40 protein-coding genes (2 of these 40 cut by a window edge) are annotated in these 57671 nt (G+C 46.6%); 21 read left to right on the forward strand and 19 right to left on the reverse strand.

Features of this window, described 5'->3' with window-relative positions:
- From GVN20_RS13820 to GVN20_RS13855, 8 genes are all read right to left on the reverse strand, one after another.
- Positions 1-2149, reverse strand: the 5' portion of a protein-coding gene (locus tag GVN20_RS13820; RefSeq protein ID WP_166558904.1) for a SusC/RagA family TonB-linked outer membrane protein. 1250 nt of this gene lie to the left of the window's left edge; the window shows 2149 of its 3399 coding nt (coding positions 1-2149); the start codon lies at positions 2147-2149; its stop codon lies beyond the left edge, outside the window.
- A gap of 167 nt (positions 2150-2316) precedes the next feature.
- Positions 2317-3441, reverse strand: a complete 1125-nt coding sequence (locus GVN20_RS13825) for a FecR family protein (protein WP_166558905.1) — start codon at positions 3439-3441, stop codon at positions 2317-2319.
- Positions 3442-3463: 22 nt separating this feature from the next.
- The gene (locus GVN20_RS13830) at positions 3464-4075 is read right to left on the reverse strand and encodes an RNA polymerase sigma factor (RefSeq protein WP_166558906.1); all 612 of its coding nucleotides are present in this window, start codon (positions 4073-4075) and stop codon (positions 3464-3466) included.
- Positions 4076-4351: 276 nt separating this feature from the next.
- On the reverse strand, positions 4352-6838 hold the full coding sequence (locus GVN20_RS13835; protein ID WP_166558907.1) for a hypothetical protein: 2487 nt from the start codon (positions 6836-6838) through the stop codon (positions 4352-4354).
- A gap of 72 nt (positions 6839-6910) precedes the next feature.
- Entirely contained in the window at positions 6911-8623 is a 1713-nt protein-coding gene (locus tag GVN20_RS13840; RefSeq protein ID WP_166558908.1) for a RagB/SusD family nutrient uptake outer membrane protein, read from the reverse strand.
- Between the two features lie 19 nt (positions 8624-8642).
- The gene (locus GVN20_RS13845) at positions 8643-12044 is read right to left on the reverse strand and encodes a TonB-dependent receptor (RefSeq protein ID WP_166558909.1); all 3402 of its coding nucleotides are present in this window, start codon (positions 12042-12044) and stop codon (positions 8643-8645) included.
- Positions 12045-12233: 189 nt separating this feature from the next.
- Complete coding sequence (locus GVN20_RS13850) at positions 12234-13337, reverse strand: FecR family protein (protein WP_166558910.1); 1104 nt, start codon at positions 13335-13337, stop codon at positions 12234-12236.
- Between the two features lie 78 nt (positions 13338-13415).
- Positions 13416-14009, reverse strand: coding sequence for a sigma-70 family RNA polymerase sigma factor (locus tag GVN20_RS13855; RefSeq protein WP_310586821.1), 594 nt, complete (start codon positions 14007-14009; stop codon positions 13416-13418).
- 279 nt (positions 14010-14288) lie between these two features.
- Between GVN20_RS13855 and GVN20_RS13860 the strand changes: the two genes are divergently transcribed.
- Together GVN20_RS13860 and GVN20_RS13865 are read left to right on the forward strand one after the other, a co-directional pair.
- Positions 14289-15788, forward strand: coding sequence for a tail fiber domain-containing protein (locus GVN20_RS13860; RefSeq protein ID WP_166558911.1), 1500 nt, complete (start codon positions 14289-14291; stop codon positions 15786-15788).
- An 81-nt stretch (positions 15789-15869) separates the two neighbouring features.
- Positions 15870-17291 (forward strand): tail fiber domain-containing protein, encoded by a 1422-nt coding sequence (locus GVN20_RS13865; protein ID WP_166558912.1) that lies wholly within the window; start codon positions 15870-15872, stop codon positions 17289-17291.
- Between the two features lie 73 nt (positions 17292-17364).
- Here GVN20_RS13865 and GVN20_RS13870 read toward each other — a convergent pair whose 3' ends face one another.
- The 10 genes from GVN20_RS13870 to GVN20_RS13915 all read right to left on the reverse strand — a co-directional run bounded on the left by GVN20_RS13870 (position 17365) and on the right by GVN20_RS13915 (position 32238).
- Positions 17365-19563, reverse strand: a complete 2199-nt coding sequence (locus GVN20_RS13870; RefSeq protein WP_166558913.1) for a beta-galactosidase trimerization domain-containing protein — start codon at positions 19561-19563, stop codon at positions 17365-17367.
- Between the two features lie 11 nt (positions 19564-19574).
- Entirely contained in the window at positions 19575-20738 is a 1164-nt protein-coding gene (locus GVN20_RS13875) for a right-handed parallel beta-helix repeat-containing protein (protein ID WP_166558914.1), read from the reverse strand.
- A gap of 28 nt (positions 20739-20766) precedes the next feature.
- Entirely contained in the window at positions 20767-21657 is an 891-nt protein-coding gene (locus GVN20_RS13880; protein ID WP_166558915.1) for an alpha/beta fold hydrolase, read from the reverse strand.
- Positions 21658-21754: 97 nt separating this feature from the next.
- Positions 21755-22444, reverse strand: coding sequence for a hypothetical protein (locus GVN20_RS13885; RefSeq protein ID WP_166558916.1), 690 nt, complete (start codon positions 22442-22444; stop codon positions 21755-21757).
- 16 nt (positions 22445-22460) lie between these two features.
- A complete protein-coding gene (locus tag GVN20_RS13890; RefSeq protein WP_166558917.1) occupies positions 22461-24101 on the reverse strand; it encodes a RagB/SusD family nutrient uptake outer membrane protein in 1641 nt (546 codons plus the stop codon).
- A gap of 21 nt (positions 24102-24122) precedes the next feature.
- Positions 24123-27662, reverse strand: coding sequence for a TonB-dependent receptor (locus GVN20_RS13895; protein ID WP_166558918.1), 3540 nt, complete (start codon positions 27660-27662; stop codon positions 24123-24125).
- A gap of 120 nt (positions 27663-27782) precedes the next feature.
- Entirely contained in the window at positions 27783-28781 is a 999-nt protein-coding gene (locus tag GVN20_RS13900) for a FecR family protein (protein WP_166558919.1), read from the reverse strand.
- Between the two features lie 21 nt (positions 28782-28802).
- Positions 28803-29360, reverse strand: coding sequence for an RNA polymerase sigma factor (locus GVN20_RS13905; RefSeq protein ID WP_166558920.1), 558 nt, complete (start codon positions 29358-29360; stop codon positions 28803-28805).
- A 207-nt stretch (positions 29361-29567) separates the two neighbouring features.
- Positions 29568-30677, reverse strand: a complete 1110-nt coding sequence (locus tag GVN20_RS13910; protein ID WP_166558921.1) for a glycoside hydrolase family 105 protein — start codon at positions 30675-30677, stop codon at positions 29568-29570.
- A gap of 52 nt (positions 30678-30729) precedes the next feature.
- On the reverse strand, positions 30730-32238 hold the full coding sequence (locus tag GVN20_RS13915) for a family 16 glycosylhydrolase (RefSeq protein WP_166558922.1): 1509 nt from the start codon (positions 32236-32238) through the stop codon (positions 30730-30732).
- Positions 32239-32622: 384 nt separating this feature from the next.
- On the opposite strand from GVN20_RS13915, the gene GVN20_RS13920 reads away from it, so the two are divergent.
- The 15 genes from GVN20_RS13920 (at position 32623) to GVN20_RS13990 (ending at position 51377) form a co-directional block, all read left to right on the forward strand.
- Complete coding sequence (locus GVN20_RS13920; protein ID WP_166558923.1) at positions 32623-34425, forward strand: FAD-dependent oxidoreductase; 1803 nt, start codon at positions 32623-32625, stop codon at positions 34423-34425.
- On the forward strand, positions 34395-36224 hold the full coding sequence (locus GVN20_RS13925) for a 2-oxoacid:acceptor oxidoreductase subunit alpha (protein WP_166558924.1): 1830 nt from the start codon (positions 34395-34397) through the stop codon (positions 36222-36224). Before GVN20_RS13920 ends, GVN20_RS13925 begins: the two co-directional genes overlap by 31 nt.
- Before the next feature lie 56 nt (positions 36225-36280).
- Positions 36281-37333, forward strand: coding sequence for a 2-oxoacid:ferredoxin oxidoreductase subunit beta (locus GVN20_RS13930; protein WP_166558925.1), 1053 nt, complete (start codon positions 36281-36283; stop codon positions 37331-37333).
- A 258-nt stretch (positions 37334-37591) separates the two neighbouring features.
- Positions 37592-38830, forward strand: coding sequence for a flavin-dependent oxidoreductase (locus tag GVN20_RS13935; protein WP_166558926.1), 1239 nt, complete (start codon positions 37592-37594; stop codon positions 38828-38830).
- Between the two features lie 3 nt (positions 38831-38833).
- Positions 38834-39283 (forward strand): DUF3237 domain-containing protein, encoded by a 450-nt coding sequence (locus GVN20_RS13940; protein ID WP_166558927.1) that lies wholly within the window; start codon positions 38834-38836, stop codon positions 39281-39283.
- 100 nt (positions 39284-39383) lie between these two features.
- A complete protein-coding gene (locus GVN20_RS13945) occupies positions 39384-40151 on the forward strand; it encodes a 3-hydroxyacyl-CoA dehydrogenase (RefSeq protein WP_166558928.1) in 768 nt (255 codons plus the stop codon).
- 118 nt (positions 40152-40269) lie between these two features.
- Positions 40270-41637, forward strand: a complete 1368-nt coding sequence (locus tag GVN20_RS13950; protein WP_166558929.1) for a DUF4038 domain-containing protein — start codon at positions 40270-40272, stop codon at positions 41635-41637.
- A gap of 131 nt (positions 41638-41768) precedes the next feature.
- Positions 41769-43793, forward strand: a complete 2025-nt coding sequence (locus GVN20_RS13955) for an OmpA family protein (protein ID WP_166558930.1) — start codon at positions 41769-41771, stop codon at positions 43791-43793.
- Between the two features lie 45 nt (positions 43794-43838).
- Positions 43839-45056, forward strand: coding sequence for a metallophosphoesterase (locus GVN20_RS13960; protein WP_166558931.1), 1218 nt, complete (start codon positions 43839-43841; stop codon positions 45054-45056).
- 39 nt (positions 45057-45095) lie between these two features.
- Entirely contained in the window at positions 45096-45641 is a 546-nt protein-coding gene (locus tag GVN20_RS13965; RefSeq protein ID WP_166558932.1) for a hypothetical protein, read from the forward strand.
- 14 nt (positions 45642-45655) lie between these two features.
- A complete protein-coding gene (locus GVN20_RS13970) occupies positions 45656-46417 on the forward strand; it encodes an LVIVD repeat-containing protein (RefSeq protein ID WP_166558933.1) in 762 nt (253 codons plus the stop codon).
- Positions 46414-47172 carry a DUF3575 domain-containing protein gene (locus GVN20_RS13975; protein ID WP_166558934.1) on the forward strand — a complete coding sequence of 253 codons (759 nt, stop codon included), beginning with the start codon at positions 46414-46416 and terminating at the stop codon, positions 47170-47172. The genes GVN20_RS13970 and GVN20_RS13975 overlap by 4 nt, the downstream gene beginning before the upstream one ends.
- A 233-nt stretch (positions 47173-47405) precedes the next feature.
- The gene (gene mnmE, locus GVN20_RS13980; RefSeq protein WP_166558935.1) at positions 47406-48737 is read left to right on the forward strand and encodes a tRNA uridine-5-carboxymethylaminomethyl(34) synthesis GTPase MnmE; all 1332 of its coding nucleotides are present in this window, start codon (positions 47406-47408) and stop codon (positions 48735-48737) included.
- Positions 48738-48905: 168 nt separating this feature from the next.
- Positions 48906-50042, forward strand: coding sequence for a tail fiber domain-containing protein (locus tag GVN20_RS13985; RefSeq protein WP_166558936.1), 1137 nt, complete (start codon positions 48906-48908; stop codon positions 50040-50042).
- A 912-nt stretch (positions 50043-50954) separates the two neighbouring features.
- A complete protein-coding gene (locus tag GVN20_RS13990) occupies positions 50955-51377 on the forward strand; it encodes a secondary thiamine-phosphate synthase enzyme YjbQ (RefSeq protein WP_166558937.1) in 423 nt (140 codons plus the stop codon).
- Between the two features lie 11 nt (positions 51378-51388).
- Here the strand turns inward: GVN20_RS13990 and GVN20_RS13995 are convergent, their stop codons facing one another.
- Entirely contained in the window at positions 51389-52363 is a 975-nt protein-coding gene (locus tag GVN20_RS13995) for a DNA/RNA non-specific endonuclease (RefSeq protein WP_166558938.1), read from the reverse strand.
- Positions 52364-52512: 149 nt separating this feature from the next.
- On the opposite strand from GVN20_RS13995, the gene GVN20_RS14000 reads away from it, so the two are divergent.
- The 4 genes from GVN20_RS14000 to GVN20_RS14015 form a co-directional block, all read left to right on the forward strand.
- The gene (locus GVN20_RS14000; RefSeq protein ID WP_166558939.1) at positions 52513-53523 is read left to right on the forward strand and encodes a cyanophycinase; all 1011 of its coding nucleotides are present in this window, start codon (positions 52513-52515) and stop codon (positions 53521-53523) included.
- 82 nt (positions 53524-53605) lie between these two features.
- Positions 53606-54373: a pentapeptide repeat-containing protein gene (locus GVN20_RS14005; RefSeq protein ID WP_166558940.1), complete on the forward strand. Its 768-nt coding sequence runs from the start codon at positions 53606-53608 to the stop codon at positions 54371-54373.
- A 223-nt stretch (positions 54374-54596) separates the two neighbouring features.
- A complete protein-coding gene (locus tag GVN20_RS14010) occupies positions 54597-57158 on the forward strand; it encodes a sialate O-acetylesterase (RefSeq protein WP_166558941.1) in 2562 nt (853 codons plus the stop codon).
- Between the two features lie 155 nt (positions 57159-57313).
- Positions 57314-57671, forward strand: partial view of a peptidylprolyl isomerase gene (locus GVN20_RS14015; protein WP_166558942.1) — the start only. The gene runs 1754 nt beyond the window's last position; only the first 358 of its 2112 coding nucleotides appear in the window; it begins with the start codon at positions 57314-57316; its stop codon lies off the right edge, out of view.

The raw sequence follows: 57671 nt of genomic DNA on the forward strand, positions 1-57671 counted from the left end.
CGTAACGAAAATTGGTTTCTAACAAATATTTGTCATTGAAAACATAATTGATACGACCAAAGTAAGACATCAGCCGCGATTGGGTGGAGTTGCCGCCCACCACAGGATTGGCACTACCCGCATTAAGTTCAGAGATTTCGTTGGCAAAATATCCCTGATTCCCCGCATTAAAGCTGCCATTCCTAAACATTTCCAAGCTAAAGCCTCCCAATGCGGTGAGTTCGCTTTTGCCAAGGGTCTTGTTCCAATTGATGGTATGAAAATTGGTTAAACTCAGGGCTTCAGCTAAACTCTGCCTTACACCACGCACGGGAATATTACCCATCGGGGCTATCACCCCTGTTTTGGGGTGTTTGAGGTCTATAACTGGATTGTTGAACCTCTCTACATCATAGCCGAAATTGGGGGCAATGGTCACTTTGTAGTGTAAGTTTTTTGATAATTGCGCCTCGGCAAAAAAATTGAAAATGGCGCTAAAATTGGTGTTTTTCCGAAATCCTTCAAAAGCTAATGCGTATGGATTACGATAAAAATTGTGGCCCGGTACACGAATCCACTGGTCTGCGTAGCTTCCATCGGCCAAAAGCGGGACTTGCATAGGTAAGCCCCGATAAATAAGTCCCATCAATCCGCCTTCGCCATTGCCTTCATCGGCAGTGTAGGCCGACTCGCGGTAGTCCCAAAAATTGGCAATGATGTTACCGCCTATTTTCAACCATTTTGTCACATCCGAGGCGATGTTGGTATTGATGGAATAGCGTTTCGCGCCCGACCCCAACATAATGCCGTCTTGGTTGAGATACCCCAGCGATAAGGCAAAAGTAGTACGGTCGTTGCCGCCCGAAAAACGGAGATTATGCTCCTGTTGAGCCGCTTTCCGAAACATGACATCAAACCAATTTGTATTGGCATAAATGTACGGGTCGGAGCCTGATTTGTATTCATCAATGATTGCCTGAGTATATTCTATGGGACTACCTTGATTTTGCAATGCTAAGTTTTTGCCTTCCATGTATTGCACGGCATCGGAAACGGCATCTGGGAAAGTCGTGGCTTCTTGGTAGCCAGCGTACATGTTGTAGTCCACTTTGAATTTTCCTTTTTCGCCGCCTCGGGTTTTGACCAATACTACGCCGTTGGCGGCTCTATTTCCGTAAATCGCCGAAGATGCCGCGTCTTTTAGAACTGTAATACTTTCTATATCAGCAGGGTTGATGTCTTTCAAGTTGTATTCGACGCCATCCACTAAGACAAGGGGGTTGTTATTGGTGCCAAACGAGCCCACTCCCCGAATACGAATAGTTGCTCCATCGGCCCCTGGTCTCCCTCTGGACATGTTAACATAAACTCCTGAAAGTCCCTGTAGCGCTTGTGAAGAATTGGTAATGGGGCGGTTTGCCAAAAACTTTTGGTCAATCGAGGCTACCGAACCTGTAAGGTTGGCTTTCTTTTGAACTCCATATCCTACCACAACGACCTCTTCGAGGGCTTTGGTGTCGGGTTTTAAAGATACATTTAGGGTGGTTTGGGAGCCGATGGTTATTTCTTGCGAAAGATACCCTACAAACGAAAATACCAAAATAGCTTTTTCGTCAGGCACGTCGAGTTTGTATTTACCACTGGCATCGGTCGTCGTGCCTTTTTGAGTTCCTTTCACCAAAATACTCACGCCAGGCAATCCTCCCCCGCTTTCATCAGTTACGGTTCCCGTAACGGTTTGGTCTAATTTAGGGTCGAGGGTAGTTGGAACGGGCTTGGGTTCTGCTTCTTCGGGTAGGTTACCCAAAATACGTCGCATCAAAACAATCTTGTTGGCTTTGATGACTTGGTAGCTGATTTGTCGCGGGGTTAGAATGCGCTGCAATACCGACTCTAAAGTCTCGTCTTTGATGTCAATGGTCAACTTTTCGTCGTTGGCGAGTACTCCTTTTTGGTAAGAAAAAACAACGTTCGCTTTTCGCTCAATGCTTTTGAGCACAGCTTTGAGGTCTGTATTTTTCAAATTGAGCGTAATTTTTTCCTGAAGCCGTTCTTGGCCAAAGGTATTCTCCGCAAAACTGAGGGTAGTCAGCAGACAAACGAGCAGCAACGGGGTGAGGGTGATTTTCATAAGGTAGAAAATCTCTTTTCTGGTAAAGAAATTTGACATAGATTTGATTGTTTTTGTTTTGGAAAAGGCAAGACACGAAAACGCGGTGCTTCGTACACACCTGCGGATTCAACAAGGGAAAGATGTGACAGCATCTTTCCTCTTTTTTGGATGGGGAGTTAAGAGATTTTGGGTTTACATATTTTTTGGGTTTAACGACAAATGATTTACTTGCATCCTTTTGATTCGATAATAATCTGGGCATCAATCTCTTTGTAAGCCGCACCGATGGTCTGACAAATCACTTCGAGCTGGTCGTATAGAGAATCATCGCTGATGGTGGTGGTCAAAATACAGCCAGAAAGCGCATCTTCGTTGTAGCGGATTTCAACGCCAAATAACTTTTCCAGCTCTTCAAATACTTCGGCTACTTTGACTTCGTCAAATTGCCTTTTTATCAGTGAGTTTTGTGTGATAATGGGTACGGGAATATCTACCAAACTGCGGTTCAATAGTTCGTTTGTTCGGTTAAAAACAGCTTGCTGATTGGGAAACAAGAGCAATCCTTTGGTTTCGGGGTCGGCAATGTCGATGCGATTTTGTTTAAATACCGATACCCTGCCAGTCTGTACTTTTACCGTTACTTGCTTGCCATCTTCTAAGGCTGATACCCTGAAGCTTGTTCCCAATACTTTGGTAATCAGTTCGTTGGCGTATACATAAAACGGTTTGGCTGGATTTTCAGCTACGTCAAAAAACGCTTCTCCGCTCAGTACCACTTCGCGGCGGTTGGTTTCAAAATGTACAGGAAAACTCAGACGGCTTCCCTTTTCCAAATGTACCATTGTGCCGTCTTCGAGGCGTATTTTTTTGGTGGTTGGGCCATTGTTTGCCACTTCCCGACGGGGGCTTTTTTCTTCAACAACGGCTATTAAATCTTGATAACTTACTTGGTGATCGGGCTGCCTCATTGTCCAAACCCACGCCATCCCTGCCAAAAACACCAAACTTGCCGCCCACCTAAAAGCGGAGTGCCCGCTTCGGTGTACTGGCTTGGCCGTTGTTTGCCAAAAGCGACGGACTAATCCAGCCTGTTCTTCCACTTCTTCTTCTTCGGAAATGATGGCTGTTATATTGGTCCAAACGGCTTTTTTATCAAGTGCAGGAGTAATTTGTCCTTCAGCCTTTTGCATGGCCAAAATCAGTTGTTGGGCCTGTGCTATTTCATCGGCTTTAGCAGGGTGTTTTTGTTTAAACTCCTGCCAAAAAGTGTCTTTTTCCTGAAACAATACCCACCGCACAAACGAGTCGTCGTGCAAGAAATCATTACATTGGAAATGGTCATAGTTCATGGTATCAAAAACTAAAAGGTGGTTAATTAACAAGGTGGGATATTTGTAAAAGTAGCAGCAAAATTGGGTGTATACCTTTGATAGTGAGGCGTAACACGCTATATGCCTTAAAAAGCAAATTGCTGACCGACTGCTTGCTGAGGCTCATGAGTTGGGTCATTTCGTCTAGGCTCATACCGTGATAAAAACGCAGATTGATGGCTTCCTGCTGGCGTTGGCTTAGCTGGGCAATGGCCTTGGCAACGGCCTGCGTTTGGGTAATATGGGTCTCTTGTTCAATAGATTGTTGTTCCGACGAAAACGCCACCAAAAAATCAAGAAAATCGTTGATATCTTCAGAGGTTTCGAGCAGGTCGTTTCGGGTGTTTCGGATTACCTGATGGCGTAAGGCACGAAATAAGTAAAACTTTACGCTTTCTACGTCGGCCAGATGCTGTCGGCGTCGCCATAAATCCACAAAAACGTCCTGAATGGCGTCTTCGAGCTGTTGTTTTTCGTTGCAGTACCGATACCCATAGTTGGCCAGTACCTCAAAATAACGGTTATACAACTGCTCAAACGCCCGCACGTCGCCCTTCTTAAAAGCAATCCAAAGGGTTGTTTCGTCGGTGTTGTTTTGGGGGCTTCTCTTCATATTTTTGGCAAACACTTCGTTATCTGCTTGGCATATTACCATTTATTCTAAAACAAGTCACAAATCAGTTATAAGTACAGGTACAGGGGTTACCAAAAAATACCCTTCATTCTGAAATATTTTTTTAGAAAAATGTAGAAAGCTCCAATAAGAGGCAATTTGCTACGGTGGGTGGTTGTAAGACACGGGCCAAAGCCTTAAAAAAACAAATCCCCAACGGAAGCCCGCCGGGGATTGATGCTGTTCATTACCTATCTTTTTTTACAAAAACTTCAACTATTGATACGTCAACCAAGCTGTTGCCTCACAATTTTTGTCGGCCGTAAAACGTACCCACCGGGCTTGAAATGAATCTGGGAAAGTGTACTCAAAGGTTTCGCCGGGTTTTACCGTCACTTGTTTAAAATTCATCCAAGGGCCGTGGCCGATGGCTTCTGCCTGAATGCTGAACGTAACGGCCTGATTTGCGTTATGCGAAAGTTTGAGGCTTTTTTTGTCATAAAACCCAATCAAATACGCATCGGAAGGAGTGCCAGCGGTTACTTGACTGTTTTTCCACGGACCGCCTTGACCAGTGGGCTTCCCTAATTTCCAAAGGTCGTCGATAGTGCCCGCCCATACCTTGGCTTTTCCGTCGCTTGAGGCGACAATGTGCTCATTGGCAGCCGTTTGGTTGTCGAGGCCTGTCATGACCAATAAGCCACGGTAGGATGCATAATCGTGCACGCTGAGCGAGTGTGAGGCTACGGGTCTGATTTTAGCAAAACCATCGGCATTTTCGGCGGGGAGTTCGTAGAATGTCCCGTGGGCGTTCAATAAATCGCGCTCGGTGGCCACTTCTCGGCAAATTCTGAGCGAAGCAGTGTTGGTTTTGCTGGTGAATGCTTCGTTGCCTTTGGGCAATCTCCATCTGCGGCCGCTGTCGTCAATGACAAGAACCGAGGCTTCATCCACCGAAATTACGTCTTTAGGAATGGCAAACTTATCGCGGATAAACTGCGCCGTTTTTGGGTCTTCTTTTTTAACCAAATTCATGGCGCTGTCCAATTCGTAATAGCCGTTTTCGGTGAATTTTCCGTTGGAGAATTGCCCCGCCAAAAGCCCCATCGCGCGGCGATTGTCACCCAAGCCGTACATAAGTCCTCCCGAGTAATTTGAAGAACGGATGTTGGCTAATCCAGTAAACATTTTGTCGGCTGTCGACTGGAACCGGGAGGCATCGCTGTAATTAAAATTGACGGTTGCGGTGGTGGCGCGGTTGCTCTTTACCCGAATCCATTCCCCTGTTTCATTGGCGTTAAAAGTCACGGCAACGCTCTGACCTGCTCCCGCTTCTACCACACGCAACGACTTCCAGTTTCCTTTCCCATCTATGTCTGTTTCAAAACTAAAGCTAACGCTCTGATTACCTGCGTTATGAATCCAAGCCATGCGTTTGTTCCATCCCGCAAATAAGAAAGGTTCTGACACGGCATTAGCCTCAATTTTTTCGGCAAGCCAAACGGCTCCCTGCGCGGTGTTGGACCCTAATTCGTCAGGTGTATTGAACGAAGTGAACCAAAGATTGGAATTGGATTGTCCCGGGCCTTCGATGTTTCCTTTGGTCTTACGTTTGTTCAAAAACTCTTTTTGGGCCGAGTCGTCGCAACCAAAAACAAGTTGATTATTCCAACGAGCGTAGTCACCAATGACTTTTAAGTAAGCCGAGCGCGGACGAATGCCAGCGGTATTTTTGGATGTAAACGTTTGAGGGAAACGCCAAAACATTCCGTGCATGGTCATCAGATAATCGGGTTTGTCGGCGGTGCCGATGTCGCGGATGCGGGGCCATTCGGTGTTCCAGCCGTGGGCACCGTCGTAGCTATGGCTGGTTTTGGGTAGACGGAAAAAAGACCATTTTCCACCATCACGCACGCCCAATAAAACCGATTTATGGTCCCAACCCGTAGCCCAAATCGGGTCGGTGTCGGGGTTTTTGTTACCATAAATTCCGCCCGGACCTGTTACTTCCACAAACTGATTACGGCGAACCACCTTCCAGTCTTTTCCGTTCCATTCGGCCAATACGCCCGCCTCAATGTCAAATTGCTTCAGCGCCTGCGGGCCTGATTCGCCGTTGTTGGAATACACCATTACGCCCTGTCCAGAATAAACGCCTTTGCCGTGTGCACCAGGCAGGAGCGTGCCACTGTGGTTGTTGGCCACGTCGTTTTCCTTCTTTTCTTTGACGTTGCCGTCTTGGTACAATAGTTTGGTTTTTAGGGTATTTACGTCCATTTCGTAAAATCCTTCCTCCATGGTAGCAATCAGAATTTTGCTTTGAGGGTCGGTCAATCCCCGTGCCAAACCCGTGTAGCGACCAGGTGCTTCCGTGTATGGAATGGTACGCACGTTTCGCTGAGCATCAATGGCATATGGGCCGATAAACAATTGATTGCTTTCTTTGTGAATCATGCGGTTGGCGGGTGTACCCCCCGTACTTTCGGGCCGAATGGTTCGCTGCAAGCCGTGCGTGATTTCGTAGAGCTTATCTGATGAACCAAAGGGCAAATGCGGCCCGTAGGTAATCACCCAAAGGCGGTCAGCCCAAGGCACCACTGCACCCGTTCCGCATTCACCTTCGTTGTTGTAATAGGCGAGGTGGGGGTAAATCCCACTAAATTGGGGGTAAGAGGGCTTGGGTTGGGCGTGGGTGGGTGAGCAAATCAGCATTAGCCCCATTGCTATTCCTGCCCATATAAAGGCGGTTTTATATGTCTTCATTGTGAACTTTGAATTCCTTATTTAGTTAAATGTTGGGTTTTAACTTCCGAATATTGACTGTAAATAATGAACCTAATATCCGTCGTTTTGCTTCATATTGGGATTGATTTGGATTTCTGAGGTGGGAATTGGCCACAAATATTGGCGGTCGTTCCAAGCCGTGGGTACTAGATTTTTGATGAGACCCGTTTTTGCCATTTCGCTAAAGTCGGGGATTCCGTCTTGGTCAATCGTAGGCGTACCAGGAAAAAACCACAGATTTTGATTCACTACTTTAGACCGTAAATCAACGGGGTCGAGCATTCCATAAATGGGTCGGTTGAGCACTTTGCCCGCAATGCCCCAGCGTACAATGTCCATGTAGCGAAGCCCTTCAAAAGCCAATTCCATGCGGCGCTCCATGCGCAATTCACGACGTAGCTCGGCTTGGTTTGTGGTGGTAATAGCGGGGTAAGCTGTGGTGGCCGAAAGCGCGGCTTTGTAGGCCCTTGCCCGCACCGAATTGATAGCATCGAGTACCGATTTGTCAATTTGATTTTGCTCAATCTTAGCTTCGGCATACATCAACAATACATCGGCATAACGTACGATAATCTGCTCAGGCTCAATCAAACGACCATTGAGCAGCCACGAATCGTCAACCCCTTTTTTCCAAATCAACCCATTGAAAGATGCAAACTGCGCGTTGGCGCGGTTGTCGTTGTTGGTGACTTTGGTGTTGGTGCTGATACGCGTCACTTGCAGGGCGTTGGGGTGGGGGTCATAAATAAAGCCTAAATGCGGCTGTCCAAACTCCACGATGGTAGCGGTGCAACGCGGGTCGCGATTTTTGAAGGGGTTACGTGGGTCATAGAGTGGCGACTTATCAATGGTTTTTCCGTCGGTACAGAGATATGAACAAAACAAATCCCAAGTAGGGTTGGCCGCCGCAAAGCCCCCCGAATTACGACTGATGATGTCGGAGGTAGGGCCTGTGCTCACCTTCAACTCTAAGGAACGAGGAATCGAAAAGATAATCTCTTTTGCGTTTTTGGTGCTTTGCAAAAACAGATTGCTGTAGTCGGAGTGCAGCGTGTACTGGTTTAAGTCCATGCAGGCTTTGGCGGCATCACTGGCTACTTTGTAGTCTTTTTCGTAAAGGGCAAAGCGTGCTTTTAGGGCCATGGCAACGCCTTTGGTGGCGCGCTTCACGGCCGACGCGGCATAACTTGTCGGTAAGTTTGCAATGGCAAAATCGAAATCTTCGTAGATTTTTGTGATGACCGTTTTTTTGTCGGTACGGCCTTTGGTGTAGGCGTCTTCGATACTGATAACATCGTCGCTATAAACTACATCGCCAAATTTATTGACCAGCTTGGCATACTGCGATGCGCGATGAAAACGCGCCTCGGCCAAGTAAACATCTAATTTTGCTTGGTTTACTTTGGCTTTCGTTTCCGCGCTGTTCAGGGCCACAATGGCTCTGTTAGCACGCGCAATGGCTTTGTAAGAATTGCGCCAAAGGGTGGTCGAAAACGCCCACTGACTCGTCACCGTTCCTGATTTGATGGGCGTAAGGGTTTGGCGATAAAAGCCATCATCAGAAAGATAATTGATGCTCATTCCGTCTTCATCCCATTGCCACCAATCGATACGATAGAGGTCGTTGAGTGCTAACTGAATCTCGGTTTCGTTGGAATACCACTTTTCGGCCGACGGCTCGGCGAGTGGATAGAGGTCTAGTGAATTTTGGCAGGAAGCCAACAGTAGTAAGCTTAGGGCTGCGCTGTATATCTTATTTTTCATTGTGAGTCAGAGAATTATTTTAAAAACCAATCGTAAAACCTCCCAAAAACGTCGAAACAATACCCATTCCCTCAGGGTCCCAGCCTTTTGGATATTTGTTGAGCGAGAAAACATCGGTGGCATTGATGTAAAAACGGATGTTGTTTGACATGATTTTTCGAGAAATATTCTGGGGAATCGTGTAGCCCAACGTGATGTTTTTTAGACGAAAATACCCCCCGTTAAACAACCAAAAATCGGATAATGCGCGGTTCAGACCTTTGTTTGTTTCGGTAAATCTTGGGTATTTGGCGGCCAAATTTTGATCAGCGGTATTGTTCATACTCCAAGTGCTCCCATCCATATAGACTGGAAATACGCCCCAGTTTTCGGCATTGTAGTCGGTATAAGACAAGAGTGAAGTGTTCTGATAACCAATGCCTTGAAAAGTAACGCCTAAATCAAAACCGTTGTAATCCAACTTGAAGTTGCCGCCATACATCCATTGGGGCAGCGAACTACCGAGCAGCACGCGGTCGTATTCGGGGGAGATTTTCCCGTCGGGTACGCCGTTAGGGCCGCTGATGTCGGTGTATTTCATGTCGCCCACTTTTACGTTGGTATTGAGTTTGGGAGAGTTGTTGACATCTTCTTGGGTTTGGTAAATCCCTTCCGAGCGGTATCCGTACCATTCGTCAAACTGACTGCCTTTTCTTTTGATTCGGTCGCCGATAAACTCCGTACCGCCCAATTCGCCCATAACCGACTGAAATTGAGAGAGATTAAATGAGGCTGAATATCTTAACTTGCCGATATTGTCGGTCCAGCCTAGGTCAAGGTCGATGCCTTTGGTGGTCATCACACCCGTGTTTTGGTTGGGGTTTTCGAAGCCTACAAAAATCGGAATCTGCAATGCCAGCAGCATGTCTTTGGTTTCTTTGTAATACACATCGGCGGTAAGGCGCAGGCGATTTTTTAAGAAATAGGCGTCAAGTCCCAAATCCGTCGATGCCGTTTTTTCCCAAGAAATATCCTGAATGGCATACTGCACTTGGGCGGCGGTTTGCTGTGCTGTTACGAGATTGTTTTGATAAAATAAGGCATTACTAAAACTCATGATTCCGACCGACGGATAGTTGCCGATGCGCTCATTGCCAAGCGTTCCCCACGATGCACGAAGTTTGAGGAAAGAAACCAGGTTCTGTCTTTTGAAAAAATCTTCTTCGCTGATCACCCAACCCGCCGAAATCGAAGGAAACGTACCCCAGCGATAATTAGCGTTGAAGCGCGACGAACCATCGCGACGCACGTTGGCCTGAATCAAATATTTGTCTTTATAGCTATACGTCAGGCGCCCGAAATAAGAACGGTAGGCCGTTTCAAAAGCCGTTCCGAAATTGTCTCTGAAGGCGGCCGGGCCTTGGTTCAGATAAGGGTAGGTGTCAAAAAGGTACTGGTCACGAGAAGCGCCCATTGACTCGCCTTTGAAGTAATAATTTTCGTAGCCAGCCAATGCCGTAAAATCATGATTTCCAACGGTTTTGAGGTAGTTGGCCAAAAGCTGCGTTGTGATGCTGTAATTGGTGGTACGGTTTTCATCCAATCGGGTGGTAAGCCCGCCGCCAATCAGGGATACAACATATTGATTGGGGTCGTTGGCTGCATAGACATCCACCTTTTTGTTGAATCGTTTTTGGTTATTAAAGTCAAATATCGGTGCGATGATTCCCGATAGCTTCAAGCCTTCAATGGGTTTGATGTCAAGCGCCAATCGCCCCCCAACTTGATTGTAAGTGTTGCGATCGGTGCCGCCGTATTTAACCTTGGCATACACGTTTTCACCCGCTTTTCCGTCGGCAATGCGGCCATCGGCCCAGATTGCGGGATAAATAGGCGAAGAAATCCGAGTACGATACAACGGGTCACTGGCCGTAGGGTCTAAGGCATTGGTTCTTTTGAAGTTAAAATCGACCGTTCCGCCAATCAGTTTATTGATGGTAAAATCATTGTTTGACCGAACAAAAATCCGATTATAGTTTTTGTTGTCGTAAAAACCGCCTACTTTCTCATAACGTACTGAGGCATTGGACTTAACAAATTTAGACCCGCCAATGACACTGATACTGTGAGCTTCTCGTGGGGCCATTTTGTTCAGCGTCAGAGCCATCCAATCCGTATCGGGGTATCTGTCGGGGTCAGAAAGGTGTTTTTGGTTATAATCCGTCAATAAATCTTGGCTAAAAGTAGGAAAGCGGTTGGCACCGTTGCCAGCATCGTTCCAGCGGAGTTCGTTGACAAGCTCCATATAACGCTGCGAACGCATATAATCGGGCAACTGCGTAGGCGTATCAAATCCATTTTCGTAACTATACTGAATAGACGCTTGGTCGGTTTTGGCTCTTTTGGTCGTAATCAAAATCACCCCCGAAGCCGCCCGCGAGCCATAGATAGAAGCCGACGCCGCATCTTTCAGCACCGATAGGTTTTCGATGTCGTTGGGGTTGACTTGATTTACATCGCTCACGGGCACACCATCCACAATCACCAACGGGTCAGAATTGCCAATGGTGGTCACGCCTCTGATGCGAATCGTTGCGCCTCCCATGGCGCCGTTGGCGCCGTTGCGGGTCACCATTACACCCGACATGGCCCCTTGGAGGGCTTGGGCTACTTGGGTTTCTTTGCGCTCTTTAAACATCTCGCCATTGATGGTCGACACCGCTCCTGTGAGATCTTTTTTCCGTTGAACGCCGTATCCCACGACCACCACTTCTTCGAGGGCTTTGGTGTCTAGTTTTAGAGAGACATTGAGCGTTGTTTGGCTACCGATTTTTATTTCTTGAGAAAGGTAGCCCACAAATGAAAAAACCAGTACCTCATTGTTGTCCGATAGCGCCAGTTTGTACTTTCCGACGGCGTCGGTGGTTGTACCGCGTTGGGTGCCTTTGATGAGCACGCTGACGCCCGGCAATCCCTGCCCGTTTTCGTCGGTAACAGTTCCGGTCACGATTGATTCGGTCAGTTGATATTCCAACGATTTGGTGGGTAGATCATTTTCCCAAAGCCCCGTTGTGGAGGCGTTGTCTTTTCGTAAGACAATGCGATTGCTGACCTGTATGTGTTTGATTTTTAGTGGTTTTAGTAGGCGAGTGAGCACGCTCGATAATGGTTCGTTGGTGGCATTGATGCTTACCTGACGGTCGAGTTGTAAGGCTCTCGAATTGAAGGAAAATTTTACCTGTGCCTCCTTTTCGAGTTGGAGCAATACTTTTTCCAAAGCTATATCCGAAACATTCACACTTACCTTTCGGTCAAGCATACTTTGACCCTTTACTGGGGTGGCCATTGCAATGCTCGAAAACACGATGGCCAAGGTGAGTTGTAGGAGTGACGTTTGCACAATTCGATATAGTAATCGTTTGTTGGTCAATGTTTTTTTCATACTTTTGACTTGTTTTTAGTTAATACTTTTTACGGAGGTATTGGCAAAATCCTCCCCGTGCCCTTAGCAGAGGGCATGTCAACGGAACACGTTAGGGGAAGCATCGGGCGTCGAAAATGTAGCAGCATTTCGACGCTTTTTTGTGGGTAAGCAGGGGTATTGTTAGGTCATAGGCAGCAAATGTCGGGGTTAGTTACATCCTTCTGATAAAATAGTGATTCGGTTGCCGTTCATTTCATAACGGGTCGTGTTGCCCAAACTCTCGCAAATAATCTTGAGTTTTTCGGGCAGGGGTTGGTCGCTGAGGGAAGTCGTAAGATAGCAGTCTTTCAATTTCTCCTGCGGATAGTCAATCTCCACCAAATACGCCTGCTCAATGGTTTTTAGGATTTGGGCCACGGGAACATCCGAAAATTCAAAACTCAGTTGTTCGATGGCAGTAATGGATTGTGCATCAGGCTTTTCGCGGGTTAAATCCGTTATTTTCTCGAAAATAAGTGTTTTGCGGGTAAACCGGACTCCCTGATTGGGTAATAATTGTACCGTTTCGTTATTCAACTGCGAGATGGCTTGGTTTGAGCTTACGTTTACTTTTCCCGTCCGTACTACTATTTCCACGTCGGGTTGGTCAGTGTAAGCTTTCACGCGAAAACTAGTCCCGATAACCTTGGTGACAATCTCGTTGGCAAAAACGAAAAAGGGTTTCTTCGGATTTTTGCTGATTTCAAAAAAGCCTTCGCCCGACAAATACACTTTACGTTCGTCGCCTTCAAAGCTTTTTGGATAGCTGAGCTTACTTTTGGGCTGAAGCAGCACCGAGCTGCCGTCAGAAAGGGTAATCAACTGTGGTTTATGGGTGTTGTTGGCCTGTTCAATCAGTCCTTGGGTATCTTGGTTGATGAGTTCGGTGTAAGTAAGTGTATCCTGCGTCAATGTTTGGCGCTTAAACAACCATCCCAACGCAAGTCCTAGCACCAAAACCGCCGCAATACTGCGCCACCCAGTACGACGCCAAAGCGGAATCGAAGGCACAGCAGTTCCCTTTTCAATGGATTTTATTTTGTCACGGGATGCCTGCAACGCAGCGGCAACTTCGGACGAAGAAAGAGTTGGCTCAGGCACTCGGGTGGCCAATACCCACAATCGAGCTTCGGCCACAAGTTTGGCCCGTTGGGGGTTTTCTACCGTCCATTCTTCCCAATGTTCACGTTCTTTTCCTTCCCGAACCCATTTTTGGAACGATTCATCGGCCAAAAAATCTTCAATTTTATTATAATGGTTGCGCTTCTGCATCTGAAAAAGAGTTTCAAATGCAGAGAGGACAGGCTTTGGGGCCGATACTCACTAACGTGGTACTTTTTTTTGAAAAATTTAAAGTATTCTCGAAAATAGCACAAAAAGGAGGGTTAAATCACCTTTCCATTCTTTGCGGAGGTGTTGGATACAACGATGCAGAAGATTGGAAACCGACTGGTGATTGATGTCGAGCATCTCACCGATTTGTTCAATTGTTAGTCCTTGATGATAACGCAGATAGAGCGCTTCTTTTTGCCGAGGAGGCAAGGCGTTTATCAGGCGGTTGAGTTGCGAAACCTGGGCCGAGGTTTCTTCGTCGGCAATGAGCTGGTCTTCGATGGAAAAATCCAACGAAAATTGTACAGCATCCAAGGGCGCGGTTTGTCTAAAAATAGTATCACGCTCGTGCAAACGCGCTATGCGCTTCCTGACGCTTGAGAGGAGGTAGGCTTTGACTACTACGTTGTCGCTCAGAGTGTTGCGATAAAGCCAAAGGTTTACAAACACATCCTGAACGCAATCCTGCACCCGTTCGGGGTAAGAACTCAACGAATTTCCGTAGTTGATTAATGAACGATAGTACCGCTCAAACAAAGCAGAGAAAGCCAATTCATCGCCCATTTTGAGGCGCTGCCAGAGGGTTTCATCATTGAGTGAGGAGTTTACCACAACAAATACGGTTGAATTTTAAATAAAATTCAACAAAAGTAGGAATAAATAAAACTTTATGAAGATTTGGTGCTTAAATTCAAGATATACATGCGCTTCAAAAATTAGACATATTTCTAGGAATGGCTTACAAGTCAGCGCATTGGGTATTATTTTGCCGTTGAATAATAATTTACAAAAAAGTAGAAAACAGCGGCGCCTCTAAACGCATTGCCATTTATATTAGCCTTAGAATGTATTTATGTGACTTTCGTTTTTTACCCTAAACTTTACTTGTTCATGAGAAAAACACTCATTTTAACCTATTTTATTACGTTTTCAATACTTTTTACGGCCTTAGGGCAGTATACCAGTATCTTGCCGGGCATCATTTTGCCGCAAATGACCACTGCTCAGCGCACGGCTCTTGTATCTCCACAAAACGGCATGTTGGTCTACGATACCAACACCCAAAGTTACTGGTATAGGCAAGGGGGAACATGGGTAAGCCTCGCGGTAGGCGGAGGGGTAAGTAATTATTGGCAGTTGGCGGGCGCTGGCGGCAACGAAATTCAGAATGTGAATACGGGTGGGTTTTGGTCGGCCAATCCTATGGGGCTGACCAGCTCAAGTACTAACACCACCCATCCCCCCACTGCGCCCGTGAGCGGCGCGGGCACGCGGTTGATGTGGATTCCTTCCCGCTCGGCTTTTCGGGTAGGGACAGTAGAATCAGAGGGAAGTAATTTTTGGGATGCCGCGAATATAGGGTTGTTTTCATTCGCCTCTGGGTACAATACGTCTGCTACTGGAAGCTATTCTACGGCTATGGGAGCAACTACCACCGCCAGCGGTTTTGGTTCTACGGCCATGGGTGTTCTAAGTACCGCCAATAGCAATTATGCCACTGCTATAGGAAATTTTACCCTAGCTAGTGGTAATTCGGCTACCGCCATGGGAAATAATGCCATTGCTAGCGGTAATTCATCTACCGCCATGGGAATTTCTACTACCGCTAGTGGTAGCTTTTCTACTGCCATAGGAAATACTACTACCGCTAACGCCAGTAGTGCCATTGCCATAGGAACGAGTGTTGTGGCCAGTGGCGTGGGTTCTACGGCCATGGGTAGTAGGGTAAACACTAATGGGAAAAACGGGGCTTTTGCCATCGGCGATGCCGATCCATTTCAGCAAGGAGAAACCATTGTAGGCTCTCTCAATCAATTTGTGGCTCGGTTTGCCAATGGTTATTACTTCATGACCTGCGGCAATACAGGCAACGGTAATCCCTCCAACAATATTCGAACGGGTATGATAGCCGGCCCAGGAGCCAATGCTTGGTCAGCAATCTCGGATTCAACCAAAAAAGAAAAACATTTGCCCATAGATGGTGAAGGGCTACTGCACAAAATCGCCCAATTCAAACTCACAACATGGAACTACAAAGGCCAAGACCCCAAAGCCTTCCGTCACTACGGCCCCATGGCGCAGGATTTTTACGCTGCTTTCGGCCATGATGGCTTCGGTACTATTGGTTGTGATACACTTATCAACCAAGCCGATTTTGACGGTATCAACTTTACGGCTATTCAGGCATTGGTTAAAAGAACCAACGAGTTGAGGCTAAAGAGCGCTGAGCTGATGACGATGAATGGAGATTTGAAAAGCAGCAATGACGAATTACGTTTAAAAAATGAAGCTTTGGAGGAGCGATTGGCCAAGATGGAACAGGAATGGGCCGCATTGAGGCAAATGTTGGAGAATAAAACCACGGCAAACACTATTATAGTGGAAAGATAGCTCAATACAGTCATAAATGATTGATTTGGAGGTACTTTTGTTCGGTAGTGAAGCTCACATTATCCATTATCTCCTATTCTCATGAAAAAACTATTCATTTTTGCTTGCCTCATTACCTTTACCTCCCTCTTGACCGCCTTGGGGCAGTCCACCACCATCTTGCCGGGTATTATTTTGCCGCAAATGACCACTGCCCAGCGCACAGCTCTTGCTTCGCCACAAAACGGCATGTTGGTCTTCGATACCAACACCCAAAGTTACTGGTTTAGGCAAGGGGGAACTTGGGTAAGCCTCTCGGTAGGAGGGGGTGTAAGCAATTATTGGCAATTGGCAGGTGCAGGCGGCAACGAAATTCAGAATGTCAATACAGGAGGTTTTTGGTCGGCCAATCCTACTGGGCTGACGAATGTTTCCGATAATACCACCAATCCCCCCACCGCCCCCGTAAGCGGCGCGGGCACGCGGTTGATGTGGATTCCCTCCCGCTCGGCTTTTCGGGCAGGGACAGTGGCGTTAGATAGGAGTAGTGATTGGGATGCCGCGAATATAGGGCTGTTTTCATTCGCAACAGGGTACAACACCCGCGCTGTCGGAAGCTATTCTACGGCTATGGGTCATTTTACCATTGCCAGTGGCAATTATGCCACGGCTCTGGGCGCAGGTACCACTGCTAGTGGCAGTTACGCTGCGGCCATAGGAATAGGTGCCCGGGCCACTGGTAGTTCTTCTGTAGCTTTGGGATTTAGTACACTCGCCAGTGGTCAATATTCTACGGCAATGGGAGATATTACCGTCGCCAGTGGTATTACATCAACCGCAATGGGATTTAATACTGTCGCCAGTGGCAATTACTCTACGGCCATGGGGTATAGGGTAAACACCAATGGGAAAAACGGCTCTTTTGTCATTGGCGATTACGACCCCTACCTTCAAGGAGAGACGATTGTAGGATCTCCCAATCAATTTGTAGCTCGCTTTGCCAATGGCTATTGGCTGATGACCTGCGGTGACACAGGCAACGGTAATCCCTCTAATAATGTACGTACGGGCATTGTAGCCGGGCCTGGGGCCAATGCGTGGTCGGCTATCTCGGATTCTGCCAAAAAAGAAAAACTCCTGCCCATAGATGGCGAAGGGCTACTGCATAAAATTGCAAAATTCAGACTTGCCACTTGGAACTATAAAGGTCAAGACCCCAAAGTTTTCCGTCACTACGGCCCCATGGCGCAGGATTTTTACGCGGCTTTCGGCAAAGATGGCTTCGGTACTATCGGCTGCGATACGCTCATCAACCAAGCCGATTTCGATGGCATCAACTTTGCGGCCATTCAGTCATTGGTCAAAAGAACAAATGAGTTGAGAAGTACCAATGACGAATTGCGCATGAAAAATGAAGCCTTGGAAAACCGATTGGCCAAAATGGAAAAAGAGTGGGAAGAATTGAGGCAGATGCTGGTGAGTAAGACTATAGAAAACAATATTACAACCGAAACCAAAGATTAAAATATCACTCACCCTATGCCCCTTGAAAGGGCGATTGTATCAATAATTAGGGGTTTAATAAATAATAACCCGTTTATTTTTCGGCGCGAATCCAACGACCGCCCTTTGTCGCTAATGTGAGTTGCTTGATGTTGACCGTTTCACCCGTGATGGCGTCCGTAATCCGTTTGTATTTCAGATTTTTAAAGTCAAGTGCGACGGTTTTGGCAGTAGCTTCGTTCAACAAAAAATAATGGTCTGCTTCGGGAGCAGCCAAACGATACACGAGGGCGTTGGGACAGGAATAAGGGGATGAATAGGCCCCAAGCGTGTACTGCAAAATGGGCAAAGAAGACTTTCCAGAATTTTCAAAGGCATTGAGTGATGCCTGAAAACCCAGCAGTATGGCCTTGCCTTTGCCGAGGGTATGTTCCAACACGGCGGGTTTGCCGTTGTTGTATTTTTCAACAACGCGGGCTGCCGTAGCCGTTGCGTTGATGGTAAAGCCCTGTATTTCTTTCCCTGCGATAGTGAGCTGCCGATTGGTGCCCGAAAACTGAAAATCATCAATGGTCGCCCCAAAAAGCTGCTCAAAATCCGAGCCTTTGCCTGTCGGAAGGTTAACGGTATTTTCGTCGTACCAACCTGAAGGCAAGTCCATGACCAGTCGCCCGCCTTCATGCACGTATTTTTTCAAGAGTGGCAACAGTTCTTTTCGCATCGTGAGCATGGCTGGTAAATACAGCACTTTGTAGCGCCCGGCTAAACCTTTGGATAAATCGTTGGGCGTGAGGTATTCAAAAGGTACGTTGTTGGCCATCAGTACATTGCTGATGCCGATTCGCGCTTTGACGGGCTGAAATCGAAAATCATCCCTCCCTGGAATGCTCATAGCGCCCCAAGTAGCCTCATTTTCCCAATCGTACAGAATTCCGACGATGGGTTCTTTGTGGGCTTTCCAGAGTTCAAAACGGTACTTTTGCATGGCTTTTCCCAATTGCCCGATGACAACCGCTCGGTTAGTGAGCTGTCCGTTTCGGTCAAGCAGACTGTACTCACCGCCTTCTTTTCCGGCGCTTCGGGCATTCCAGCACCAAATACCGAACCCTTTGAAGCCCGCGGCCAATTGACTGAGGTAGAGCTGCATCAATTCATCGGGGCCGACGTAGTAAGAATTGTTGTGTCCTGGATTTTTTTCGCCATCCATCTGCATCGGCCCGCCGGTACTTTCCCAGCCACCCGTCCAGCCGCCTTTATTGAAGTCATTCATCATCGACGCCTGCTGGTAGAGCGACTTGGTGATTTCGCCTTTGACCAGATTATAATGCCACGAAAAGTGCATGGAAGGGTAAAAAGAACCGTATTGCGTCAGCACGTCGGCGATGCCTTCCATATCTACTCCGTACCACGCAAAAGGGTGAAAAACAGCCAATTCACCGCCGCCACGATAAGGCGCATTGGCATCAAAACGATTGAACTGTGTGGCAGATTCGCGGATACGACCCAAATTGTGTTCCACCTTGAATCGGTAAATGTCTTTGACGTGATTGTATTCTCTGCCTGTAATATTTCGCCAATTTTTCGCCACATCCTCCCAGTCACTGAATACCCGCTGTTCGTTCAGGAAAAGCCCCGCGTGGTATTGATTCCAAACTTGGTTCAAATTTTCTACGGTATGGTAACGCTTTTTGAGCCATTCCAAAAACAAGGCTTCCCCTTTGGTACTGAGTTCCACCCCACGTCCGCCGATTTCGGGGTCGTAGGCCACGCTCGTGACCCGCATGAATTTTTTATCGGGAGTGCCCTGAATGTATTTTTCGGTATTTAGGATTCGTTTTTTTGCAACTTCTTTTTGGTAATTGACCATTTTAGGATGCTCCAATATTTCGCTCATTGACAGGGTTTTAGCGATACCGAGCTGTTCCAAAAGGGCAGGTGTTATTTCTTCGTAGCCGCCTTCGCCGTACCACCACGGCATGATGCCTTCTTCCAAGGCTATCAATGAAATTTGCTCAATGGTCCAGGTTGGTAAAGGCATGATTTGTTTCAGGGCGTTGAAGCCCAGCTTTTTCATGTTTTGGAAATGCACCCGCATTTCTTTCTCACCTTCGTTGGGCTGCTGCACATACACGACTCCCGCCGGCATGGGTGCCAGTTTCCGAAATTTCTGCTGCATGGGTGAGTCATGCAGGGCGTCGTAGCGTTGGTGCAGGTACGGGTCGCTTTGGGCACCAACATGAATAGATATACTGATAATCAGGAGTATAGCAGAGAGACAGTTAGATAATTTCATGATTGTAAGGCTTAGGGTTGAGCTTTGACGGCGTAAAATGTGCCTCCTTTGGGCGGTGCATAGGGGCGGAGAAAAACGTTGGGTTTGCCAAATTCGGTGGTAACCTGATACACCGCGTTGGGCTGGGCCGCCCCCATTTTTCGGTTGTAGCCAGACACCCCTTTGGAAATGACTGTGTTGTTGAACAGCAAGTTTTCGGGGCCAGGCGGACGGTGTTTGTTGGGGGCACCGATGCCGATAGCGTCCCAACTGTGCCAAACGGGCGTGGCGATGCGGCATTGTTCTACCAGATTATGACCGTGGTCTTGGTCGTGAAAGTTGACATCTACTTCAAAATCACAGCGATATACTACGTTATATGCCGCGCCCTGATTCATAATGGCAAAGTGGCGAAGTCGTCGGACTTTTTCGTTGTAAAACAGGCAGTATCTGGAACCCCAACACCCGTAATAGCCCCCATGAAAAGAGTCTTTTTTGACGTAGGCACGGTCCATGAAGTTATTGCGACAGGTGATATGTTCACAATTCCCCAAACCCAACGGATGCGTACCCGCCCACAGAAAGTTACAGTTGTCCACCCACGAATTGCGGCTGTTTCTAAAAATAACCAAGTGTACAAATAGCGTAGTATCACGGGTTTCGTGTTCGTGAAAAACCCGACGGTCCCAAGCGGCATTGAAATCAGATTTGTCGTAAGGTTCAAAATCGACGGCAGCGTACCGAAAAGTCAGGTCTTCTAGTCCCACCCGTTGGGCATTGTTTATTTCAAAGGCTACGAGGTGTTTTTGGTCGGGGGCGTATTTGAAAAACATCTTTTTCATCACCACCTTTAGCACCGTTTGGTCTTTGCTTTCGCCGCGCAGCACCACATTTGACTGCAACATAACGGGTTTTGAAACAAGATATTCGCCATTCCTGAGTAAAATAACGCCGCCGCCCAGTGCCGCAACCTCATCAATGGCCTCCTGTAAATTGTTCTGAGGTGTAATCGTTTTTTGGATTTTTAAGGTATGTCTCAACGGAATGCCACCTTGTACGCCCGCTTTGGCCCATTCTTTCATGTCGGGAAAGCGCGGGTCAAAGCGGGATTCGTCAAAAACTTGTCCCGCATCACCGATTTGGTGTTGAGCAAGGCTAAAAATCGGTAAGAATAAGTAAGCGAGTAAGAATTTCATGTGTGTGGTTGTGCCAGTTAAGAAAAGCTCAGTAATGCTTTTGTCGAAATTCAAAATAATGGGCTATTACTTCTTCGGGGGCTTCGTTTTGGGGGTAATGCCCTGCACCTTCAATGATTACAACGTCAGGATTGGGGATCATTTGTTGGTAATAATCAGCCAAATGCCTTCCCGAAACAGGGTCTTCTGGACCGTTGATAAGACGAAGCGGGACGGAGGTTTGTTGTAAAACGCCTACCCAACGTTCTCGATTCCGTCGGCGGTCTTCGATATAATGAATGAGTTTATGAAACAACCGATGCCCGTTTTGGTACTGAATTGTTTCCCAGAAGCCATCCATTTCTACATCATTAATCCCTTGGGGGCCATAGAGCTTCTCGAACGATTTTTTCAATCGGGCTTTGTTGTTGAATTTTGTAAGTAGCACTCCCAACGGGCTTTTCATCAATTTTTGAACCAATAGAGCTCGGTGCATTTCTGGGAAAAGTCCACCGTTCAAAAAGCAAACCGACTTGATGATAGGAAACGACCTTGATTCGAGAGCCCATGTTTCATTTTTACGTTCTTCCCAACGGGCCAATATCTCCTGTGCCACCGTATTTCCGTAATCATGTACCAATAAATGACATTGGGTAATCCCAAGATGATTCATCAGCGCTTCAAATAGGTCGGCTTGGTCATGGATGGAATACGAATAACGACGGGGTTTATCTGACAATCCAAACCCAATCATGTCAAAACCAACGACTCGGTATTTTTGAGCGAGTTGGTTCCAAACTTTATACCAATCCCAAGAGGAAGTGGGAAAGCCGTGAATAAGAACCAATGTTTCACCCTGCCCTTCGGTTCGGTAAAAGATTTGATGGGTTTTGTAAGAGAAATGGCTACCGGCTGCGTGCCATTGTCGGGGAGTAATCATTTGAGAAAAATTTATTCAGCAAGGACCGATTGTCCTTGCTGAATAAGCGGTTTTGGGTGAGTCTATATTTTCATTGAATTCATGGCTGTTAATAGAATTACTGTTTAGCATAAGTCGCCGTAAATACAATTAATCGCCCGCCCCAAGATGCGTTTAGGGTTTGGTTGGCGGGTGTAATGGGTACTATGGGCACGTTGATATTCCCCTGGGTATTGAAAGTAATGGTCATTTGTCGGTCGGTGAGGGAGGTAATCGTCGGTGAATAATTGGTATACGTCGCAGCGGTATAGACTGGCGCACCGGCGGCGTTGGGAGCTACAGTTCCGTGAAAAACAAAATCGTAGTTCCAGCGACTGATTTGGCCGCGTGTGTAGGTCGGACGACCAATACGGAGCAACGTAGCTTCCTGACCTTCATCGTTGACTTTCACCAACGAAAAATTCCCCTGTTGACGAATACCCCGATTGGCCAGCCAAAACGTATCAGCGGTAGCAGTGCGAGCAGCCAAATAAAGCGTATCGGTAAAGGGCATAATGGGATTGGCTCGTCCGGTCACCAACAGCGGAGCGGTGGTCGGTGTGACAGTCACCAATGTGTCGCGGGAGCGAGGAACAAGCCCCACCTGATACTTCATCGTGAGCGACACAGGCACCCAAACCCCCTTGATTTGGTCGCGTAAGGCCCTATCATTTGACACCGTAGGAAAAGGTGGATTTTCGCACGCCCAGAATGACGAAACCAGTAGCAGGGCGCAACAAACAGCCAATATTGGATGAGATATTTTCATGTTTTTCATTCTTTTTCTAATCATTTTGAACCAGTAAAGGATTGCGGTCAATCATGGTTTGCGGTACCAAAAACACCAGCAAACGGCTATTCCAAGGTACATCGTTGCAGTTGCCCAAGGCACAATCTACACCGCTTGGCGAGGCAGGGCGGTCGCCGGGGTTGAGCGGTTGTTTCAGCCTTTTGACATTGTGAATCCGTGTTCCTTCGCTGAAAGTTTCGCGGATAAATTCCGTTCTGATTTCTTCCAATAGATTGGCGGGTGTCGTGGTCAATGCTGGTAAACCTGCCCGCGTACGAACCGCATTTAAGTCAGTCAATGCCAATGCTGTATTGCCTTTGCGTTGGTTCATTTCGGCGCGCATTAATAAAAATTCGGCAGAGCGGAAGAGTACAATGTTGGAATTTACTCCCTGCACAGGCCCTAAATTGGTCGTCCCCAATGAACCCCATTTTCTCGAAAACCAAAGCCGATTGGGGCTGTTCCAAGCCGTTGCAGCCGTAGTTGCTTGCGTGGTGTCAAGGAGAGTTCTGTAACGTAAATCGCGCTGACGGTCAAAATCAGCCAAGGTCTTAAAGCGTTGGCTCATACGTAGATTAGGCCCCGAAGTAAGGTTGTTGACATTGGCCAATTGAGCTGCAGTATAAACACTTTGAAGGGTATAATGCGTACGCAAAGGCGCGCCGTTGGTGGTACGGGAGTTGCGTCCTACTACGTTGACGAGTTCAAAAATAACTTCATCACGATTAGCAGAATTAGTGCTTGGCATAATACCAGTACGCTGGAAAAGTTGTGCCAACATTTGATTGCCGGGTACCAACGGAAAACGGTTGGCATTGCCCTGTCCGAGCAAACGATTACACACCGCCAAACAGCTGTCCACATTGTCTTGCTGCCAATAAACCCGCGCCATGAGAGCGAGTGCGGCGTATTTGTTTGCGCGCGGCTGCATATCGGGCAGGTGTTGGGCGGGATTATAATTTTCAGGCAGGAGTCGTTCGGCAATGCGCAAATCGTTCAAAATACTGTCATAAGCGGCTTTAACGCTCAAACGAGGATAGGCCAAATCGCCAAATTCCGATACCGATTTGTAATTTCCGACGGGGCCAGGATGCGAATTGTCGGGGGTATGGCCCCATGGATAACCGATGAGGCGTGTTTGTTCAAAAATGCACAGTGCACGTACAAAACGGGCATCGCCTTCGATACGTCCTTTTTGGAGGTTGATGTCCTTGCGGGGGTCGGCTTCTCCAGGTGTTTGTACTTGATTGCTTTGCAGGATTTCCAGCACGTTGTTGGCATTGTTCAGCCCAAAGGTTGACCATTGTAAAAATTCTGCCTGATACCCATAATCTTCCTCGCGGTGCGTCCAGGTATAAACCCGCGACGAGCGACTTGGGCTATTGCGGTAGTTGACGTTATTGACGGCTACTAAATCACCAAATGTTTCGCCAATGACCAGTGCATTGCCTCCAAAGGCCACTTCCCGAGCGATGCCCGAATAAGCGCCTGTCATCAAAATGTCTAATTCCTGTACCGTGCGCACATTTTGCGCTTGGATGAGGGTTTTGGAAGAAACTTCGTCTAAGTATTTATCGCAGGAAACACTGCCGATTGCCACGGCAATTACTCCCAGAATGCTATATGTCTTTTTCATGAGTGCTTGGTTGTCAAATAATTAAAACCCAAAGTTGATTCCGACTAAGAGGGTGCGCACCTGTGGCAAATCATTGTTTGTCACTCCCGGCGAAAGCGTTGCCGTTGAGCCGTCGGCTCCGCCGTTGCGAAATACTTCGGGATCCCAGCCCGTAAATTTGGTAAAGGTGAGCAGGTTTTGTCCAGTCAATGAAATACGCGCCGTGCGGAGACGTAATTTTTGGGCCACCGACGCAGGAAGCGTATAACCGAGCTGTACGTTTTTGAGACGAATAAATGAGCCATCGTGCAAGAACCGAGAGGACTCAAAGCCCCGTGCGTTGGAGTTCCACTGCATTCGGAAAGCTCCTTCGGTTTTGTTGAGTTCATCACGCAGGCTACCGATGCCTGGGCTCTCTGCCCTTAACACCTGACCCGTAGTTGGGTAGCTTTGAACGCGTTGAGCCTGGTCATAAATCCAGTTGCCGTATTGGTAATAAAAGAGAAAGTTGAAATCAATTTTACGGAATTGGAAACTGTTGGTCAATCCCCCGAATAGCACTGGATACGGCGTGCGATTTTCGAGTATAAATTGATTATTCCCCGCGTTGTTAGCAATCGTTCCATCCCACAAAGCCCCCGTTTTCACGGTTTGACCAGTATTGTTGAAGACGACCCGGTCGCGTTCGTAAAAGAGTTCGTTACCAGTATTAGGGTCAAAACCCGCAAACTGCGCCATGTAATAATTACCCAAAGGATAGCCTGGTGTAGCAATGCTCGGCCCGGCAATGACTTGGAAAGGGAAATTAAGGAACGGCGCGGTGTAGGTACTCAACACCGTATTTTTGTTGTGGCTGATGTTAAAATCGGTCGTCCATCGGAAGTCCTTTTTCGTAATGTTGCGGGTGGTGACGCTGAATTCTACCCCGCGGTTGCGAACGGAGCCGAGGTTGATGGTCATGGAGTTGTTGATGGTGCCAAACAACGGCCCCAGTGCATAATCCAGCAGCAAGCCTTCAGAGTCTTTGTTGTAGAAATCAAGTGTACCGCTGATGCGTTTGTTCCACAGGGTAAATTCAATACCTGCATCAAATTGCTTGGTGGACTCCCACGTCAGGGCGGAGTTGCCCGGATTGGTAAATTGTCCTCCCTGTATCCCGCCGTAGATGGCAGCATTGTATCCTACAAACGTAAAGTTTTTCTGCCACGAGAAATTTCCGATTTCGGCATTTCCAGTGCGGCCATAGCTGGCGCGGAGTTTCAGGAAGTTGACAAAAGAACTGTTGCTCAGGAAACTCTCATCACTAATGACCCAACCTACCGACATCCCCGGAAAGGTAGCCCAGCGGTTTTCGGGACCAAAGCGCGACGAGCCGTCGGAGCGCAGACTGACTTCAAACAGGTATTTGTCTTTGTAAGCGTAGTTGATACGCCCAAAATAAGAGACAAACCGAAACGATATTTCGTCATTGAAAAGAATGGTTCGGGTAGTGTCCAAGCCCGTTTTGGCCCCGGGCGGTACGCGCTCCGTGATGTAGGTTTCGTTGTCAGAAATGCGGTTTTGGAGGCTGTTTCCTGCCAACACACCGATGCGGTGGTTTTTTCCTAATTCACGTGTGTAATTAATGGTGTTGTTCCAGTTAGAATTACGGTTTAGCACGTCGCGGTTTTCGGCACGGCCTCCTCCCGTCCGCTCAGCACCTTGAATTCCAGTGGGATACAAAGTAGGATTGAGCAATATATCATTTCTGGTTTTTTGGTAATCTGTGCCAAATTCTGAACGGATGGTTAAGCCTTTGATGGGTTCAATTTGGGCAAAAAAGGTGTTGATATTTCGGAAAGTGTTGGACTTATTGGAATAGTTGTTACGGTAAAAAATGGGGTTGGTACCGATGCTCAGCGTATTGTTGGTGCCGTTGGCAATACCGTTGAAAAAAGACCCATCGGGCAATTGAATCGGGTAGGCAGGCAAGGCCGATGTGAGGCCGTATTGGTACGAGTTGCCCAGTGGAACCATCTCATTTTCAATGCTATTGACCGAAACATTAGCGCCCAGTTTAAGGATTTTGATGGGGCTGTATTCTACATTTACGCGTCCGCTCAAACGACGCAAACCTTGGCCAATAATAATCCCGTCTTCTTTACGGTACGAGCCACTTCCATAAATTGTCAGGTTTTTTGCGCCACCGCCTGCACTCAGCGTAGCTTGCTGAAAACCACCCTGTCGTAGCACTTGGTCGAGCCAATTGGTACGCGTGTTGTAGAGGGTGGTGGAGTCAATCAATTGATTATCAAAAGAGGCTGGCAAAGAACCCCGCAAAATACCCGTTGGCACTAAGTTGGTCAAATTGGAAGAAGCTGGGGCCAGTCCAGCCTGCAGGTTGTTGCGGGCGGCTCGTTTCAAAATGTTGAAATGATCAGCTCCGTTATCGATAAAGTCGACGCGATTGGTGGCCGTGTTGATACCCTGTTGGTAGCTAAAATCAATGGTAGGTTTGCCTTTTGCCCCTTTTTTGGTGGTGATTAAAATGACCCCATTGGCCGCCCGTGAACCAAACAATATGGAGGCTGAAGCATCTTTTAAGACTTCCATTGACTCAATATCGTCGGGATTGATTTCGGCCAATGGGTTCATCGCCACGCCGCCCGTACCGAAGGCGGAACTGTTTACGGGCTGACCGTCAATGACAATCAAGGGCTGCGAATTGGAATTGATGGAGGCCACCCCGCGCACGTTGATACGCACCGCCCCACCGGGAGTACCTCCCGCCTGCGTGATTTGAACCCCCGCCGCGCGCCCCTGAAGGGCTACATCGGGGCTGGCGGCGGTATTGGCGCGAATATCGGCCGCTTTCAACGAGGCAATGGAGCCTGTAACATCGCGCTTGCGTTGCTCGCCAAAGGCCACTACCTGTACCTCATTGAGGGAACGTTCGTCGGGAAGCAGCGTAATGTTGATCTGACTCCGATTGCCAACCATAATTTGCTGGGATAAATACCCTACATAACTGATGATTAATGCCGTGTTTTTGTCTGGGACATCAATTTTAAAGTTACCATTAGCATCGGTCGTGGTGCCTCGGGATGTGCCTTTTATCAAAATGCTCACGCCTGCCATCGTCACACCTTTTTCGTCCTTAATCGTGCCGCTGATGGGTAGCTCAATGGGTTGAATGACCGCCGCTGGTGGTTCTTCTTCGTTTGGGAGTAAGCTTTGTTCGTTTTTTCTCTTTTTAAGCAAAATACGGTTTTCAATAACTTCATATTCAATTGCAATCGGCTTCAGAATCTCATCCAGAACCGTCGAAAGCTTACGTTTACTGACATTCAGCGTCAGGCGTTGGCTGGATTTTATCTTGGTGCTGTACACAAATTTTACCGCCGCCTGCTTCTCTATTTGGCTCAAAATGTCTCTTAGTTCGAGGCGCTCGCCAATGACCGATATAGGTCGGTTGAGTACTTCCTGCGCTTGGGTATCGTAGGCCCATGCCATGCTTGCGAACACAACATATAGGAGCATTTGGGAAAATGTAATTTTCATAACCTTCCATAAGATTTTTGGAATCGGTACGTTTTTTTTCATAGATTTACTTGTTTTTTAATGGTAAATAATTGAAAAACAGGCCCTCCCACAGATTGGCGTTTGTAGAGGGCTTCACTTTTGAGTCAAAAATGTTCGTAGCATTTTTGACTCTTTTTTTTACTAACAGCCGTCACCGTAGATAAATACCACGGTGCCTCGTTTTTCGTAGGTGGCATCAATGGATTTACAGATGAGCTCTAGTTGGGTAAATAGTGAAAGACCGTTTAAGTCGGCGGTGATGTGACAGTCCTTGGCGTTAGGATTGGCAATCATGAACTCAAGACCATATAATTTTGAAAGATCATCCAAAACCTGTTGAAGGGAGGCTTCCCGAAAGTCGAGTTGGGGCGGGGCCCTCTCAATGCTAACAATAGGCACAGGGTCATCAACGATACTCGGAACGATGTTTTTGGACGCCACATCAAACACTACCCGTTGGTTGGTTGTAAGAATGACCCCATTGCGCTCGGCGGGGCGGTTGGGCTTTTCGGCATATACCGATACTTTTCCCGTTGTGACTGACACTTCAATTTTTTTGGCTTTGTCGTAGTGTTTGATGCGGAAACTTGTTCCGAGCACTTCTGTGGTCAATTCTCCCGTGTGGACCACAAAGGGTTTGGTCACGTTTCGCTTTACCTTAAAGAAAGCCTCGCCGATGAGATGTACTTCTCGTTTGGCTTTGTTATAATTTTTGTCGTAGATGATGCTGCTGTTTTGTTTCAGCATGACCACCGTACCGTCTTCCAATCGTACTTTCTGCTCTACCATAGTTGTGTTTTTTATTTCAATCCCAACCTGTTCGGGATCCTTGAGTAGGGTTGTTTCGTTGTTTTGCGGAACTTTATCGGTAGAAAACCACACAAACCCTAACACTAAGCAGGCCGCTACTCCTGCCAACCACGCCATTTTAATCATCAATCCGTTGGGCGCTGGCCTAATCTGGGCTTGAATCTTTTGCCAGATTCGTTTTTCGATTTCTTTTTTTTGGGATTGTAAGGGAGGAAGGGGGAGCTGCTTGGGTTGAGTGTTGTACCAATCCGTCAAAAGTTCGTCTTCTTTTGGGGTGGTTCGGCCTTCCAAATATCTTTTCGACAAGTCGTTGAATTCTTGCTGTGTCATGTCTGGGTGTGTTAATGGCATTTAATTATCGGATTGGAAGGGTTTGAGGTTCTCTTTCAAAAACTTCAATGATTTGGTAATGTGATACTCAACGGCCTTCTCGCTGAGGTTGAGGCCGAGCGCAATTTCACGAACGGATTGATTTTCGAAGCGGCTGCGTTTAAAAACTTCGGCGCTTTTTTCGGGCAAACGGCTCAGGACGTTTTCGACCGCCGCCGATAATTCGCTAAAATTGACGATTTCATCGGTGGCGTAGTGTTGATGTATTTCCTGAAAAATGAGGTATTCTTGGTATTTTCGGTAGCTAATCTGCGACTTGATGTAGTCGTAGACCTGATTTTTGATGGCAATAGTTAGGTAGAGATCTAGGTGCCGTATCACTACTTCGGTTCGGCGGTTCCAGACGGTCAAAAATACCTCCTGTACTAGTTCTTCGGCTTCTTCTCTCACACCCGTTTGGTGGTAGGCAATCCCAAAAAGTTTGTACCAGTAGCGGCGGTAGATTTCTTCAAAGGCCGAAATCTTACCTTCCCGAAGAAACCCAACCAACCGTTCATCGTCTAGTTGCTTTACATTCATACGTTTTACCCCATTTACCTGTACAGTAGAACAACTCTCGTAAATCCCTAAAAAGTTTTGAAAAATAGTTGAATAATGCTGTTTATTACTTGTCTCGGAGGTTTCATTGGGCCGTATTAGGTAGGAACTCACAAAAAAAGGTTCACGTTCTGTAAAAAACGCGAACCTTTAGAGTTGTCTTTAATTCCAGAAAACGGGCAATAAACGCTATTTCAGTTTTAGCATTTCGCTGCCCGCCATTAGGAAAGCACCTGTGCCGAAATTCTGCCAACTGTCTTTGTCAGCGGGTTTGGGGTCATAACCGATGTTTTGTACCCAACCTATTTTCCCACTTTCTTGCTGACATCCTTGCAGTGCTTTCCAGGATTTTTCGACGGCAGGTTTGTAGGTTTTTGCTTCCAACAGCCCGTTGTTGATGCCCCACGCCAACCCAAAAGTAAAGAACCCGCTGCCGCTCGCTTCACCGTGGGTAAAGGACTCTGGCGACAGCAAACTCGTGCGCCAAAGGCCGTCGCTTGGCTGAAGTTCTTTGACCCGCGCCGCCATCGTTTTAAAGAGGTTTTCGTAAAATGCCCGGTGTTTGTAGTTTTTAGGCATATCTTCCAAAATCAAGGCCAATCCACCCAATACCCATCCGTTGCCCCGCGACCAAAAAATTTTGTTTCCGTTGGTTTCCCGTTTATCCGTGGCAGCACCCGTTATTACAAAACGGGTATCTCGGGCAAACAATTTTTCTTCTTTGTCAAAGAGCAGCTCACACGTTTCCATATAATAGCGGTGCATTTCGTCGAGGTATTTTTGGTCATTTTTCAGGATGGCGTACCGGGTAAGCACGGGAGGGGCCATAAACAAAGCATCGCACCACCACCATAATATTCTTTGTTCGGCATTTCCTTTACCCACTTTCCAATCCTGCGGTTCAAAGAGGTGCTCATGAATCCACTTGTCAGTAGGGGCAAGGTATACTTCTTTGTTGCCGATGGAGTTCAGGTACAAATAAGATTGAGAAATGGCCACGTCGTCGGCGTGGAAATAGCGGTCGTAGGTTTTCCATTGGTTACGTTTGCCCATATCAACCAGGGTGTTCAAAAATGCAGGATTTTGTGTCGATTTGTGGGCGCGCATCACGCCAGCATAATAAGCCCCGTTTGTCCAGTCGGTGGGTGCTTTCGCAAAAATCGGGTTGGCTTCCTGCCACTGCATGGCCCTGACCATGGCTTGCTCAATGGTGGATTTCTCACTCCCTTTGAATGTTTTACAAGCTTGAAAGGAAATGGTAAGGAAGACGGCAACGGCGCTCAGCAGGATTCGATTCATTTTGTGTTAATTAAAGGTCGTTTCAATTTTTTGGAGGGATGAGCGGTTTTGATTACTGAAACACGCGCACATAATCTACTTCCATCTTGGCGGGGAAAACGCTTTCGTCAATGCCTTTTGCACCGCCCCAATTGCCGCCCACGGCTACATTGAGCAATAAGTACTCTGGCTTATCAAAGGGCCATTCATTGACGGTTTTGTGTTCGTTAGGAATACTTAGATAGACGTTGCCATCCAACAGAAAATCCATTCTCTCGGGCGTCCAATCAACGGCGTAGACGTGAAACTCAGTGTAAGGGTTTTTGATAAAAATCTTCTTTGATTTTTGGGTTCCCTTCACGTGGTTGTAGGCTTGGGTGTGGATAGTGCCCACGAGCGTATCGGGGTCGTAGCCTACGTGCTCCATGATGTCGATTTCGCCGCATTTGGGCCAACCGGCGGTTTCGATGTTGCTGCCCAACATCCAAATGGCGGGCCATGTGCCGCGCCCTTTGGGCAATTTTGCCCGTACTTCGATGCGACCGTAAGTCCATTCGGCTTTTCCTTTGGTTAGGAGCCGGGCAGAAGTATAGTCTCGGTTTTCAAATTTATTTTTGCGGGCCGTGATGGAAAGAACACCGTTTTTAACGAGCGCATTAGACTTATCGGCGTTGGTGTAATATTCCAACTCATTGTTTCCCCAACCTTTGCCACCGACTTCATAGCCCCATTTGGACGCATCTGGCAATCCAGAATAATTAAATTCGTCACTCCAGACCAATTTGCGTATTTCTTTGGCAAAACGTGCATCACGCACCAAGGCTTTTTCGGGTTCGTCGGTTGTTAAATAATCAATGTTCCGAACTAAAAAGTAATCCATTACCAAGGTGTCATTTACGGTCCAAGCGTTGGTAGCGACGCCAAGTTTTTTGGCGTTGGCAATCCATTGCTCGTCTTTTTGCAAAACGCTGAAGTGATAATCAAGCCCACCGATGTTGTCAGCTTGAAGTTGAGCCGCTGAGATATTCCCGTTGAGGTATTGCAGCTTTGCGTTTTTGTCTAATTCCCGCACTTTTTTCAGGATGTCGTAGTCAAAACTGATGTACACTACCCATTTTTGGGCCTTTAACTTTTGAACGGTCTTGACCACTTTTTCGGCCAAAATCATTGCGCGCTCTTTGCCCGCGGGCGAGGGCTTGATTTCGGTCACGAGCATGGTTTTGGTTTGTTTTTTACCCGCTTTCAGGTATTCTTCCAATGTCGGAAGATGCTCGCCGTTTTTCAAAGGTTTTTTGATTAGTTCTGCATAATCGGTTTTTTCAATGTCCATTCCTTCGTAATGTGCGTCATGATTGATGACCAACACTTCATCCTTGGTCATTCGAACGTCAAATTCTGAGCCGACACAACCCAGTTTGATGGCATTCTCTAATGATGCAATGGAGTTTTGGGGGGCTCCCGTGTTTTTCCAAGCTCCTCGGTGGGCTACGATTTTGTTGTTATAAAAGGATTGGGCCTTGGAGAAATAAGAAAAAGATAGAGTCCAAAATGCTAAAAATAAGGAAATTACGTGCTTGTTCATTCGTATGGTTTATTGGTTCAAAAGATAATTGCCTTCTGTTAAGGAATGCAGTGTGTTATAAAAATGGTGGCTTCGTTTTTATTGGCTATTACATTCAAAGGCAAAATTTGTCATTTTCTTCTCATGTAGCCTTCAGATTTGAAATTCCGTAAAATACCCTTGAAAAAATCACGTAACCTTCAAGTAATATTTGGATAACATGGTCTTTGATATACCAAACAAAATACAGTAATTGCCAAAAAATAGCAAATTAAGCACAATTAACTAATGAAAATACCCATCAAATCGTTGGCCTTTCTCCCTCCAAAAACGTTTATGTATCTTCTTTAACTTTTGTTTATTGTTGATTAACTTGCATACATTGATTATTCAAAACGTATCTCCTTGAAACCGACTGACATTAAAAACCCGGAATATTTCCACAAGGTTGTGGACTGTCAATACGCGTGTCCGGCGCATACACCTGTACCCGAGTACATTCGGCTCATTGCGGCCGAGCGCTACACCGAGGCCTACATGGTCAACTGGGAATCCAACGTTTTTCCTGGTGTTTTGGGTCGTACCTGCGACCGCCCTTGTGAACCCGCCTGCCGACGCGGGCGTGTGGAAGAAGAACCAGTGGCGATTTGCCGCCTTAAACGCGTAGCAGCTGATAACAAGGGGGATGTAACGAGCTTTATGCCCCAAGGCCCTTTTGTACCCAACGGTAAGAAAATAGCCCTCATCGGCGGCGGACCCGCTTCACTGACCGTAGCCCGTGACTTGGCTCCGCTGGGATACGAAGTCCATCTGTATGATAACCAACCGATGGGCGGAGGGATGATGCGCAGTCAAATCCCTTCGTTTCGTTTGCCAGATAGCGTGCTGAACGAAGAAGTGGGTTTTGTGCTTGATTTGGGCATTCATACGCATTTCAATACCCGCGTAAACAGCCTGCGTGATGTTTTGGACCAAGGTTATGATGCCGTATTTGTGGGTACGGGTGCGCCCAAAGGAAAAGATTTGGCCGACTTGCCGGGCCGTTGGGATGCCAAAGCGCATGTGCACATCGGGATTGAATGGCTAGCGAGTGTGGCGTTTGAGCATACCGCCAAAATCGGCAAAAAAGTAATCGTTTTAGGCGGTGGAAACACGGCCATGGATTGCTGCCGTACCTCTCGCCGCTTGGGAGGAGAAGAGGTGAAAGTGGTGGTGCGCAGTCCGTTCAAAGAAATGAAAGCGTCGCCTTGGGAAATCGAGGATGCGCTGCACGAAGATATTCCGATTCTGGAATGTCATGTTCCGAAATCGTTTGTGGTGGAAGACGGCCAACTCAAAGGAATGATGTTTGAGAAAGTGGAGGCCAAATACGAAAACGGCCGCCGCAAACTCGTCTCAACGGGTGAGCCGGACGTATTTATCGAAGCTGATGATGTGCTGGTGGCCATCGGACAAGAAAACTCATTTCCATGGATTGAACGCGATTTAGGCTTGCAGTTTAACGAATGGGGCTTGCCCGTACTGGATGAAAAAACCTTCCAGTCAACCATTCCCAACGTATTCTTCGGTGGTGACTCGGCCATGGGGCCCAAAAACGTTATCACGGCTGTAGCGCAGGGACATTCGGCGGCGGTTTCGATTGATTTGTTTTGCAGTGAAAAATCTGTCCATGACCGTCCTTCTCCGTATACCAATCTGATTAGTCAGAAAATGGGGATTCACGAGTGGATTTACGATAGTCCCGTCTCCGACGATGAGCGTTTTAAGGTGCCGCACGCCGACAAAGCGTTGACCCTGAAAGACCGTAAAAAAGAAGTGGAATTGGGCTTTAGTCCCGAAACGGGCTTTAAAGAAGCTCAGCGTTGCCTCAACTGTGACGTTCAAACGGTATTTACCGAAAATAAGTGTATTGAATGTGATGCTTGCATGGATGTGTGTCCCACATCGTGTATCACGTTCACCGTCAATGGCGAGGAAGAAGATCTGCGTTCGCGGCTTCTAGTTCCCGCCGATAATTTATCCCAAGATTTGTACGTTTCAGATACGCTCAAAACAGGCCGTGTGATGGTCAAAGATGAAGATGTGTGTCTTCACTGTGGCTTGTGTGCCGAGCGTTGTCCTACGTCAGCGTGGGATATGCAGAAATATTTGTATTCAGTAACCAAAGCAGGTAATCAATGCGGAATCTTACAGGAGTTAACGACTTAGTAGTACGTTTTGCCAACGTCAACGGGACGGGTTCGGCCAGTGCCAATAATATGTTTGCGATGTCCATTTTCCGAATGGGCATCCCCATGACCGCCAAAAATATTTTTCCTTCCAATATTCAGGGATTACCAACCTGGTATGAAGTGAGAGTCAGCGAAAAAGGCTATTTAGGTCGCCGCGAAGGAGTAGATATCATGCTGTGTGTAAACCCACAAAGTATGAAACAAGACGTAGCGTCGGTCAAACCGGGTGGGTATTTCTTGTACGATAATACCAAAAATCTCCACAAAGATTTTATCCGTGAAGACGTCAATTATATCGGTATTCCGATGATTGGAATTTGTATGCGGCTCTACTCCGACGCTCGTCAGCGGCAGTTGTTCAAAAATATGATTTACGTGGGCGCTCTGGCAGCTCTGTTGGATATTGAGTTGGAGGTGGTGAAAGGCATCATTGCCGATGAATTCAAGAAAAAGCCCAAACTCATTGAACCCAACGTGCAAGCCATGATGGCGGGTGTAACCTACATCAAAGAAAACTACGAGCATCCGTTGGGACTGCGTGTTGAGCGCCGCGACTTGGTGGGTGATGCCATCGTCATCGACGGCAATACCGCCTGCGGAATCGGGGCCGTGTACGCGGGAGCTACGGTAGCGGGTTGGTATCCCATTACGCCATCTACTTCATTGGTGGAGGCATTTGCTAAGTATTCCAATCGTTTGCGCGTTGACCCCGAAACGGGCCTCAAAAAAGTAGCAATCGTGCAGGCCGAAGATGAATTGGCGGCCTTTGGCATGGTGCTGGGAGCGAACTGGAATGGTGCCCGGGCGTTTACCGCCACCAGCGGTCCGGGGCTTTCGTTGATGAATGAGTTTTTGGGACTGGCGTATTTTGCCGAAATCCCCGCCGTATTGGTGGATGTGCAGCGCGGTGGGCCCTCTACGGGGATGCCCACGCGTACGCAGCAATCTGATTTGCTCTTGGCGGCCTATGCTTCGCACGGCGATACCAAACACGTATTGTTGATTCCGAGCAATCCATCCGAATGTTTTGACTTTATGGCCGATGCCTTTGACTTGGCCGAACGCCTCCAAACGCCCATCATTGTCATGACCGATCTTGATTTGGGCATGAATGAGCACTTATCCGCGCCCCTGAAGTGGGACGATGCCCGTCGCTATGACCGGGGGAAAGTGTATACCGCCGAAGATTTGGACGCATTGAGCGCCATGGGCAAGCAGTTTGGACGTTACCTTGACGTGGACGGCGACGGAATTCCTTACCGGACGCTCCCGGCCACGCACCCCACCAAAGGCTCTTTCTTTACCCGAGGAACTTCCCACGACGAATATGCGCGCTACACCGAAGACGGCGTGAAAAATGCGCAGGTGCTGGATCGTTTGACTAAAAAATGGGATACGGCCAAGGAAATCTTGCCGTTGCCAGAGTTTTATCAGGCCCAAAACGAAAGCAACATCGGCATGATTTTCTTCGGCACCACGACCTACGCGGCCCTGGAAGCGATCGACCTGCTGAAACAAGAAGAAGGGATTACGTTGGACGCCATGCGCGCCACGGCCTTTCCGTTCCATGCTTCCGTGGAGGCGTTTATCGAAGCCCACGACCAAATATTTGTGATTGAGCAAAACCGCGACGCGCAATTCCGTACGTTGTTGATCAATGAATTGGAAATCAATCCTAAGAAATTGATTAAAGTCCTAAACTACGACGGTATGCCCATTACGGCCGATGCGATTCGAAATGGAATTGCCAAGCATTTGGAAGCGATTAAGTTGTAGATAGGAAGGAGTAATATAAATAACCTTGTATAACGGTTAACCGAGAAAGAATTCCAATGACGTATATAAAACCAAAATTTCGTCACCCCGACCTGCCCAAAAATGCGGTAGGCTTCACTAAAACAGATTATGAAGGGGTGATTTCGACGCTATGCGCGGGCTGTGGGCATGATTCCATCAGCGGCTCCATTGTGCAGGCGTGCTACGAGATGTCGATTGAACCGCACCGTGTGGCCAAACTGTCGGGTATTGGGTGTTCGTCCAAAACACCCAATTATTTCCTCAACAACTCACACGGGTTCAACTCCGTCCACGGGCGGATGCCGTCGGTGGCTACGGGGGCCAACATGGCCAACCGCGACCTGATTTACCTCGGTGTATCGGGCGACGGCGACACTGCTTCGATTGGGATGGGGCAGTTTGTGCACGCTATCCGTCGTAACCTCAACATGCTCTACATCGTGATGAACAACGGTTGCTACGGTCTAACCAAGGGTCAAGATTCGGCCACGGCCGATGCGGGTTCGGTCAGCAAAAGCGGTTCCGTCAATCCGTTTGAAGGCATTGATTTGGTGGGTATGGCGCTTGAATTGGGTGCTACGTTTGTTGCGCGCAGCTTTTCGGGTGACAAAACCCAGCTCGTACCGCTCATCAAAGCGGCGCTTTCACACAATGGCTTTGCGCTGATTGACGTGCTTTCTCCTTGCGTAACCTTCAATAACAACGTGGGTTCTACCAAGTCGTACGATTATGTTCGCGACCACATTGAGGCGTTGGCCGAAATTGGGTACGTTCCCGAAAAAGAAGAGATTACCGTTTCGTATGACAGTGGCAGCTCGGTAGACGTCGAACTCCACGACGGTTCGTCGGTACAGTTGCACAAGCTCGCCGAAGGCTGGGACCCGCGCGACCGTCAGGCGGCGATGAGCCGTTTGCAACAAGCCAAAGCCGAAGGCGAAATCTTGACGGGATTGGTGTACGTAGACCCCGATAGCAAGGATTTACACGAAATCATCAAGTCAGATAAGCGTCCGCTGAACAGCCTAAAAGAAGAGGATTTGTGTCCGGGGGCGGGAGTACTGGCCATGATTAACGACGAGTTTAGATAATTTCAGGCACTCAATAGTCAAACCGCGTAGGGTGAGTCCCTGCGCGGTTTTTTGTTTTTGGAAATATGATTCCCAGATTTGAATTAACTTGTGAGCTTTTATGCGTTTGAGCATGAATTTTGGAGTGTTTGAACCGTATTGCGTTGTAAGCAACCATCGTGCTCGGTTGTGAGCAACCGAGCGCACCAGCATTTTCTTTTAAATCTCTGCGTCTTAGCGACTTTGCGTGATTTTATTTAATATTCAGTTTTAAAAAATATGAAAGTACTCATCATTGGTGGAGGAATTGGTGGATTGACCACCGCCCTTTGCCTACATAAGCTCGGATTGGAAGTAAAAGTCTTTGAATCGGTCAAAGAAGTAAAACCGCTGGGGGTAGGCATCAATTTACTGCCGCATTCGGTTCGGGTGCTTACCCACCTTGGCCTGCAATCCATCATTGCCCAAAATGCCATTGAAACGACCGATTTGGCCTATTTTAATAAATTTGGACAGCCGTTTTGGAGCGAGCCGCGCGGGCGGTTTGCGGGCTATAAATGGCCCCAATTCTCAGTCCATCGTGGTAGGCTCCAACGACTGCTGTTTGAAGAAGCCACGCGGGTGTTGGGCCGCGAGGCACTCCTGACAAACCATCATTTGGTTTCTTTCGAACAAAACGAAGGGGAAGTCATCGCGCATTTTGTCAATAAAGAAACGGGACAAAACATCGGGCAGGAGCGGGGTGATTTGCTGATTGGGTCGGACGGAATCAATTCGGTGGTGCGACAACAACTGTATCCCAACGAAGGCCCCCCGGTGTATTCTACCAATATCTTGTACCGAGGCACTACGCAGATGAAGCCGTTCCTGAACGGAACAACCATGGTGATGGTGGGGCATAATGCCCAAAAAATAGTAGCGTATCCTATTCATCCTGAGCCTGATGTTGAGGGCAATAAACTCATCAATTGGGTGGCAAATGTGCGTGAAAACGGCCAACAAAAGCTAGAAGTAAGGGATTGGAACCGTCCGGCAGACCAGCCGCGATTAGTTAATTTATACAGAGATTGGACGTTTGACTGGCTTGATGTACCCGCCATGATTGCGGGGGCCAAAGTGGTGTATGAGTTTCCGATGTCGGACCGAAATCCGTTGGGCCGCTGGACCTTTGGCCGCGTAACCTTGCTCGGCGACGCTGCCCACCCCATGTACCCGATTGGTTCCAACGGGGCATCACAGGCTATTTTGGATGCCGATTATTTGGCGGAATGTTTGAAAAATACGCAAAATCCCACGGAAGCGTTAATGGCATACAACGATGAGCGCGTGCCTGCTACGGCAAAAGTGGTGTTGCAAAACCGCGCCAAAGGTCCCGACGAAATCATGGACCGTATGGAAGAACGTTTTCCCAAAGGTTTTTCGGAAGACCAGATTCCGCGCGCTGAGTTGGAAGAGGTAATGAATCGGTATAAACAAATTGCGGGGTTTGATATTCAGACCCTTAACCAAAAATCATGAAAGATGGAGTTGAAATTCGCTTTTGAGCTGCGGGTAGAAGTGGCAGAAATACAAGTGTTGGGAGATACGCCAAAGGGCAATCGTCGGATGATACCCATCAAAGGTGGGACGTTTGAAGGGGTAAAAATAAAAGGAACGATTCAGGCAGGAGGCTACGATTGGCAGTTGATTCGAACCGATGAAGTTGCCGAAGTAGACGCACGGTACGTGCTTAAAACCGACGATGGGGTATTGATAACGATTGTCAATCAGGGACTTAGGCGGGGGCCTGCGGCGGTGATGAAGCGCCTTGCGGCGGGGGAAGAAGTATTGCCGTCACAGTACTATTTTCGTTCCATTCCCGTGTTTGAAACCGCTGACCCCCGCTACGCTTGGCTCACGCAGTCGGTTTTTGTGGCCACGGGTGTGCGCAAACCCGATAAAGTGTTGATTCAGGTGTATGAAGTTTTATAGGGCATTTTAAAGCCATTTAATAAGGTTTAACAAAACGCTTGCATGATGGGTTAAGGGATTTATACTAAATTGTATTCCAGAAGTTTTAACATCAGCAACAATGAAAATTCAGGAGAAAACATTTTTGATTACGGGGGGCGCTTCGGGTTTGGGAGCGGCCACGGCCAAAATGATTGTTGAAGACGGTGGTAACGCGGTATTGGCCGATGTAAACACCACGGTGGGCGAACAAACGGAGGCAGAGCTGGGCGAAAACGCACTGTTTGTTCATACTGATGTGACAAACCCCGAAAGCGTCCAAAATGCCATTGAAACGGCGATTGATGCTTTTGGCGGACTAGATGGCGTAATCAATTGCGCAGGAATCGGCCCCGCTGAGCGGGTGGTGGGCAAAAACGGCCCACATTCGCTGGAGCGTTTTACCAACGTCATCTCCATCAATCTCATCGGTACTTTCAACGTGATTCGTTTGGCGGCGGCGGTGATGCAGCACAATGAGCCCGAAGAAAGCGGCGAGCGCGGAATCATCATCAATACGGCTTCGGTGGCGGCCTTCGACGGTCAAATTGGCCAAGCGGCCTATTCTGCCTCGAAAGGTGGAATTGTGGCAATGACACTGCCCATCGCGCGCGAGTTTGCCAAGTTGGGAATTCGGGTCATGACCATCGCACCGGGTATTTTTGAAACGCCGCTGCTGATGGGAATGCCTGACGAGGTAAAGTCGTCGTTGGGGCAGCAGGTTCCATTTCCGTCTCGGCTTGGCAAGCCGCATGAATACGCGGCACTTGTCAAGCATATCATTGAAAATCAGATGCTTAATGGTGAGGTGATTCGTTTGGATGGGGCGATACGAATGGCGGCAAAATGAGACATAGAAGGGTAAAAACTAAGGGAATATGTCTAATAGTAGCCAAAAAAGCGGCTCTTTTGTAGAAATAGCCGCTTTTTTGTAGTTTTGGCGCTCCCTAACCTGTTATTGTTACCCCATGAGACATTCGTTATTTACAGTATTGCTTTTAGTGTTGTTGATTCCTTCTCTGTTTGCCCAAAAAAAACGGCGAGTTACCAAAAAAGCCAAGCCTGTTCCTACGGTTACCGTTACTCAAAATGCTTTTCCCTTGAAAATCAGCCGTGATGGGCGCTACCTGACAAATCGAAACGGTCAGGCTTTCTTAATGAACGCCGATGCAGGCTGGACACTATTTCATAAATTGAAAATGGAAGAAGCGCGTTTCTATTTAGAACACCGTTATTCTAAACACTTTAATACTATTTTTGTACAATTATTGCCCCCCGAGCCCAACCAGACCAATGCTTACGGGGAGGCTCCATTTGCAAGGAAGGGGGATTTTGCTGCCCCGAATGAAAAATACTTCGCGTACGTTGACAACATCATAAAAATGGCGGCCAGGATGCAGTTGTTGGTGGCGATTGTACCTGCTTGGCTGGGCTGTTGCGGCACAAATTGGTTTGAGGCACAGACTGCCAACGGAACCGACAAGTGCCGCGATTTTGGCCGATACCTTGGTCGTCGATTTGGCAACCATTCCAATATTCTCTGGATTATGGGCGGCGACCGTGATCCGCTACGCGAGGAGGCTGTGCAACGGGCCATGGCAGAGGGCATCAAAGAAACCGCGCCCACTCAGTTGATGACTTACCATGCGGCAAGTTCTCATTCGAGTACGGATGTATTCCCTGCCGAAAAGTGGCTGGATTTTAGCATGGTCTATACGTATTTTCGGGGAAAGCAAGGTGTCTGGACTTCTGATATGCCACAGGTATACGAGGTAGCCTTGAAAGAAACCCAAAAGTCACCAAGAAAAGCCTTTATCTTGGGTGAATCGCAGTACGAAGATGAAAATGTAGGCAATGCGCTGATGATACGAAGGCAGGCGTATTGGTCACTTTTGGGGGGAGGAAGCGGCCAATGTTACGGAAGTTCGGTGTGGGCTTTTGGAGAAGACTGGCGTCAAAAACTTGACTTGCCCGGCGTGGCCCAGATGAATTTATTTCAAAAAATAATGAACGGATTGCCTTGGTATCTTTTTCGACCCGATACTACTTCTAACCTCTTGGTAGAAGGACGCGGCACGTACGGCAGTGATGATTATGGGGTGGTGTCTATACTTCCCAATAACCGAATGGCCATGATTTATCTGCCTTCCAGTAGAACGATTAAAGTGAACGTAGAAAAAATTAACGGAAGTAATATCAGGGCTTTATGGATAAGTCCACGCACCAATAATCGGTTTATTGGCGGGTATTTTAAGCCACAAGGAGTTAGAGAACTTATACCGCCAACACTCGACGAAGATTGGCTGTTGTTATTGGGCAATGTAGGAAGAAAGTAGTAAGCTTTAGATAAATATATCCCCAAAAGCGCAACAAATGAATGTCTTTATGAAGATTAGGCCTGTTTCTGGAACGATTTTTGATTATTTTTACAGCATTATTACTCCATAAATTTATTTCTCAACTCTTCATGATGGCCAAACATATCGGATGGTGGTGGTGTGTTCTAGCTTCGGTTTGCACGAGTCAGGCACAGGAAGTGCAATGGGCTGGCAAGTTAGTGGGGTTTTCATCCGAATTTCGTAAAGAAACCTACGGGCAAGAGTACCGGGCCGTCCAGGTTTTGGGAGCACCCAATACCATCCCTCCCTTCGGAGAAAGTGCCTGTGCGTGGTCTCCGTACAACGCAGATTCCAACGTTGAAGAGTGGATTAAGGTAGCTTTTGAGCAGCCGCAAAAAGCACGCCAAATCCTAATCGTCGAAAATTTCAACCAAGGCTGTATTACGCAGGTATATGCTTATGATGAGGCAGGAAAGGAGGTTTCGGTGTGGACAAACTCTGGGACCGCCGCCGCTGAGGTGGGTCGGGTTTTGGTTGTAAACGTACCTGATTCTACGATGCTGATTAGCTCCGTGAAAGTGTCACTGAATCCTGCCCGGGTCAAAGGCTATAATCAGATAGATGCCATCGGCTTGACGTTAAGTAACAAGCCTTTTGAGTCAAAAATCAATGTTTTTAAAGATGCCCCCAAAGAAATCATCAAAGAGAATTTGGGCATTGGTGTAAATACCAAAGCGCAGGAAGTGGCCCCCATTATTTCGCCCGACGGAAAAACCATTTTTTTTACCAGAGGGAAATACGAAAAAAATGTGGGAGGTGCGGAGAATCAAGATGTATGGTTTTCTACACGGCAGGGTGATCAATGGAACGAAGCGCAAAACATGGGGGCGCCCATCAACAATGCCGACAACAACGCCATCGTGAGTATTTCGCCCGATGGAAAAACATTGTACCTCATGAACGTGTATCGTCCAGATGGCACAATGACGTTTGGTTTATCGAAATCGACCCGCACAAAAACTGGCTGGACAACACCCGTGGAATGTAAGATTGAGGATATTTATAACCTTGATAAAAAGAACAATACCGAGTTCACACTTTCTCCCAAAGGAAATGTGTTGGTGATGTCGGTCAAGCGTCAGGATACCAACGGCGACCGTGATTTGTACGTTAGTTTTCTCAAGGCCGACGGCTCATGGAGTAAGCCACTCAATATGGGTTCAATCATCAACACCGCTGACGTAGAAAGTGCGCCCTTTATCGCAACCGATAACAAAACCCTCTATTTTACGTCTTACGGCCATGCTGGTTATGGGGGGGGGGATATTTTCATGACGCGCCGTTTGGATGAATCGTGGACCAAATGGAGCCAGCCCGAAAACTTAGGCCCTGCCATTAATACACCCCAATGGGATGGTTTTTTGAGTATTCCTGCTTCAGGAGAGTATGCTTACGTAAGCTCTATGCAAAACTCATTGGGAGGAGAGGATTTGTTTCGTTTTAAGGTTTACAACGCCATTCGCCCCGAGCCAGTGGCGATTATTTCGGGTAGCGTGATTGATGCCGATACCCGAAAACCCGTCACGACCGAAATTTTGACTAATTTATTGAAAGACAATACCAACGTTTCCAAAGTAGAATACGACCCCGAAACGGGTGAGTATAAACTTATCTTGCCGGTTCAGCAATCGTATCGTTTGAGTGCGGTGAAAGATGGTTTTTTTCCGTTGGATGAGATTGTAGATTTGTCGAAAGACAAACGTTTTCGCGATATAAAACGGAATATTTTGTTGGTTCCCATCAAAGAAGGCAAGAAAATTACGCCAAATGGAATCATGTTTGAGCAGAGTAAATTTGAGCTGCTAAACGAAGCCTTGCCCGACTTAGACCGAATTGCTGAAATGATGGTTAAATATGCCAATATGGAGCTGCTAATTGAAGGCCATACCGACAATCAAGGCGATTTTAAGCTCAATATGGAACTCTCTGAAAACCGAGTGAAAGAGGTGAAAAAGTATTTGGTGGGCAAAGGCATTGCCGAAAATCGTCTTCAGGTGAAAGGCTGGGGCTCTACCAAACCCGTAGCGAGCAATGAAATCGAAGAAACCCGTAAAAAAAATAGACGGGTGGAGTTTACGATTCTAAAGGTTTGATTTTAGCATTTTTTTGTTTAATTCGCTGACTTTAAAACAAGTCAGATGCCTGATACCCCCAAACGAGATTTAAAAGAGTACGTTGACGTAGGTCATTCTGAGCTGGAAAACCATCTGCGTACCCAAAACGCCCAATTTCAAAGTGCCCTTGAGGAGGTCGAGGCGGGGCGAAAGCTCACCGATTTTTTATGGCTGAATGTCTTTGGTTTTGCCTATCATTACCTCAAAAGCCGTTTTGGCCCTCGTCATCCGTATCAATATTATCCCACCAGCGACGACACGGGGGTGTACAGAATGAAGGTCGAAAACGAAACGACCCAGATTGCGCTGCTCTCTGATTGGGCGTCTGATACGCCCGAATCCGACCGCGTGGGCGCGGTCGTAGCCTTCCATAAACCCGACTATTCGATTCACCTTGGTGATATTTATTTTGTGGGTGCGCCGTCTGAAGTACACGATAATTTTATCAGCCCCAAGGCGTCGTGGCCCCGTGGTAAATGGGGAAGCCTAGCCCTGGCTGGCAACCACGAAATGTATTCAAACGGAGCGGCATTTTATAAAATGCTTTTGCCAACAATGGGCGTGCACGAAGCTAATGCAGCGTCCGACGGTTCTAAACCGTCAGACGCCTCCGTAATTCGGGAACAGAAAGCGGGGTTTTTCTGCCTAGAAAATGACTATTGGCGAGTGATTGGTTTAGATACGGGTTATACCTCGGTAGAACGCCCTTTTGTCGAAATTCTTTCACCCCCAGATTGTCATTTGCGGAAAGAACAAGTCAAATGGCTGAAAAATCAACTGCATCTCGACAACCCCGATGACCGTCGCGGCATCATTTTTTTAAGTCATCATCCTCCCTTTTCGGATTTTAGAAAATCTTTTCCGCGTCCAGCGCGGCAAATCAGGCAACTGTTTGGTGATTTTTTGCGTCCTGTGTTATGGATATGGGGACATGAGCATCGGCTGGTTGGGTACCGAGAACGAAAGGTGGGCGGGTTACCCATTCACGGTCGCTGCATCGGACATGGCGGTATGCCAGTCGAGATAGATGCGCCGCGCGTAGATAGTGATTCCATTCTTTTTTATGACCAACGACGAAGAAAAAGTATCCGTCGGATTGGCGTGGGCTACAATGGTTTTGCGTGGTTGAAATTTGAGCAAGAAAATCTCTCCATAGAGTACCGCGACGTAGAAGATAAAGTAGTAACGGGTGAAAGTTGGAGAATCAATCTTCAATCGGGATTGATTGATAAAATAGACTAAAATACGTTTTTATACAGCGTGAATAAACCAATAAACCCCATGAAGTTAAGTTTTATTCTTCTGATTATCAGCCTTTTTGTGTTGATGGGTTGTATCTCTGAGGTGAGCGATGACGTTGCTCCGCCAGGTGCCCCAGTATTTAAGGGAGAGGGCTATCGTCCCGTTTACCTAAGCATCGATGAAATGCGAAAAGTAAGTACCGAAGCGCCGCAGGCGCTCCGTCGGCCGGGAAAAATTTATGTGAAAGGAAGTTACCTTTTTATCAATGAGCAGGGCAAAGGCGTTCATTTGCTCAACAACGCTGACCCCGCTGCTCCCCAAAAGATTTCGTTTATTAAAATTCCTGGCAACGTGGACATTGCCGTAAAAGGGAACCTAATGTACGCCGATAACGGGCGGGATTTTGTGGTGCTCAACATTGCCGACCCTACCAATGTTCGGTTGGTCAAGCGAATAGAAAACGCTTTTCCTGCGCAATCCTATCCCCCTTATCTCAACGCTTACTTTGAATGCGTGGACGAAACCAAGGGAATGGTGGTGGGCTGGGAAAAAGTAACAATGAAGCGTCCAAAATGTTTTCGCTAAAAACCGATATGACCATGAAAAAGGTACTGTACGCCACCTTTGTTGCTGCGATTTGGAGTTTAGTTTTGGCTTGTTCTACCGACAAAAGTGCCGATATTTCTCCCAATAGCCAGTCGGGTGTTGGTGGTTCGATGGCTCGTTTTGCCATTGTCGGCAATGCCCTTTATTGCGTTTTGCCCGATAAATTGCAAGTATACGACATCAGCGCGCCCGACAGCCCCGTGGCTAAAAATTACGTAATGTTGAATGTCGGTTTAGAAACGATTTTTCCGTACAAAGACAACCTCTTCATCGGGGCCAGCGACGGTATGTATATTTTTGACAATCGACAACCAAACAGCCCTTTGCTACTTTCGCGTTATACCCACGTTCAGAGCTGTGACCCCGTGGTGGTTCAGGAAAAGTATGCTTATGTGACGTTGAGAGGAGGCGTAAATTGCCGTCAGTTTATTTCATTGAGTTCATTGGATGTGGTCGATGTATCAGATTTGAAGAATCCTCGTTTGGTGCATACCCAACCGATGGAAAGTCCGTATGGACTGGGGGTCGATGGGACACAACTTTTTGTTTGTGAGGGAGATAATGGACTGAAAGTGTTTGATATTTCAAAACCAGAACAGCCCGTATTGAAGGAAACGCTCAAAGATGTTAAATCCTTCGACGTGGTTCCACTCAGTAAGACCCTGCTCGTAACGGGCGACGGAGGCTTCTACCAATACCGCTACCAAAAAGGAGAAAAATTGGAATTGCTGAGCAAAATTTCCATTGAGCCATGATTAAATATAAAGCCCCACAACGGCTCAAAAGCAAAGTCTACTTCTTTTTTATGAAATGCTGTTTATTCCTTTTCGTGGGAACAATTGCTTCAATTTCAGCACTTTCTGCGCAGGTCATTCCGTTGCCGAAGGCAATTTTAAAAACAATTCCAAGTACCTTGATTGACCCCGATAATACCTTTACTTTGGGGCTAGAAGTGCCGTTGCCCAAACGTTGGAGTGTTCAGCAGGAAATAGGGTGGGGGCATAATTCTTTCAACGTCTATTCCTACGAACGCGACCAATACCCCAACCGCCAAACGTGGCGTTTTCGTAGTCAGATTCGGTATTATTTCAACGATTTGTCTTCCCCCAACGGTAGTTTTTTTGCGGCTCTTGAATACTTTCATAAAAACGTGACAACCGACCAACTACAGGCAGTAGGCCGTGATTGCAATACGTGGGGAGGCTGTGCTTATTTTGAGGAAGTCGCCGTGCGCACTCATCGGTTGGTTTCGGCGGGGCACTTTAAATTAGGCTACGTTTTGATTACCCAAAAGAAAATGGCGATAGAAATCTATGCTGGCTTGGGAGTCAGGGGATTAAGGGTAAAAAATAATTTAGATGGCACATCCCTGAACTTGCTCAGACGTGATTTTTTTAATCTTCGGCCCAATCAACCAGGGAACTACGGCACCATGCCAGGCCTTTCGGCAGGGATAGCTTTGGGCTATGCTTTTAGGCCAAGAAAGCCTAAAAGCGTATCTTTGCCCTAGTTAGAAAGCGTATTTATCAAAAGAAAAGGCCATGCCAAAATTTGAATATAAAGTAATTGAATTTAAGCCCGGGGGCTTTTGGGGTACGAAATTGGATGCGGAAGACATCGAAACCCAATTGAATAAAATGGGGAAGAAGGTTGGGAGTTGCTTAACTCATTGGACACCAACGAGTACAATGGCGCCACTAAAAAGCTGTTGTTTATTTTTAAACGACTAAGTACGTTTTAAATATGCTGCAACAAGAACCTATCTGCGCCTTGGCCACGGCCTCGGGCGTGGGAGCCATCGGAGTGATACGCGTGTCGGGAGAAGGGACCTTTGAGGTAGTAAACCAAATTTTTAAGGGAAAAGACCTCCGAAAAGTAGAAACGCACACGCTACATTTTGGCACCATTCGCGACGGTGAAACCATCGTTGATGAAGTGCTGGTAGCGGTTTTTAAGTCGCCCAAATCGTTTACCAAAGAAGACACCGTTGAAATATCCTGCCACGGCTCCGATTACATTATTCGCCAGATTCTAAAACTGTTGGTTCGTTCGGGAGCGCGTTTGGCGGGCCCGGGGGAGTTTACCCAACGGGCATTTCTCAACGGTCAGTTTGATTTGGTACAGGCCGAAGCCGTTGCCGACCTCATTGCGGCCGATTCGGCGGCGAGCCACCGCACGGCGTTGAATCAGTTGCGGGGCGGTTTTTCCAAGAAATTGACCTCACTTCGCGAAGAATTGATTCACTTTGCCTCCATGGTAGAACTCGAACTGGACTTTGGCGAAGAAGATGTGGAGTTTGCCAATCGTGACGACCTCAAACGATTGATTATCAGCTTGCAAACGGCCATCGCGCCGTTGATTGAATCTTTTGATTTCGGCAATGCGCTCAAAGAGGGTGTGCCCGTGGCCATCATCGGGGCACCCAATGTGGGCAAATCTACCTTGCTCAATGCCCTTTTGAACGAAGAAAAAGCCATCGTAACGGCCATCGCAGGCACCACGCGCGACGTGATTGAGGATGTGCTTTATATCAACGGTATCAAGTTCCGCATCATCGACACGGCAGGTATCCGCGAAACCGAGGATATTGTAGAATCCATTGGTATTGAGCGCTCTAAGCAGACGATTGAAAAGGCTGATATTGTGCTTGCTTTGTTTGACAGCCAACAGACCTTATCCCAAATTGAGCCCTTGGCTGAGGATGCCAAGACCATTTGGGTACAAAACAAAACGGATTTGGGAGCAGCCTTTGTTGAGGTAAAAAATGATAGTCTCGTTCGGATTTCGGCGCAGAAAAAAGAAGGAATTGAAGAGCTTAAAAAAGCCATTACCCAACGCGTGTATGACGAGAAGAAAACCGATACTGTTGTAACGAACCTGCGCCATTACGAACATCTGGTCAAGACCCAACAAGCCCTGACCGATGCGCTCAATGGATTGGAAATGGGAATCACGGGTGATTTTTTGGCGCAAGATATTCGCGTGGCATTGCACCATTTAGGAGAGATTACGGGTCAAATCGTCAACGACGATTTGTTGGCCAATATTTTCAGTAAATTTTGCATAGGAAAGTAACCCTTCAAAGTTAATTGATTAAAAAAGCATCTAAAGCTGTATTTTACAGGATTTTAGATGCTTTTTTATGTGTTTGAATTGCACATCGAGCAAATAGTTATCAAACGGTAGGTGGGAAAGTGTTTTAAATGTGCTTTTGGAGTTAATTACTAACGTTAATCAAATCTTATGAAGAAATTTTTATTTCTATGCTTATTGGCTTCCAACGTTTCTTATGGGCAGATTTTTACCCAATCCAATACAGATGGCGCTATCACCATTACTCCCAAAGGGTTACAAGGGAGAACTAACCCCGGAACAGATACTACTAATGTAGCCATAGGAGCATTCGCTCTGCGTAGTGTAATCGGCAGCGGCCGTTACAATACTGCTATCGGCAGCGGGGTATTGCAGTATAATACTTCCGGCAACTCTAACACCGCTATTGGATATAATTCACTTTATAAAAACTCTGAAAGCTTTCAAAATACTGCAATGGGCGCTTTTGCACTTTACTCCACAAATACTACCGGTAACGAAAATACCGCAGTAGGTTATAGTACACTTTTTTATAACAGAACCGGCAGCCAAAACACCGCAGTGGGTAGCAGGGCGCTTCAGAACAACTTTTCCGCCTACTGTAATACCGCAGTGGGTTATAGCGCACTGTCAAGCAATACTGACGGCATCTGTAATACCGGAGTGGGCCACCTTGCACTTTGTTATAACGGTGGTCAGAGCAATACTGCAGTAGGATACAGTGCAGGAGGGTTTCTATCAAAAGGAGATAATAATACATTTATAGGTAGTAGTGCTGCTCCTAAAAACGATATAAGTAATAATATTAACAATTCAACAGCCATCGGCGCAAATGCGGTCGTAGACGCTTCCAACAAAATGAGGTTTGGTAATTCGGCCGTCACAGTCATTGAGGGCGCCGTCCCATGGTCTACCCCATCCGACCGACGCTTGAAAGAAAATATTGTCTATACCAATCGTTTAGGTCTAAACTTTATCAATAGATTACAAACTGTTTCCTACAACTTTATTTCCGATAAGAGCAAATCTCACCACGATGGCTTTATTGCCCAAGATATTGAGGCTGTACTGAAAGAACTGAATGTGCCTTTCAGCGGTCTGAAAAAGTCTGATGATGGAACCTACTCACTGGCTTACTCTGATTTTGTAATGCCGTTAGTGAACGCAGTGAAGGAGTTAAAACAAAAGAATGAAGAACTGGAAGTACGGCTATCAGCCTTAGAAGAATTAAAAGCCGAAATCACAAAGCTAAAGGCTGACAACCTCCGAAATGTTGATAAAAAATAAACCTACACACCTATTAGACTGGTGGAATAGAAACAGCCTCACAAGGGCTGTTTTTTTGTTACCTATGATGATTTGTACCTTATTTGTACCTTATTCATGTAACTATTTGATAATCAATATTAGTTACTTTTTGCATAGGAAAGTAACCCTTCAAAGTTAATTGATTAAAAAAGCATCTAAAGCTGTATTTTACAGGATTTTAGATGCTTTTTATGGGTCAATTACCTTGAAAATAATTCGCTCATGGATAGGATAGTCGGCATCATCGATTTTTTGAGTATAAATGCATGAGATGAGCAATGATTCTGAAAATAATTAAACCCGTAATCAACGTAAGTTGAATACCTCGACTGGTTTTCCATTTTAGTTTATTGTTTAAGGTCCTCCATGGGGCAGGATGCAAGGCTAATCCTGCAATACATAAGAAAGAACCGCTGTATTCACAGCTGTGTTGTAAGTCTACAATTCCTGAGATAAAGAGGACAATTCCACAAAATAGGATGTTGAACTTTAGAATAAATGTGTCAATTTTCTCCTTTATTCTCTCCCATGAGTTTGATTTTGAAGGCATGTATTATGGTGTATATTTGGATATAATTATGATAAATAACTGTCCTTTTGTGTTTTTTTATGGGTATAGTAAATACTTAATTTTGCTTTTTTGGGGCTATTTATGATTCGCAAAAAGTCTTGCTCTACCTGTATTTACTGATGTATTTTGTGTGTATTTGGGATAAAAAACTTACTTAATGTACTATTTCTGTTTTTTTATCCCTATTTGTTAAAAACTAAATAAATATGATTTTGATAAGAAAGTGTTACCTATCAATTAGTATGATTAGTATATGAAAAAATGTAAAAAATGCCGTTTAATTATCTATATGTGATTTTTCGCTTTAACATGGCATCTATATGAAATTCATTCAACAACCCCTACGCTTAAAAGCCCGCAAAAGAGGTTTTCATTTGATTACGGCGGAGGTGTTGCAGGCCATGTCGCAATTGAGGGAGCTGAAAGTCGGTGTATGTCAGGTATTTATCCAACATACTTCGGCTTCCCTGACCATCAACGAAAATGCCGACCCGACCGTACGCCAAGATTTTGAGACTTTTTTTAACAAATTGGTTCCCGAAAATGACCCCGATTACCTGCATAATTATGAAGGTGATGACGATATGCCAGCGCACCTGAAAGCTGCTTTGTTGGGTAGTTCAGTATTGATACCTGTCCAAAATGGGCGCTTGGCCTTGGGAATGTGGCAGGGGATTTATCTCTGCGAACACCGCGACGATGGCGGCCCCCGCAATCTGTTGATTACGGCTTGGGGAGAATGAGTGTAATGTGCTTATTTGCAGTTACATAGATCGCGATCTACGTACGTTTTATTTCCGTTGGAATTGATGTAATAACACCCGCCGCTCTTGCCGATGTAGAGCTGCCGACCGTTGTATTGACGGCATTTGGTGTCTACATTGAGCGGAGCATTGGTGAAGTCAAAGCGTTTGGATTGCAGGGTGGTTTGGGTAGATTTTGGCGCGTTGGCAAAAAAAGTAAGTCCCGTTTTTTTCTCAATATCAGCGGTCGTGGTGATAAATCGAAACCAACCCGCATTTTGTAATGCACTTGTTTTGTTTGGAAAATCAACCGCAATGACTGGCGTGTTGGCGTTGATGTCGTTGATGGTTCCGTTTTCGGGTAAAATCGTGATGACTTTGTATACTCTAGCGGGTACATTGATGGAGTTGTCTAGCTTATTTAATGTTCCTTTGCTGCCTTCGCCGCCCGTGCCGTAGGTGCCGCAAACAATAAAAAGACGGTATTTTTGCGCCACTAGTTCGCGGCAATATTCTTCCAAATACGCCCACGCTTCACGGTTCAGTTCAGGCGCTTGTGGAATCATATTGGTCATCACAAAAGTGCTTGAATTGTTGTCGACAGAATTAGTGCGGTCGGCAGAAGGACATAAGTGACCCCGGTCAAATCCTGAATTGGTGTAATCATTTGGCGTAACTTTGTACCAGGAAGCGGGCAAAACAGGGTCGGGGCGAAAATCATTTTGACGGTCGCTGCTGCCAAGCCATTTTTGCGATAACTCCCACGCCACCCAGTTGGCGTGCCCCTTGGCGCGATTGTATGACAAAGCATATTGGGGTTTCACAATCAAGTAGTTATCAGGGGCCGATTCACTTGCCTGCGCATTGGTCGGATTTCCTAATAATAAGTGAATGCTGTCGTTGCTTGTCGTTATTTTTTGACGCGCACAACTGACAATCAATAAATATACCGATAGGATATATACTGAGGAACGTAAGATTCGCATAACGTGGGTAGTTTTAAAGGAGTAATTTGAGGACCCAAAGGTCTAATTTTTCTTGTTTTAAACAAATTTAACCACAATTCTAGCCATTTATTGTCGGCCATTTATGTTCAATAGCTACCTTAGATTTATATACTCAAACCTAATTTTCGATGCGGCTTAAATTTACTTTGTTTCTTTTGTTAGGGATAAATTTTGTCCCAATTTCGGAGGCGCAAATTCTCCCAAGTACTGCTTTAGCCTCTATCGGCATCACTGGCGATACTACCGACGTACAAGTACCTACCGTCAACGCCTATGTATTGGGCGGAGGCAGCACCGACGTAAAAGAGGCGCTCCAGTGGATGATTGAGCGCGCCAAAGGCGGAGATGTGGTCATAATTAGGGCGAGCGGCGCGACGGGTTACAACGATTTTATTTATGGATTGGGCGGTGTCAATTCAGTAGAGACATTGCTGATTAATTCGCGCGAATTGGCCCTCCATCCCAGCACCGCTGCACGGATTCGGCAGGCGGAGTTGTTGTTTATTGCAGGCGGCGACCAAGGCAATTACGTGAAGTTTTGGCAGGATACACCCGTAGAAGACGCCATCAACTACTTGATTCATGTCAAAAAAGCGCCCGTAGGTGGCACCAGCGCGGGGTGTGCCGTTTTGGGGGGCGTAAGCTTTGCGGCCCTCAACGACGGTATTAATTCCGTCGAAGCACTCACCAATCCTTTTGATCCCAAAATGACTTTACTCAACGGTGGATTTATTGATATACCAGTACTTAAAAATATCATCACTGATACGCATTATAGCAACCGAAGCCGCCATGGGCGACACCTAGCGTTTTTGGCCCGCATGAAAACCGATGGAATAAAGAAGCCAAAAGGTATTGGTGTGGACGAAAAAACGTCGGTTTGCATTGATGAGAAAGGCATCGCCCGCGTATTTGGCAGTCAGGCGGCATATTTTCTATTGGGCGGCGCTCGAAAGCCTGAAACTTGCGAAGAAGGCAAGAAACTGACGTGGAACCGAAAAAAGCAGGCGGTCAGTGTCGTTAAAATTGCCGCTACGCCAGAAGGGGCTGGTATGTTTGACTTAAATCGTTGGAAACCCCTTGAGACGGGCACTTCGGGGTATTGGTTTGCAGAAAATGGTGTTTTGTTTGAAAATTAATGGAGAGTCGTGCAACCTAGGTTTTCTTTTTTGCATCTATCCTTCAAAACTAATTATTCAACCAAAAACAGCCTATACAGCTATGAAACGTTTATCATTATTTTTGTTGGCCGCCTTCTCTGCCACGGCGCTTTACGCCCAAAAACAAGTCTCAGCCCGTGAAATTTTTCAAGCCATTGATAAGCATCAGTCGGTTCAATACGACGGAGTGGTTATTACTGGTGATTTGGACTTTACGGAACTTTCCAATCGAAAAATTAAAAAAGAAAAGGGCTGGGAAGAAATAAAAACAACCGTAGAAGTCCCTGTGGTATTTCGGAATTGTACGTTTAAGGGCGATGTGATTGCGTACAAACGCCTTGAAGAAAATGGCAGTCGTACCAAAATATTCAACATTGAAGTAAATGATGGCACCACGTACTCGGCTGATTTTCGTGAAAATGCCGTCTTTGAAAATTGCACTTTTGAAAACGGCAGTGAATTTAAGTATTCAACTTTTTCAAAAGTAGCCAATTTTGCGGGCAGTAAGTTTGTCGAGCAAGCCAATTTTAAATACGCCAGATTTCGGCAGGATGCCTTGTATACCAACATCCGATTTGAGGATTACGCCAATTTTAAGTACGCTGATTTCTCCCGCCGAGCCGATTTTCAGGAGGTACGTTTTCGCGATTATGCCGACTTCAAGTACGCCGAATTTGAGGAGAAAGTAAATTTTGCGGGCAGTCGTTTTCAGCGAAATGCCGATTTTAAGTACGCTGATTTTAATGCGGGTGCTTCTTTCGATAAAACCGATTTTGACGGCAGCGTTGATTTTAAATATTCCAACGGTAAGCGCTATGTGTCACGATAGACTCTTTCTCGTTTTTAATCGCATCATGAAGCCTCCTTTTTGGAGGCTTCATCTGTTTTAGCGAGGCTTTCTTTGGAATTATTCCCTCGGTTATTTCAATTCATACATTTTATTGTGCAACACAACCTTTATTTTAGGGGTATTTGTATCTAAGAAGCTTGTACTCCCAAGCTGATTTCGTAAATTTGAAACTTTTATTTTGAAAATAACTACCGAGAGTAGGATGTTAAGAGTTCGCAATTTCCTGAAAAAGAGTATAGTACGTTGTTGCCTGTTTTCTGCATTTTTTCCTGTCTTTGCTATCATTCCTGTCTTTTCGCAAGTAGGAATCAGTTTCCCTACCTCGCGCCTTGTATTTCAACGCTCAGCGAACAATTCGGCCACGTTTGTGGTCAGTGGAACGTACCAACAAAGCATTCCTGATCAAGTCGAAGCCGCCTTGGTTCCTTTTGTGGCGGGGCAAGGAACAGCAACCAACTGGCAAATTGTGGAGAAAGCCCCCGTAGGAGGTGTCTATTCAGGGACTATTTCGGGCGGAGGTGGTTGGTATAAATTGAAAGTTAGGGTTGTTAGGAATGGAAAAGTAACGGACAGTACCGAAGTAGACCGAATTGGGATTGGTGAAGTGTTTTTGGTTGCGGGACAGTCAAACGCGCGCGGCATCCAAAATTACGGAGCCCCTGCCGCCAACGACGACAGGGTGAGCTGTTTTAATTACCTCAATGCCTCATTTGACCCCAATGAGTTGCCCGAACCGACTTTTTCTCACTTAAATTCCGACAGTTATATTGCCCCATATGGATACTCTGCATGGTCATGGGGAGCATTGGGAGATTTGTTAGTAAGTCGTTTCAATGTGCCTGTGCTATTTTATAACGTAGCTTTGGAAGGCACCACCAGCAGGTCATGGCGCGAAAGCTCGACGGGCTATGCTTCCAATCCCTACACTGGTGGGGTTTACATAAATCAGCTGCCTTATTCACAATTGAAAGTAGTGTTACGCCAATTTACCTCGCTTACGGGGGTGCGGGCGGTGTTGTGGCATCAAGGCGAATCAGATACGCAGTTCAACCTTTCAGAATCTGAAATAGTTTCAAACCTACAACAGGTAATCGGGCAAAGCCGCAACGATGCGGGGCAAAACATCAGTTGGGTGGTTTCGAAAGTTTCCTATAATATGTTTGCTTCCAAAGCGGTAATTAATGCCCAGAATACCGTCATCAATTCCACCACCAATGTATTTGAAGGACCCTCAACCGACAATATTCAGATTCCCCGGCCTGATGGTGTTCACATTCAGGGCAATGCCCTTATCACCCTTGCACAGCAGTGGAACCAAAGCCTAAATTCCCATTTTTTTAACCAATCCAATCCCATCGCGCCTTTACTGTTGCCGGTTATTAAAGTAGGTTGTACCGATGATAGCCGGGTTAAGCTCATGGTCGAGGGAAATTTTACGGAAGTAAGCTGGAATAATGGCGAGCGAAACAATACCATATTGGCCAGTAATGGCGTCTACAGGGTAAAAGCTAAGGATTCATTTGGCCATTTTATGTATTCAAGCTCCGTCAGCGTAGGCGATAATACCCGCCGCGCGCTTCCAAAACCATCTACTCCCTCCATACTTACCAATGGTAATTTAGTGTTTTGTGAAGGAGGAAATGTCACGTTTTCTACACCGCAGGCGGCGGGTTACCGATGGAGCAATGGCGCCACCTCTCAAAGCATTGTTGTAATGGACGCCGCAAACTATTCAGTTCAAATCAAGGATGATAAGGGCTGTTGGTCTGATTTTTCGGGCACTGTAAAAGCGACCGTCAATCCCATTCCGTCGGTTCCGTCGGTGACGGCCAAGGGGGCATTGACTTTCTGTGCCGATAAAAGTGTAACGTTGGCCGTAGAGGAGAACAGCGTTGTCTCAACCAGTACCGTATTGGAATGGAACAGTGGACAAAAAACGGGTACAATTGTCATAAATCAGTCGGGTGATTATGCGGTTAGGGCGGTCAATCAATACAATTGTGCTTCTGCTTATTCCAATACCTTGAGGGTTACGGTCAATCCCTTACCCAATACTCCCACGATTGTAGCCGATGGTGTACTGCGCTTTTGTGAAGGTAGTAAAGTAATATTATCAACTGATTCTTTTTTGTCAACCGTTTGGAATGAACAATATTCAACTCCTAAACTGACCGTAACAGCCTCGGGCCGCTACACAGCCCAGGTGACCGATACGTGGGGATGCAAATCGCTTCCTTCAAAAGAAGTGATTGTAGAAGTCAACCCCGTGCCTGCCCGTCCAGTCATAACCAAAGCGGGGCCCTTTGCGATAGGGGCCGAAGGTAATTATCTACCCAATATTAATTTTAGGTGGACCCAAGAGGGAGTTTCGCAGAACACAGTGACTACCCAAAATATATTAAAGCCTTCGCAAACAGGCAATTATACAGTAGTTGCTTTTTATGACTTGGATGCTAAAAATACGTGCGCTTCATTGCCGTCTTTTGTGTACAGCTTTGTTTTTGATTTTGCAAACAATGGATTGAGTGTTTATCCCAACCCGAGTCGTGATGGGGCCTTTTCCATTGAAATGTATAAAGATATTAAAAATGCCCGACTCCAATTGATCAATGCAGAGGGGAAACAGGTGCATGAGGAGTCTGTTCCTGAGTTGATTGGCCCTATGACCCTCAAATTCTCTACTTTGCCCCCTGGCATATACTTCTTGAAAATACAGGGCGAGAATCAGATTCCATTGACCAAAAAGCTATGGTTTGTGCCCTAATCCTTGGCATGAAAATTGACAAAGAATGAATCAGCAGTTGGATTGTTTAGGTAAATGATGTTATTTTGCGGGTCAATTTTCGGGAAGCATTCATTTCCTAAATGACAACTTAACTATAACAATTAACTTTTAACTCAAATAACGCGCACGCAACTATGGCGTTAATCAACAAAATCAGGGAACGATCAGGTGTAGCCGTTTTGATCATTGCCGTTAGTTTAATCCTCTTTATTGTTGGAGGTGACATTTTAGGAGCCCAAAGTATGTTTGGGGGCAACAGTCAGGCAGTAGGTGAAATTGCAGGAGAAACCATCGACTACAAAGATTTTCAACTCAAATTAGACCAAGCCCGTCAGGCTTTTGAAGCACAGAGCGGTCGGGCAGCTTCCGAAGCAGAACAACAATCACTGCGGGAGCAGGTCTGGAATCAATACATCGTTGATTTTGCGTACAAAAAAGAGTACGATGAATTGGGATTAAAAGTAAGCAATGATGAGCTGGTAGATATGGTTC

Source organism: Runella sp. CRIBMP (assembly GCF_009905605.1).
In the GTDB taxonomy this organism is placed as follows: domain Bacteria; phylum Bacteroidota; class Bacteroidia; order Cytophagales; family Spirosomataceae; genus Runella.

Coding starts and splice junctions, on each gene's coding strand:
- GVN20_RS14005 (WP_166558940.1), top strand. CDS start 53,606: ATGAAACGTTTATCATTATTTTTGTTGGCCGCCTTCTCTGCCACGGCG.
- GVN20_RS13885 (WP_166558916.1), bottom strand. CDS start 22,444: ATGAAAATATCTCATCCAATATTGGCTGTTTGTTGCGCCCTGCTACTG.
- GVN20_RS13935 (WP_166558926.1), top strand. CDS start 37,592: ATGAAAGTACTCATCATTGGTGGAGGAATTGGTGGATTGACCACCGCC.
- GVN20_RS13890 (WP_166558917.1), bottom strand. CDS start 24,101: ATGAAAAAGACATATAGCATTCTGGGAGTAATTGCCGTGGCAATCGGC.
- GVN20_RS13840 (WP_166558908.1), bottom strand. CDS start 8,623: ATGAAAAATAAGATATACAGCGCAGCCCTAAGCTTACTACTGTTGGCT.
- GVN20_RS13905 (WP_166558920.1), bottom strand. CDS start 29,360: ATGAATGTAAAGCAACTAGACGATGAACGGTTGGTTGGGTTTCTTCGG.
- GVN20_RS13915 (WP_166558922.1), bottom strand. CDS start 32,238: ATGAACAAGCACGTAATTTCCTTATTTTTAGCATTTTGGACTCTATCT.
- GVN20_RS13990 (WP_166558937.1), top strand. CDS start 50,955: ATGAAATTCATTCAACAACCCCTACGCTTAAAAGCCCGCAAAAGAGGT.
- GVN20_RS13960 (WP_166558931.1), top strand. CDS start 43,839: ATGCCTGATACCCCCAAACGAGATTTAAAAGAGTACGTTGACGTAGGT.
- GVN20_RS13870 (WP_166558913.1), bottom strand. CDS start 19,563: ATGAAATTATCTAACTGTCTCTCTGCTATACTCCTGATTATCAGTATA.
- GVN20_RS13860 (WP_166558911.1), top strand. CDS start 14,289: ATGAGAAAAACACTCATTTTAACCTATTTTATTACGTTTTCAATACTT.
- GVN20_RS13955 (WP_166558930.1), top strand. CDS start 41,769: ATGATGGCCAAACATATCGGATGGTGGTGGTGTGTTCTAGCTTCGGTT.
- GVN20_RS13985 (WP_166558936.1), top strand. CDS start 48,906: ATGAAGAAATTTTTATTTCTATGCTTATTGGCTTCCAACGTTTCTTAT.
- GVN20_RS14000 (WP_166558939.1), top strand. CDS start 52,513: ATGCGGCTTAAATTTACTTTGTTTCTTTTGTTAGGGATAAATTTTGTC.
- GVN20_RS13970 (WP_166558933.1), top strand. CDS start 45,656: ATGAAAAAGGTACTGTACGCCACCTTTGTTGCTGCGATTTGGAGTTTA.
- GVN20_RS13835 (WP_166558907.1), bottom strand. CDS start 6,838: ATGAAGACATATAAAACCGCCTTTATATGGGCAGGAATAGCAATGGGG.
- GVN20_RS13925 (WP_166558924.1), top strand. CDS start 34,395: ATGCGGAATCTTACAGGAGTTAACGACTTAGTAGTACGTTTTGCCAAC.
- GVN20_RS13910 (WP_166558921.1), bottom strand. CDS start 30,677: ATGAATCGAATCCTGCTGAGCGCCGTTGCCGTCTTCCTTACCATTTCC.
- GVN20_RS13895 (WP_166558918.1), bottom strand. CDS start 27,662: ATGAAAAAAAACGTACCGATTCCAAAAATCTTATGGAAGGTTATGAAA.
- GVN20_RS14010 (WP_166558941.1), top strand. CDS start 54,597: ATGTTAAGAGTTCGCAATTTCCTGAAAAAGAGTATAGTACGTTGTTGC.
- GVN20_RS13975 (WP_166558934.1), top strand. CDS start 46,414: ATGATTAAATATAAAGCCCCACAACGGCTCAAAAGCAAAGTCTACTTC.
- GVN20_RS13995 (WP_166558938.1), bottom strand. CDS start 52,363: ATGCGAATCTTACGTTCCTCAGTATATATCCTATCGGTATATTTATTG.
- GVN20_RS13940 (WP_166558927.1), top strand. CDS start 38,834: ATGGAGTTGAAATTCGCTTTTGAGCTGCGGGTAGAAGTGGCAGAAATA.
- GVN20_RS13930 (WP_166558925.1), top strand. CDS start 36,281: ATGACGTATATAAAACCAAAATTTCGTCACCCCGACCTGCCCAAAAAT.
- GVN20_RS13950 (WP_166558929.1), top strand. CDS start 40,270: ATGAGACATTCGTTATTTACAGTATTGCTTTTAGTGTTGTTGATTCCT.
- GVN20_RS13875 (WP_166558914.1), bottom strand. CDS start 20,738: ATGAAATTCTTACTCGCTTACTTATTCTTACCGATTTTTAGCCTTGCT.
- GVN20_RS13865 (WP_166558912.1), top strand. CDS start 15,870: ATGAAAAAACTATTCATTTTTGCTTGCCTCATTACCTTTACCTCCCTC.
- GVN20_RS13830 (WP_166558906.1), bottom strand. CDS start 4,075: ATGAAGAGAAGCCCCCAAAACAACACCGACGAAACAACCCTTTGGATT.
- GVN20_RS13845 (WP_166558909.1), bottom strand. CDS start 12,044: ATGAAAAAAACATTGACCAACAAACGATTACTATATCGAATTGTGCAA.
- GVN20_RS13850 (WP_166558910.1), bottom strand. CDS start 13,337: ATGCAGAAGCGCAACCATTATAATAAAATTGAAGATTTTTTGGCCGAT.
- GVN20_RS13825 (WP_166558905.1), bottom strand. CDS start 3,441: ATGAACTATGACCATTTCCAATGTAATGATTTCTTGCACGACGACTCG.
- GVN20_RS13900 (WP_166558919.1), bottom strand. CDS start 28,781: ATGACACAGCAAGAATTCAACGACTTGTCGAAAAGATATTTGGAAGGC.
- mnmE (WP_166558935.1), top strand. CDS start 47,406: ATGCTGCAACAAGAACCTATCTGCGCCTTGGCCACGGCCTCGGGCGTG.
- GVN20_RS13945 (WP_166558928.1), top strand. CDS start 39,384: ATGAAAATTCAGGAGAAAACATTTTTGATTACGGGGGGCGCTTCGGGT.
- GVN20_RS13965 (WP_166558932.1), top strand. CDS start 45,096: ATGAAGTTAAGTTTTATTCTTCTGATTATCAGCCTTTTTGTGTTGATG.
- GVN20_RS13880 (WP_166558915.1), bottom strand. CDS start 21,657: ATGATTACTCCCCGACAATGGCACGCAGCCGGTAGCCATTTCTCTTAC.